The following is a 57671-nucleotide window of genomic DNA, read 5'->3' as shown; positions in this document are numbered from 1 at the left end:
GGCGCTGGCGTCTTCGCGGCGGGGGCTTTCGACTCTGATGCTGCTTTCTTGGCCATCGTATTGGTCCCTGCCCTGTTGGCTCGGAATTCAGGTTCTTGGTGGGAAGACGCCTTGCAGTGCGATGCAGAAATAGAGCGTCAGATAGGGCTGCAGATTGTTGTGTGGCAGGTCGCCGCCGGCGGGGGGGAGCGATTGAGGACTCATCTGCGTCAGGTTGGCCGCCGGGGTATAGATTGTTGCGTTGGTGGATTTGGCCAGGCTTCGCGTCGATGACGGCGCATTGAGCTCGCCCAGATCAATGTCATGGTCGCGCATTGCGTGAGTGTGGTTAGGAATTTCCGATTCGAGCAGGGTTACCGTTTCCGTACCGCCAGGCTCGCCAAGATCGTGCAGGGACAAGCCCGGCCCCTGACCCCAGAACATCGGCGCACGGCCTTGCAGATCGGGCAAAGCGAAATTGGACTTGCCGTCGCCGCCATAAGTGGTGCCTAGCAGCGAAAACAGCGCCGTGTTCTGCGACAGCGGCAGCAACTGCCCGTCGCACCACGCCCAGCCCCTGGGCGCGAAATTGAACGGAAAGATCCGGATTTCGGCGACGAACGGGTCAGCCATGATGTCCTCTCAGGTGGGCGACGGAAAGATGCCGAAAAGTGAAATGATAAAGCTGATGCAAAGATACGGCTGGAAATTGTTGTGCGGCTGGCTGCCGCCAACGGCTGTTACAGCCTGCTGGGCCATGTTGGTATCGGTCGTGTCCTGGATGTAGGGCAAGGCGCCACCGCCAATCTGTGCAACGACCTTCCCGCTGGGACTGGTATCTTGACCAATATTCAGGGACGCGACCATTGGATGGCTGTGTGAAGGAATCTGGGAAATTGTCATATTGACTTCCTCCACGCCTCCCGTCTCCGCGAGGATAAAGCCGTTGCCCTGATGGAGCGGAACACGGCCTTGCAGGTCGGGCAGCGCAAAGGTGCTCTCGCCATCGCCGCCATAGGTTGTGCCAATCAGCTGGAAAAGTGTCTCGTTCTCCGAGATCGGCAGCAATTGTCCCTCGCAGAACATCCAGCCGGCCGGCGCGAAGTTGCCGGCAAACATGCGTATCTCGCCAACGTAAGGCTGTGCCATGGTCGCGCCTCCTTAATTTGGCGAAGGAAAAATGCCCTGCAGGGCGATGCAGAAGCTCAGCGTCAGGAACGGCTGCATGTTGAGATGCGCCTGACTGCCGCCAATACTGGCAATTGTGCTCGGGCTCAGCGTCGTCACGTTCGCGAAGTCGCTATACAGCCGCCCCGGAACCACCCCCAAAACGTTCCCAACACCATCTTGGCTACTACCGGTGTTTGTGCTGGCCTGCGCAAAATGAACGTGTGTCGGCATTTCGGAAATCGACAGCGTGTGGTTTTGCTCGCCACCGCGCTCGCCAAGTGTGTGACTGCTTCCGACGTGGATTGGGATACGTCCCCGATAATCGGGCAGTGCGAAATTGACCTGGCCGTCACCGCCGAAAGTGGTTCCAAGCAGTGAAAATAGCGCCTGGTTCTGGTTGATTGGCAAAAGCTGCCCGTTACAGAGCGCCCAACCCTTGGGCGGGAAGACAAATGACATAATCCTGATTTCCGATAGAAATGGCTCGGCCATGTCTCGCGCCCTCATTAGATCTCAGTAGAATACACGGAATGACACAAAAGTCTACTTGGCTCTCTAACAAAATAGGACTTTATAAAATAATAGACAGTATTTAAATAACGAGAGGCGCAGGAAGACAGTACACATCCAAGGCTGTAGATCATCGCACCAAGATCACGGCACTGAACCGGCCGAGTGGTGGCCTTTCTACCTCATCAGCGTCGTCATCACGGGAACGGCGGCGTGGCGAGCCCGGCAAATCCGGTCGAGTCGGCCGTCGCAGTTGATGCAGAAACAACTGTATTGCGGCTGTTCAGATAGGCGATGGCGGCGGCCAGATCCGTGGGGGCCCCGGCATAGCCACTAAGGTTGATCGTCCCGTTGTTGCGTTGACGTACCCGGATGTCGCCGGCCGCCATGGTGCCGCCAAGCGAATGCGTGAAGGTGTTGGCCAGAGCGCCGGCGCCGCCTATGTTCAAATCGATGGATGAACCATCTCCCGTCGGCGACGTGATGCCCGACTGAACGAGAATGCCAGCGACTGCATTTCCGGCGCCATCCAGTTTGATGTCAATCGCGTTGCCGGTTATCTGGGCCAGGATGCTGCCGGCGCCGTCCTGTCCGGTCTGGACAAGGATGGCGCGTTGCGAGCCGGCATAATCGATGGTGTTGTTTTTGATCCCGACCCGCATGGCGCCGCCGCCGGCATTGATTACCGATATGCCATCAGCTGTCAGCCCGTTTGCGACCGTGATGGTGTTGTTTTCAATTCGAGCGTCAAAAGTGAAGCCGTTGTCGAACGCCGAGCCGAGTAGGCTCACCACGACGAAGTCGCCCGTGGCCGTACTGCTCAGCGTGTTGCCGGTGGCGACGAGGCTCACATCGCTGTTGTCCCCGGCGCTGACGGACAGCTGATCGTTGTTGCTGCTCGACGTGCTGTTGATGACGTTCAGGTTCATCGTGGAACTGTCGAACGCATCGGCGACGATACCACCGCTGAAGTTGTTGCTCGAATTGGCACCCGAGAAGTTGATCGTGGCGTTCGACGTTCCACGGATGCCGAACAGATACCCGCTGCCAAGCACGGCGCCGGTCGAGCTGCCGCCTGAAATCGTCAGCGCGAGCGTGCCGGACTGGGTCTGCAGCTGGAAGTTGTCGTCGCCGCTGCCCATGATCGTGGTGTTCGTGACCGCGCTGATGCCGGACATGTTGTAGAAATGGATGCCGTCTTCATCCGCGCCATTGCCGGCATTCGATATGCTGCTGTTGCTGAGTGTGAAGTTCGAAACGGTATTGCCGTTGATGCCTTGCTCGGCGCCGCCCGAAATGGCGATCCGGTCCAGCGTCGCCGTAGAGACGTTTTGAAGGTGGATGGCCGCGTTGGTCGCGAGGTTGTCACCGGTCGAAAGCCCCGAATTGTCGGCATCGAGATCGTCGGTGCCGGCATTGGTGAAATTCATGTTCTTCAACGTGATGTTGCTCGCGCTGATGAAACTGGCGCCGCGCCCGGTTGTGTTCTGAATAGTGCCGCCCGAGCCGGCGGTGGTGCCGACGCCTGTAACGGTCAATCCAGCCGAGCCCGTATTGTTGAGCACGATGCCGTTGGTGCCGCCATTCGCCGAAATGCTCTGGAAATTCAGCCCGCTGGCACCGATCGTCGTGTTGACGACGTTGAGCGCCGTGCCTGTGCCGGAGGTGATCGTGTTGCCGGTGCCCTGCACCGTCACCGTGCCGCCGCCCGTGGCGCTGAAGCCGCCGCCGCTCGTTGTGTTGATAATCAGCCCGCCATTGGTGAAGCTGATGGTCGCGCCGGGGTTGCTGGTCAGAATGACGGCGGCATTAACACCGGTCGAGAGCGTCTTGACCGCGCCGCCGAAGTTGATCGTGCCGCCGGCGTTGCTGAGCACGGCAATGCCCAGCCCGCCATCGCTGCGAGTGATCGTGCTGGCGCTGTCGAAATTGACCGAGCCGCCGGCCATGCCGCGGATGTTGGCGACATTGCCGCCAGGGTTGGTGATGTCGACATTGTTCAGATTGACGACCGCGCTGACGTCGTCATTGCCTGGCGTGCCCTGGTCGCCATCGACGACGAAGGCATTGTTCGCAGCCCCCGCGTCGGTCTGGATGGCGACATTGTTGAAGGTGTAGGTGCCGGTCGCGTTGTTCAGCGAATCGCCGAGAATGGTGATGCCGGCCGTGCCCGTCAGGCTGGCATTGTTGACGGTGACGCTGCCCGCCGCCCCGTCGATCACAATGCCGGTGCCGCCGGTGTCGTTGAGCCCGTTCGCCACGGCGGTGGTGAAATTCACCGAACCGCCGGCGGTGTCGGCGACGACGATCATGCGCTGGCCGGCGGTGGCTTGCGTGATCGTGCCGGCATAGGTGACGGTGGCGGTGCCGCCATTGACGTTGAACGCCGTGCCGCTGGGGCTGATGATCGAGGTGCCGGTGCCGAAATTGAACGTGCCGCCCGAGCCGTTGAGGATGTCGACGCTGGCATTGCCGCCATTCAGCGTCGTCGTGCCGACGAAACTGTAGATGCCGTCCGCATTGTCGAACTGCAGGCCGGTGCCGTTCGTCGCCGACAGCGTACCGGTAGCGAAGTTGAGCGTGCCGCTGTGGCCGCCCGCGACGCTGACCAGGGTGGCATTGTTCGCCTGGCTGACATTGCCGGTATAGTTGAGGTTGGCGGTGCCGCCGCTGACAGCGATGGTTGCCGCGCTGCCGCCGACCAGCGTGCCGGTGCCGAGATTGATCGTCCCCAACCCGATGACGTTGGTGAGGACGACGGCGCTGTTGCCGCCGGCGCCGTTGCTGGTCGAGGAAAAATTCATGCCGGTGGCCGCGACGGTGACGCCGCTCAGGTTCATCGCCACACCGGTGCCCGTGGCGATGGAGTTGCCCACGCCGGTGACGCTGACCGTGCCGGAGCCCGTGGCATTGAAGCCGGCGCCTGCCGAGGTCACGATCGCCAGACCGCCGCCGTTGAAATTGACCGTCACCGGGGCGCTGTTGCCGGCAAGATCGACGCCAAGCCCGCCGCCGCTCATGCCGATGGCGTAGCTGGCGCCGCTGATGTTGTAGGTGCCGCCGGTATTGGCGGTGATCGATATGCCGGTGCCCCCACCGGTAAAGCTGTTCGAGGCGCCGGACACCGTCACCGTGCCGCCTGCATTGTTGTTCAGCGATACGCCCAGCCCGCTGGCCGTCAGATTGCCGCTCAGTGCGACGAGGCCGGCGCCGGCAAGCCGGCTCTGGACATTCAGCGCCGGACTGAATGCGCCCGAATTGTTGACCGTGCCCGAATAGCTCACGGCAGCCGTGCCGCCGACGACATTGAAGGACGCGCCCGTCGCCCCGCTGAGCGCGCCGGTGCCGAGATTGAGCGCTCCGCTGACATTGGTCAGGCTGACATTGTTGACGCCGCCGGCCGACGAGGTCGAATCGAACGCGATGGTGGCGGCGACACCGGAGAGATTGATCGCTGTGCCGCCGGTTGCGTTCACCGTCTGGGCGGCAGCCGTAGCGGTGATGCCCATCGTGCCGCCGGTGGCGAGAATGCCGGTTCCGGCGGTGGTGTCGATGGTGACGCCATTGGTGAAGCTGGTTGTGCCGCCGGCCTGCGAGAGACCAACGCCGCTGGTCGTGTCGATGTTGGCGAGACCGGTGACGTTGAGCGTGCCGGTCTGGACTCGGATGCCGCCGCCTGTGTTGGGGACGGTGACATTGTTCACCGTCACCGTGTTGAAGTTGAAGGTGCCAGTGTTGGTGTTGATGGCATCGATGCCGAAGCCCGTCGTGTTGGTGATGCTTGTCCCGCCGGTGACGGTGAAGGTCCCGGCGACGCCGTCGAAGATGATGCCGCTGGCGCCGCCTAGGGCGCTGACGGTGGCAAACGTCATGTTGACGGTCAGCGGATCGAGATCGAATGCCGCGCCGTTGTTGGTGGTGACCACGCCACCGCTGTTGTTCAGCGTGAAATTGGTGGTTTTGGTGTTGGCGATGACACCGGTGCCGCCATTGTTGGCAAGGCTGAGCGTGCCCAGATCAAGGGTACCGCTGGTGTTGGTGAAACTGAGGCCATTGCCCTGCACGCGAGCGCCTGGGTTACCGATGCCGAGCGTGCCGGCACTGACCGTGCCGCCGGCGCCGTCGGAATCGAAGCGGACATTGTTGAAGGCGATGCCGCCGCTGCCGGCGCCGCCGGTCACCTTGTTGCCGGCAAACGACCTGATCGCAATTGAGTTGTCGGTTGCATTGATGTTCTGACCGGCGAAGGACGCTGCGAGGCCGGAGCCGGTCGATTGCAGCGTGTTGCCGTCAATCGACAGCAGAAGCGTATTGGCCGGAGCTCCCGTGGTGGAGAAATCGAGCGCGTTGCCGCCGGCGGCGATGGTGTTGTTCCTGACGAAGAAACTGGAGGCGCCGGTGGCGTTGGCGGCAACGCCCGCACCGGAACCGAGATTGCTGACGATCAGGTTCTGGATGCCGCCCGTGAAGATGCCGCTGCCTGATGTCGCCAGGTTGATGACCTGCGTGGCGTTGTTGCTCTGCAGGACCGGCCGCAGCGTGTCGATGCCCCCCGGCGCCGAAATGATCGGCGAGTTCTGCACCGTGGTGAAGTGGAACGCGGCGGAGGCGCCGCTGCTGGTGTCGACACCGAGCTGCGAAACATCGACGGCCGCGTCGCCGCTCTTGAAGGCGAGCAGCACCTGCCCGTCATCGAGGTTGAACGTGGTGCCGCTGAGGTCGATGGTTTCCTGGGCGCCGTTGACGTTCTTGTCGATCAGCACCACGACGTTGGCCGTGGAAGCCTGTGCGCCCGCGTAACTGCCCGGATTGGCGAGGCTGCCGTCGCCGGTGCCGCCTTCGGTGACGTAGTAGACGCTGATCGATGACAGGTTGGAAACGTCGCCGGTGAAATTGACGTCGTTGAAATTGTAGTCGCCATTGGTCGGCAAACTATCGGTGGTGTGGATGACGTGGCCGCCGGTGGTTGCGATCGACGACTCGGCCGGGCCGGCGCCGTCGCCGAACACCAGCCTGGCGTTGGTGGCGCTGGAGAACTGCACGCCATAGCCGACATTGGCGATAGTCGATTTCTGGCCGGCCGGATTGTTGTTGACGGTGTCGCCGAGCTGGATCGTGCCCGTGCCGGTGGTGCCGGCCATGTCGATTCCGATCGTGCCGGCGAAGCCGCCGCCGTCTACATCAAAATCGTCCGCGGTGATGTTGCTCGCGCCGAGCGCCGCGCCGTTGAGGTCGAGGCCGACCGCATTGGCGGCATTGAGCCCGATGGTCAGGCTGGCGAAATTCAGCGTCGAGCCGAGCGTGCCAGAGACCTGGACGCCGGTCGTGGTGACGCCCTGCAGGTCGACCGCGCCGAGATTGAGGGTGCCGCCGCTGACATTGTTGAGCGATATGCCGGTCGCCGCGCCATTGACCGAAATCGTATCGAACTTGATACCACCGGCGCCGACCGTCGCGCCTTTCGCCCCGGCGACGACCGCCGTCGCGTCGCCAAGCTTCAGCGCCGTGCCCGTGCCGGTGGTGATGGTGTTGCCGTCGCCGGTGACGCTGATCGTGCCGGGGCCAAAGGTGCTGGCGGTGAAGCCGGCGCCGCTGCTGGTGGTGATGACGAGGCCGCCATTGGTGAAGTTGAGCGTGCCCCTGGTCTGCGGGTCCATCACGTACGACGGTGCCTTGACGATGGCATCGTTGGCGCCGGTGTTGAATATCTTCGACGTACCAGAGAAGGTGACCGTGCCGTTGGCCGAGCCGCCGATGGCGACACCCTCGCCACCGCTGTGATCGATGGTGCTCGAAATATCGTATATGCCTTCGGCATGGCCAAAGAAGTCGAAGGCCGTCGATGACGTGGTGGAAACGACGGAACCGCTCATGTTCAGACGGGTCGCATCGCCGCTGGCGCTTATCACCGATCCCGCACCGACCGTGATCGAACCTTTGTAGGTCAGCGTGGTGAAGGCCAGGTCATTGCCGCCGCCGAGGCTGATAGCCGAGACGGTGGTGTTCGTGATGCTGGCGCTGCCGTTGACGCCGACGTTGACGGTCCCGCCCTGCGAGCTCTGTATGATGCCGAACTGGCCGCCATCGATGGTCAGGGTGGATCCGGCGACATTGGCGATGTTGACGGTGCCAACCTCGGGACCGCCGATATCGAACCCGGCATATTGGACGTCGAGATCGATCGTGCCGGTGAAGTTGACCTCCCCGGTGCCACTCAGGGCGTACAGCCAGGCGCCGGTGTATCCAGTATCCCTCAGGCCGCCGATGTTGACATCCCCGACGAGATTGGCGCCCAACAGCGTCACGCCGGCACCGCCGGGGTCGCCGGGAAGAGCAGGGATCGTGGAGTCCGCCGAGATGCTGTCGAAGGTAATGCCGGCGCTGCCGACATTGGCACCATACACCACAAGTCCGTCGCTGCCGGCATTGATCTCGTTGCCGGCGCCGGTGACGGTAATGATGGTGGAGGTTGCGCCAGCCGGGCCTAAATCGCCAATTGCGACGAAGCCCGCCCCGGTCATTGTCGTTATAGCAAGGCCACCATTGGTGAAGTCGATCGTGCTGTTGGTATTGAGTGCCGGGACGGCTGAAGCGTAATTGCCAATGATGCCCAAGCTCACGCCGTCCGTCGCGCCCGAGCTGATCACCTTGCTGGTGCCCGAGAAGGTGATCGCGGCCGCGTCGTTGCCGGCAACGACGATGTTGCCGCCGGCCGCCGCATTGGTATCGGTGAGATTGCCCGACAGCGTCACCGAGCCGCCGGTCATGCTCTGGATCGACACCGCGGCGCCCGTGCCGTTGCTGGCGATCGTGCCGCCATAGGAAATCGTCGCGTTGCCGCCGCTGGCTGCGGTCCCCGAGCCGACATTGAACGACGTGCCCGAACCGGTGTTGGTCAGCGTACCGGTGCCGAAGCTTGCCGTGCCGCTGAGGTTCTGCAGGTCGACGCCGCTGCCGGAAGCGAATGTGGCACTTGTCGAGGCGAAGTTGATACCGGCCGTGATGCCGTCGAGCGCCGCCGCCTGCGCGTTGGTGGCGTTGATCGTGCCGGTCACGACATTGACCGTGCCGCCGCCGGTGGCGCTGAACGCTGTCACGCCGTTCGTGGAGACATCCAGATCCGCGAAGGTGATGACAGAGCCCGTATTGCCGGTCAGCGAAACGCCGCTGCCGTTGACCGTCGCCTTGTCGGCGAAATCGACCGTGCCGCCGGTGCGGTTGGCGATCGAGATGCCGCCGCCGGTCAGCGTGCCCGCCGGTCCGCTGTTGGGCAAGGTGCCGCGCGTGACCGTGATGTTGCCGGTGCCGCCATCGACGTCGAGCAGCGTGCCGGCAACGTTGATGTTGTTTTCTGTGATCGACAAATTGCTGTCGAGGCCGGCAACCTTGAACGCCGTCTGGCCGGTGGCGACATTGCTGACCGTGACGCCCTGGATGACGATACCGCCGACATTGCTGAAGCCGGCAGCATTCTGGTCGATGGTGAAGACCGAACCGCTGCCGCCAGTGAAGTCGAATGCGGTGTCGCGCACCTGATTGCTGCCGAGCAGCTGCAACGTATCGCCGCCCGTGCTCTTGACCACGCCCTCATTGCCGGTGACGTTGCCGCCGGTGGCGCCGAGATTGCCCTGGACATTGATCGGCTGGATGGTGCCGGAGGTGATGATCGAACTGCCGTTGCCGAAGCCGGCGATCGACTGGCCCGAATCGAGCGTGAACGGCATGGCGCTCAGATCGACCGTGCCGACAAAGGCGAAGGTCAATGTGCCGGTCATGGCATCGGCCTGGGCGGCCGTGACCGTGGTCACCGCGGCGCTGAGCCCGTTGGTGCCGGCAGCGATCACGCCACCGTCCTGGGAAATCATGACGACCCCGCCGACCGCGCTGGCCAGATTGGCGCTGCCGGTGAAGGCGACATCGTCGAAATCATAATTGCCGAGCGTCGGATCGAGCCCGATCGTGTTGACCGTGTAGCCGCCACTGGCCGCGCTGATGAAGGATTCCAGCCCGTCGCCCGCATTGCCGTCGCCAAAGGTGAAATTGGCGTTGGCCGACGTCGCCGTTGTGCCGCCGGACGACAGTTCGACGCCGACGCCGACCTTCGAGATGCTGGAGCCCTGCAGGAAGGTGATGGTCTTGTTGCCGATGGTCGACGACAGGTCGATGCCGCGCGAGGTCAGGTCGTCGGTGCCGGTGATCGTCGTCACGCCGAAATCGGCTGTCGTTGACGAACCGCTGAAGTCGATGCCGGTCTGGTTGGCGCCGGCGCCCAGCGTCACATTGGTTGTTCCAAATGTGACATCGGCATTGGTCAGGGCGAAGTTGATGCCGGCTGGACCTACGGTCGAACCCATCGTCACGCTGGTGGTGCCGAAGGTGACGGCGCCGGCATTGTTGGTGATGTCGATGCCATTGCCCGTGGCGCCCGACACGGTCACCGCCCCGAAGGTCGCCGATGCGGTGCTGGCGACATTGGCGACGGCCAGGCCAGTAGCCGTCGCGCCGGTGATCGACAGCGGAGCTGTGACGTTCAGCGTCGCGGTGCCGGCAAGGCCGGTGACGACGGCGCCACCGCCGCCCGTCGCAGACAGCGTCGAGCCGATGAAGCTGATCGCGCCGCCGACCGGGGGCAGCGACGAGCCGATCGCGAAAAGATTGCCGGTGCCGGTCGAGGTGATGCTGCCGCTGAAGGTCACCGAGCCGCCGGTGGTGCCGTCGACCTTGACCGCCGTGCCTGGCGCGGTTGCCGAGCTGAATATGTTGGCTGCTACACCGATTGTCGCGCTGCCACCGGAAATGACGACACCGTCGCCAACGCCCGAATTGGTGATGGTGCCACCGAGGATCGTGATCGAGCCCGTGTTGTTGGTCAGGCTGACATCGGTGCCCGCGACATTGGTCGTCACCAGATTGGTGATGGTGAAGGTCGATGACGAATCGTTGATTGCAACGCCGTTGATGCCGGCACCGGTGCCACCGATAGTGACATTGCCACCCAGGAACTGGCCGCCCGAGACGGCATTGAAATTGAGCGCTGTGGCTGCCACGACGCCTGTCGTGATGCTGTCGAACGCCATGCCGCCGGTGCCGATGGTGACGCCGTCGAGATAGATCGCGTGGCCGGTGCCGGTGGTGATCTGCTCCGTGCCTGCGGCCGCGACTGTGATCGTGCCGCCCCCGGTGGCGCTGAAGCCGGTGCCGATCGTCGTGGTCAGATCCAGCCCGCCGGTGAATTTGATTGTGCCGCCGGTGTTGCCACTCAGGTTGATCGCGAAGGCGGTGGCGGTGCTAGCGGTGATCGCTCCGCCGAACGTGGCGCTGCCGCCGCTCATGCCGGAGATCGTCACCGCGCTGGTAGCAGCGGTCTGGTTGATGGTGCCGTTGTAGGTCACGTTGGGCGTCGAGTTGCTGATGGAGAAGGCGTTGCTGCTCGTGTTGGCGATGGAACTCCCGACCCCGAAGGTCAAGGTTCCGCTGGAACCGCCGACGATGCCTATGCCTACGCCGCCGCCGGTGATGTCGAGATCGTCGAAGGTGGCGATGCCGTCGAAATTGTTGGTGGACAGCGCGGCACTGGTGGCGTTGGTGATCTTGGTGTTGCCGGTGAAATTGACGGTCGCGCTCGAACCGACAAGCGCGATGCCGGTTTGAGATGCGGTCTGGACGGTCAGGTCGTCGACCGAGACCGTACCGGTCACTCCATCGAGGAAGAGGCCGGTAGCGACATTGCTGACCGTCACGCCTTGGACGGTCAGGCCATTGATGCCCAGGCCGTGTATGCCGGCGGCGGCGCCACCGGAAATATTGAAATCGAGCAACGTGTTGCCGTTCCCCAGCGTCACGACATCGCCGCCGCCGGAACTGGTCAGCGTTGCCGCGCCCGCGGAATCCGAGATGGATTCGTCGTGATGGACGTTGGTGCCGGTGACATTCAACGGCACCCCGCCGAGCGAGAACTCGCGGCCGTTGCCGAACGAGGCCAGTTCCTGTCCGTCGCTCAGCGAGAAGCCGGTGGCGTCGTCGATTGTGCCGCGGTTGACCAGCACAATGATGGCGTCGCTGGCGGTAATGCTGTCGGCATAATCGATCGAGGCGAGGTCGGTGATCGACGTGCCGCCGCCCGAAGCCCCGGCCGCGACGAAGATGTAGTTGCGCAGATCGTAAAGTTGCGGGCCGGTAAACTGTGTCGTGCCGAAGGCGTAGTGGCCGCTGCCCTCATTGAGCCCGCGCGCATCGAGCGAGGCGGTGATGCCGGAGATGGAGCTGGAATCGCCGCCGAAGGTAAATTCGGCGTTGGCCGTGGCCCCCGGCGTGCCGGCTATGCCCAGCCGCACGCCGGTATCGACATTGGTGATGACGCCGCCAACGGTGATGGTGATGACCGCCCCGCCAACACTCGGTGAGGTCAGGTCGATGCCGATCGAGCCGGCAGCACCGGTGCCGGTGATGTTGAGCGACTGCGCGGTGAAATTGGTCCTGGATCCGGAGAAGTCGAGGCCGGTGCCGACACCCAGTCCGGAGATGACGATGTTGCCGGCGACCACCGCCGCATTGACGCCGGCAAACGAGATGCCGTCGGCGCCGGGGTTGGTGATGCTGATGTCGCCGAAGCGGATCGTCGCCGGCGAATCCGAAATGGCGATCGCTGGTCCGGTCGTGTTGGAGATCGTCGTCGCACCGTTGACCGTGAAGCTGCCCGCGACATTCTCGAGCACGACACCCGACGTGCCGCCGCTCTGGCTGATCGAGTCCAGCACCACATGAGCGGTGATCGGATCGATGAAGACGGCGGTGCCGCCATTGCCCGATATTGTGCCGCCGGTGGTGGTGAACGTCCCGCCGGTCGAGGTGCCCTGCACGGTGATGCCGCGGTCGGTATTGTCCTGCGCATTGACGGTGGCGAAGGTGTAGGTGCCCTTGCCGGTGATATCGAGACCGTCGTCGAGATTGCCCTGCAGCAGCGTCGTGCCGGTGAAATTGTAGGTGCCGTCGCCGTCGATGTGCAGACCGTCGAGGCCGTTGCCGGTGGCGGTGAAGTTGGAGCCGGTGATGCCGGTCGAGCTGCCCGTGAAGTCGGCGCCGTTGCCGCCCGCACCGGTGACCGTCACATTGGTCAGCGTCGCGCCGGTGATGTTGTTGCCCAAAATGCCGTTGGCGCCGCCCGTGATGGTGATGCCGTTGAGCGTGTTGCCGTTGCCCAGCGTGATGACGGGGTTGACGACGTTGGTGCCCTGGATCGTGCCGTCGCTGCCGCCCAGGTTGAAGGTGCTGGTGCCGCCACCGAACAGCCTGGCGGTGACGCTTTCGCCGCCGCCGATGACGGTCTGGCCATTGGCGAGCGTCACGCCGCCGGTCGTCAGATTGCCGTTGCCGCCAAGCGCGACGACAAAGCCGTTCGCACCCGACTTGGTCACGGCGTCGTCCAGCGTCGTCGGGTCGGCCAGCGTGCCGGCGCCGGCGAGGCCGCCGTCGGCGAAATAGAACTTGCCGAAGGCGGCACTGGTGGCGGCGTTGATGGCGATGCGCGTGGTCGTGCCGCCGGTCAGCGTCTGCGACTGGACGCGGACGCCGATGTCGCCACGCACCCGTTCGTTGACGCGCTTGCGAAGGCCTTCGCTGACCGGATAGACCGGCTCCGCCCCGCTATCGGTCCCGTCTGCATTGTCCGAGCCGCTGCCAGGATTGAACGGGATGTTCAGCCGCACACTGCCGGCGAACTGGGTGTCGTCGCGATTGTCGTTGCGGACCTCGCCGGCGAAGACCAGTTCCGTGTTGCTGCCGAAGACATCGCCGATCGTATACTCGAACCCGGCCTTGGCGCCGGTGACGCTGCCGTCGTCGCCATGCGGATCCTCGAAATGATAGCCGCCGATGTCGAGCCGCAGCGAATGCTTGTCGGGCAGGGCGACCGGCACCTGCGCACCGATCTCGCCCTCGATGCCCCACGCCGCGTAGTCGCGGTGGTCGATGACCGAGATCTGCTCGATCAGCTGGTTGCTGACCATCGACAGGGTCGAGCTGGCCGAGTGATCCGTTGAATCGCCCTTGATCGGCAGATAGACGTTCACATGCGCATCGAAATGAGGCGTGATCGCCTCGGCGCCCAGCGTGGCGGCGGTGAACTGGGTGGAGTTGTAGTTCTCGATGTTGAGGTAGGCGTGGCCGCCGATCATCAGGTCCGGGTTGACGATGCGGCGAATGCCGAGGCCGACATCCTGGCCGAAACCATCCTTGAAATCGTGCTTGGCCCGGACATCCAGGAACAGCACGGATTCGGCCGTCTGCTTGAGCGGGATGAAACCTTCGAGCGCGGCGTTGCCGCCATTGTTGTCGGCGCCGATGATAGCGCGGATCTGCGGCTGCCACAGGCCGTTCGGATCGGCATGGGCCGCCGGACCGGAAAGGCCGAGCGCCAGCGTCGTCAGCGCCGTCGTCTTCCAGAGATGCCTGGCGATTCGCGAACGGCGATAGCCGGCGCGAGCGTGGAAATCCTCCCCACGCGCCGCTATCTCACCAACTTGCCGAGAAGTCTCGGTAGTTCCCATCCCTGGCGAGTCCTTCGGGGACTACACGCGCCCCGTGTAAATCCTTAATCGAATTCTATTGTATAGCGAGTCTCGGGCGCTCCGATTTCTGAAAGCTCCCTGTAAAATTGTTCGCTGTATCCGAAAGGTCACAGTAATTTCGCCGGCTTTCTTGCCTCCGGTCGAGCTTTCGAAACAGTCGCGGGTGTTGTATCAAGCCGTGCTCGGGAGAATACCGGGCGCGGTGAGGAAACATGCAAGACGTCCGGCAAAATAACATGACAGCTACTTTAGCGAAGTCTAATTTACTTGGCGTGGCCGCGGGGCTGACCGCCCTGTGGCTTGGTCTGGCCGCCGGCCCAGCCCTTGCCGAAGATGCCAAGCCGGCCCAGCCAAAGCCGGCTGAAAGCAATGCAAAACCGGCCGATGCCAATCCATGGGCAGTGAACTGCTCCAGCGGTTCGGCGACCAGCGAGCTTCAGTGCCAGGTTTCGCAGAACCTGACCGAGGCCAAGACCGGGCAGCGCGTGCTGACCGTGACCGTGCGCCGCGACAACGGCAATGGCAGCCTCGCCATGCTGCTTGCCCTGCCACACGGCCTGTTCCTGCCGTCCGGCGCCTCCTTCCAGATCGACCAGGGCCAGAAGACGACGATTGCCATCCAGACCAGCGACCAGAACGGCGCTTATGCCGCCACGCCGCTGTCGGCGGATCTCATCAAGGCAATGAAGTCCGGCACCAATCTGAACATCGGCATGGAATCGGTCACCCGCAAGCCGGTCACCATCCCGGTGTCGCTGGCTGGCTTCACGGCCGCCGTCGCCAAGCTGGAATCGATCAAGTAGCTGCTGTCAGCGGCTTGATTGTCGATGCGCGGAGTGCTTCGTTGCCGCTTCGAACAGTGGGGAAATCATGACAGGCTTTGTCGATCGCAGGCGCGCGGCGCAACTGATGAAGCGCGCGGGCATCGCGGCGCTGGTGCTGTGCGCACCCGAGGCCTTCCACTATGCGACCGGCGCCTCGATCGGCCCGGCGGGACTGTTCCGGCGCGCCGGCGCCGGCTTCGTCGTCATCCCGGCCCGCCAAGGCCTGCCGATCGGCGTGGTGGTGGCGGATTTCAATGCGGGACAGTTGCAACTGGCTCTGCCCGACGCCGTCATCCGCAGCCACCCGATCTGGATCGAATTCGCCACGTTTGACGCCTCGAGGCCAGCGCAAGGGCTGGCGCGGCGCATAGTGGCCGGCTTTGGCTCGTCCGGCTGGACGCCTGCCATTACCCGGCCCGCTACATTCGAGTTGGCCAATTCCGTCCATGAGCTGAAGCAGATCCTGACCGGGTTCGGTCTCGAGCGCGCAACGATCGGCGTCGATCTCGATTTTGTTCCCGCCGCTGATTTCGCTGCCATGCAGGCGCTGCTGCCGGGCTGCACGATGGTCGACGGCTCGGCGGTGCTCGACAGGCTGCGGGCCGTCAAGTCGCCGCGCGAGATCGATCTGCTGCAGCAAGGCATCATCCTGTCGGAGGCCGGGCTGGAGCGGCTGCAGGTCGATGCCATGGCCGGCATGCGTCAGGCCGATCTCATTGCCCTCTATCGGCAAGGCGTCGCCACGGCCGCGGCCGGCCTGTCCCATCCGGTCGCCACAGCCGAATATGTGACGCTCGGCGCCCGGCTCAAAAGCACCGATGCGAAAGCCATGCCGGGCGATCCGCTGAAGTGCGACATGGTCTGCACGGTCGGCGGCTACGCCTCCGACATGTCGCGCAACTTCACCTTCGGGCCGCCATCCGCCGAGCAGGCCGAACTGCACGCGATCGCCGAGCGGACCTTTGACGACGGGCTGGCATCCCTTGTTCCGGGAACCACGCTCGCCCAAGTGCATCGCGTCGCCACCGACAGCCTGGCGCGGCAAGGGCTGCGTACCTACCGCCGCGGCCATTTCGGCCATGGCGTCGGCCAGTCCGTCTTCTCAGAGCAATGGCCGTTCATTGCGGCCGACAGCGATGTCGTGATCGAAGCCGGCATGGTGCTGGCCTTCGAAATCCCGCTCTACATAGACCGCCTCGCCAGCTTCAATCTCGAGGACCAGTTCCTGATCACACCGGACGGGCCTGTTGCCATGAATCGTCTGCCGAGACGGTTGGAGAGGATTGGATAGCCGGCTTTGAGTCTGCACGCTGGAGATTGGCCGAAGCCTCCCCACCTTCGTCATCCACGGGCGGAGCAGGAGCGAAGCTCCGTCGCGGNTGCACGCTGGAGATTGGCCGAAGCCTCCCCACCTTCGTCATCCACGGGCGGAGCAGGAGCGAAGCTCCGTCGCGGAGCCCCGAGGATCCATGCCGTGACCTTGGCCGAGGAATGCAGCGGAGCAGAACTCTTCATCGTAGCGACGCTTTGAAGTCGCGGCATGGATCCTCGGGTCTGCGCTGCGTCGCTGCGCTCCTTGCTCCGCCCGTGGATGACGAAGCGAGGGACGTTCCCGCCATCGCCAAGGTATGCGGTGAGCACTGGCGATCCGCGAACAACCCTGCGCCGAGAAATTAATGCGCTTCGCGGCGGTAGATCCACAGCTGGGTCGGCGGGATGTTGCGGAGGATGAAATCGAAATGCTTGACCGTATAATTGCCACGGCCGGCCGGGATCGGCGACATCGGGCCGTAGGTCAACTGCACGATCGGCCGTCCGGCCGGGATGCGGTCGAGCAGGCTTTCGATATAGGCAATGCGCTGGGCGACCGGGAAGTTGAGCAGCGGCACGCCGGAAACGACGGAATCGAAGATCATCCCGCTCTTGTCGCCAAGCGTGGCGTTGAGGTTGAAGGCGTCGCCCTCGATGACGTTGACGCCGGGATAAAGCCGCCGCAGATGACGAACGAAATCCGCGGAATACTCGACCGCGTAGAGGTTTTCGGGCCGCACGCCCTGGGCCAGGATAGCGCGGGTGATTACGCCGGTACCGGGACCGACCTCAAGCACCGGCAGGCCGGATTTAGGATTGACGATCGAGGCCATCTTGCGCGCGGTGACCGAACTGGTCGGCACGATCGAACCAACCGCCTTCGGCTTGTCGATCCAGCCCTTGAAGAATTTGAGTTCGTCGTCGAACTTTTCGACAAGCGCCTTCCGCAGTCCAGGGCCACGTGTCATGCAAGCTCTCCTCAGCGCTCCCCGCAAGTTACTTAGCACCTGAGCGGTGCTAGGCAAGGCGCGGCCGGACGCATGTCGTGGATAAGATAATTTTCGTCGCGTCTCAAGGGGTGACGAGATTCAAGGATTTACGCGTTGCAAATCGGCTTAGGCGGGCCAAAGTGCATCAACGTTCGCCGAACGACTCGAAGAAATCCTTCATGCGGGCGAAAAAGCCGCTCGATTGTGGCGAATTGTCCTGCGAGGAGAGCTGTTCGAACTCCTCCAGCAGTTCGCGCTGGCGGCGGGTGAGGTTCTGCGGCGTCTCGACCGCGGTCTGGATGTAGAGGTCGCCGATATTGGGCTGGCGCAGCACAGGCATGCCCTTGCCCTTGAGGCGGAACTGGCGCCCGTTCTGCGTGCCTTCGGTCACCTTGACCTTGGTCTGCGTCCCGTCCAGCGTCGTCACCTCGAAGGAGCCGCCAAGGGCGGCCGTGGTCATCGAGATCGGCACCTTGCAATAGAGATCGGCGCCGTCGCGCTGAAAGAACTCGTGCGGTTTGACCGCCAGGAAAATATAGAGGTCGCCCGAGGGCCCGCCGCGCAGGCCGGCTTCGCCCTCATTGGCAAGGCGGATGCGGGTGCCGTCCTCGATGCCGGCCGGGATGTTGACCGACAGCGAACGCTCCTCGGTGACGCGGCCCTGGCCGGCGCATTTCGGGCACGGATCCTTGATCGTCTGGCCGCGCCCCTGGCATTGCGGGCAGGTCCGCTCGATCGAAAAGAACCCTTGCGTGGCGCGCACCTTGCCGTGGCCGTTGCACATCGAGCAGGTGACGGGCTGGGTGCCGGGCTTGGCGCCGCTGCCCGAACATTCGGAGCAGGAGATCGACGCCGGCACCCGGATCTGCGCGGTCTTGCCGGCAAAAGCCTCTTCCAGGGTGATTTCCATGTTATAACGCAGGTCGGCGCCGCGCTCGCGGCCGCCCGACGAGCGGCGCTGGCGCCCGCCCATCATGTCGCCGAAAATGTCCTCGAAGATATCGGCGAAACCGCCGGCGCCGAAACCTTGCGCGCCGCCATTCATGCCGCCCTGTTCGAAGGCGGCGTGGCCGAAGCGGTCATAGGCCGCGCGCTTCTGCGGGTCTTTCAGCGTCTCGTAGGCTTCGTTGATTTCCTTGAACTTGTGCTCGCAGGAATGATCGCCGGGGTTGCGGTCGGGATGGAACTGCATCGCGAGCTTGCGAAAAGCGCTCTTGAGCTCCTTCTCGTCGGCGCCTTTTTGGACGCCCAGCGTCTCGTAGAAATCAGCTTTCATTTTTTCCCGCTGTCCGGATGCTCAACGTCTTGAAGCATTGTTGCGTCTCTTGCCGGCACTGACGCTTCGATTTAGGTGCGATGGAAGGGGGATGCCAGTGTCGACGCGGCTTTGCCTGCATTTTTTCAGCAAGGCCCGCTGTTTTTCTGCAAGGGGTTGCAAAAAGCCCGGCCTTCGCCGGGCTTTTCGCTTTATCTTGCCGTCAAACGGTTCAGGCCGACTTCTTCTTGTCGTCGTCCTCGTCGATTTCCTCGAAATCGGCGTCCACAACGTCACTGTCCTTGGCGGCGTCCGCCTTGGCGTCGGCTTCCGCCGCTTCCTTCTGCGAAGCCTCGTACATGGCCTGGCCAAGCTTCATCGAAGCCTCGGCAAGCGCCTGGCTCTTGGCTTCGATGTCGGCCGGGTCGTCGCCTTCGGTCGCGGTCTTAAGCGCCGCGATCGCGTCGGAGATCGCCGTGCGCTCGCCTTCCGAAACCTTGTCGCCATATTCCTTCAGTGACTTCTCCGAGGAATGCAGCAGCGCTTCGGCCTGGTTGCGGGCCTCGACCAGCGCACGCCGCTTCTTGTCGGTCTCGGCATTGGCCTCGGCGTCCTTGACCATCTTCTCGATGTCGGCGTCCGAAAGACCGCCCGATGCCTGGATGCGGATCTGGTGCTCCTTGCCGGTGCCCTTGTCCTTGGCCGAAACGTTGACGATGCCGTTGGCGTCGATATCGAAGGTGACCTCGATCTGCGGCACGCCGCGCGGCGCCGGCGGAATGCCGACCAGGTCGAACTGGCCGAGCGCCTTGTTGTCGGCGGCCATTTCACGCTCACCCTGGAAGACCCGGATGGTCACGGCCGACTGTGAGTCCTCGGCCGTCGAGAACACCTGACTCTTCTTGGTCGGGATCGTCGTGTTGCGCTCGATCAGGCGGGTGAACACGCCACCCAGCGTCTCGATGCCGAGCGACAGCGGCGTCACGTCGAGCAACAGCACGTCCTTGACGTCGCCCTGCAGCACGCCGGCCTGGATGGCGGCGCCGAGAGCAACGACTTCATCCGGATTGACGCCCTTGTGCGGCTCCTTGCCGAAGAACTGCTTCACGATCTCCTGGATCTTGGGCATGCGGGTCATGCCGCCGACCAGGACGACTTCGTCGATCTCGCCGGCCTTCAGGCCGGCATCCTTGAGCGCCGCCTTGCAAGGGGCAATCGTGCGCTGGACCAGGTCGTCGACCAGCTGCTCGAACTTGGCGCGCGTCAGCTTCAGCGTCAGGTGCTTCGGCCCGGTCGCGTCGGCGGTGATGAAGGGCAGGTTGATCTCGGTCTGGGTGGTCGACGACAGCTCGATCTTGGCCTTTTCAGCCGCCTCCTTGAGGCGCTGCAGGGCAAGCTTGTCGTTCTTCAGGTCGATACCCTGTTCCTTCTTGAACTCGGCCGCCAGGTATTCGACCAGGCGCATGTCGAAATCCTCGCCGCCGAGGAAGGTGTCGCCATTGGTCGACTTGACCTCGAACACGCCGTCGCCGATTTCGAGCACCGAAATATCGAACGTGCCGCCGCCAAGGTCATAGACGGCAATGGTCTTGCCTTCCTTCTTGTCGAGGCCATAGGCAAGCGCTGCCGCGGTCGGCTCGTTGATGATGCGCAGCACTTCGAGGCCGGCGATCTTGCCGGCGTCCTTGGTCGCCTGGCGCTGGGCGTCGTTGAAATAGGCTGGAACGGTGATGACCGCCTTCTCGACCTTTTCGCCGAGATAGGCTTCCGCCGTCTCCTTCATCTTCTGCAGGATCATGGCCGAAATCTGCGAGGGCGACTGCTTCCTGCCGCCGGCCTCGACCCAGGCATCGCCATTGTCGCCCTTGACGATCTTGTAGGGGACAAGCTTCTTGTCCTTCTCCGTCACCGGATCGTCATAGCGGCGGCCGATCAGGCGCTTGACCGCGAAGATGGTGTTTTCAGGATTGGTGACCGCCTGGCGCTTGGCCGGCTGGCCGACCAGACGTTCGTCGTCGCCCGAGATGGCGACGATGGAAGGCGTCGTGCGCGCGCCTTCCGCATTCTCGATTACCTTCGGCTCCTTGCCATCCATGATGGCGATGCAGGAGTTGGTGGTGCCGAGATCGATACCGATTACTTTTGCCATTTTTCTAGTCTCTCCGCTAAGCAGGCTCTCAGGACCCGTACAGGCGTTCCGACGAAAGCCCCTGTTCACAAGAAATCCCGTTCCGGCAACCGGCATTCCGGCGCCGAACGGCTTGGCGCGTATATAAGAACAGGCGGCATCGCGCGCAAGCATTCTGCGCAAGGCTTCCATGAACCTTTCCACCTCCGCCCGCGACTGATCTCCAGGTGCCGCATGGTGCGGCCCGGAAAGGAAGCCCCCATGACCAATAACCCAGAGGCTCTGCGGTCTCCGGGAACAACAGGAGCTCGGCGCGACCAACGCCTTCGGGACGAGGTCGATGCGCTGGGCTTCCCGCTGATTCCGTTGACCCTGCGTAAGAGCAGGCGTATCGTGATTTTGAGGAAAGCAGACAATTCGATCAGGGAAGAACGAGCCGGACCGCCGCGCCTTGCCCTGATTTGCGCGGCCAGACCCGACGTTCTCCCGTCGACTACGGGGGGTAGTGTCATGTCTCGCATCCGCGGCTCGTTCGTGTCGTCTCTTGATGGCGGCTTGCGCCGCGCTGTGCATCCAGGCGGGTTGCTGGCGCTGGCACTCGGCCTGTGGCTGGGCGCCGCGCAGGCGCAGGAAACCCGGATCATCTATCCCGGTTCGATGGCGGTGACCGGATTTTCCGGCACCATCATTCCCAATTTCGACCCTCCTGATTCCGAAAAAGGGGGCCTGCCGCCCGGCGTCGATCCGGTCGACGAAACCTTCATCGACACCACGCGCGCCACCTTGCGCGTGTTCGACGTCTCGCATCTGGGCGGCCCGGCCTCCGGGCAACTGGTCAACACCCCGCCGCCCCTCGAGGTGACGGCGGAGCAGATCGGCCAGGTGTTCGGCGTCACCTATGATGACGGCGTGCGCGACGGCGTTCCATCGGGCATTCCCAATCTCTATGCCGGCGCCACCTCGCTGCACGGCATCCGCATCGTCACCCTGGACGCCGACGATGACGGCCGCCCCGAGCGGCAGCGCCGCGGCGCGGCCGGCGCCACCTTCATGGACGGCCAGTTCGGCACCGAAAACGGTGGCGGGCCGGGCACCATCTGGAAGATCGACGGCATCACCGGCCAGGTCTCCAAATTCGCCGACATCGACACCAACAGCGGTCCCGGCATCGGCAATCTCACTTTTGACGCCACTCACCGCCAGTTCTTCGCCTCCGACCTCGATACCGGCCTAGTCCATCGCATCGACGCCACCGGCGCGCTGATCGACAGCTTCGACCACGGCGTTGCCGGGCGCCCGGCGCATGGGCTAGCTCCGATCGCCGACGATGGTTCGGTGATGGACATACAGGGCGCCGCCTTCGACAGCGAAGACCCCGACAGCTGGGGCTACACGCAGGACGAGCGCCGCGTCTGGGGCGTCTCCTACCATGGCGGCCGGCTCTACTACTCGGTCGGCGAAAAGTCGGAAATCTGGTCGGTGGGCATTGCCCGCGACGGCAGTTTTGCCGGCGACCCGCGCTGGGAGCTGACGGTCAAGGCCGAAAAGGACTACGCCGTCACCGACATCGCCTTCGACAACACCGGCTTCATGTACCTGGCCCAGCGCGGCCCGGTCGAGAACCGCTACGATTACAGCCAGTTCGCCGATTCCGGCAAGGGCGAGGTCATCCGCTACTTCAGAGAGAACCCGGACGATCCGGAAACGGAATCGGTCTGGGTCGAAGTGCCGCAGGAATATGCGGTCGGCTTCCCGCAGGGCAACCGGCAGTCGGCCGGCGGTCTCGACCTGCAGTATGGCTATGATTCCGACGGCAATCTCGACACCTCGGTCTGCACGCAGACGCTGGTCAACACCGGCGACAAGCTGCGCGACGATCCGGCTCTCGCCGAGCAGCTCGCCGCCGGCGGGCCGCTGGCCGTGCACGGCGTGCAGATCACGCCGAAAGAGCTGGTCAAGCCGGCCAATGTGCCGCCCTTCGGCTCCTGGTTCGTCGACTTCGACGGCTATTTCGAAGACCCGGAGGTCGAGGGTCATGTCGGCGACGTTGCCGTCTGGCATCCTTGCGAGGGCCGCGCCGGCTATTATGAAGAAATCCCGGGCGGCTACCTGCCCCCCTTCTACCCGCCGGACTTCCCACCGCCCGGCAATCTGCCTCCGTGCATCGATGTCGAGGATATCAGGTATTACTGTACGCCTCGCGGCCTCCAGGCCGATCTCTATCTCCATGACCGTGCCGGCTTCGGCGGCGATTCGATAAAGGCCCAACCTTCGAATGAGACAAAGTCCAGGACGCCAGGCGTCGGGGTGACATCATCCCAGTCGCATGCGCCCGGCCAGCCTTACACGATCGACATTACCGGCCACTATCCGGGCGACAGAGTGGATGTTGGACTTTGCTTCTACAGGAAGTCCGACAAGGACAAGGGTGGCTACTACCCTTGCTGCAAGATGATCTTGCCGCTCCGAACCCCAGCCGTCAGCTGCGAACGTTGAGGAGGGGAAGATGAAAAATCTCGCACTCTCCCCATTCGCAACCAACACTCAAGAAACCATCGTGGAGACGATCATGAAACCCCTGTCATACGCCAGGCGCGGCGCGCGCTGGCTGATGGCGGCCGGTATCGCGGTCGCCATGCTAACCCCGGTGCAAGGCTTTGCGGAAGGCGCTGCCCCGATCACCCCGGAGCTGAAGCTCGATCTCGACAGTTCGCGCGTCATCACTCCGAGGCCCGACCGGGTCGTGCCCTTCTTCACCAAGAAAGGCACTCAACGAGGCTGCGACTACGTCGTCTATTCGCTGAGCTTCGGCCTGCGCGGGGATCCGCAGGGCCTTGCCGACCCAAGCCTTGAGGCCAGGCTGAAGAAGGTCCGGGTCGACTTCAAGGACCAGCTTCCGCACGGCCTTGAGATCGTCAACGTCAATGTGTCCGGCGACGGCACGGATTCATCCGGCGGACCACTGCCGGGCGCGACGATCAGCACCTCGGCGGGTCCCAATGATACCGCTGTTGTTTCAGACTTCCGCATCTCCACTTCAGATCTCGACGGCGCCGGCGCTCCCAACGAGCGCGTCATCAACGTCAAGATCACGGCCAAGATCGATCATGCGGCATTTCCCGCGCCGACGATCGTCGACAACCAGGGGATGATCAAGGTGACCGCCGGACCGGGCACCGGGACCATCATCCCGTCGCAGGATCCGAGCAAGCCCGACGACGGCGACTTCAAGACCGGCGTGAAGACCTCGATCAAGATCGACGTCACCAAGTGCAACCCGCCGCCGCCACCTCCCGGCAAGGAATGCTTCAAGGTGGAGCGCGGCACCGTCGACTGCGTGCTCGGCGGCGGTGCCTTCATCTACCACATGCCGGTCGGCCCGGAGATGGGCGGCAAATGGGTGCAGGTTTCGACGACCACGCCCGGCATCACCATCATCCCCGACACGCAACTGGTGCCGGCGGGCGGCGGTGTGCTCAACTGGAAGATCGTCGGCGCATCGCCCGGCGACGTCATCCACCTCATCGTCACCGGCATCGAAACCTATGCCGGTCCGAAGGAAGGCTGGGGCCTGTGCTGCACGCAGACCATCGACATCGTCATCCCGCGTGACCAGAGGTGCCCGCCCAAAGACAAGGAGCCCGACCTCAAGGTCGAGAAACGCGCCGACGTGACGCGTTGCACGATGGGCGGCGGCTGCGACTTCACCATCAGGGTCACCAATGTCGGCACCGGTGCCTACCACGGCAAGATCGTGCTCGACGAGGTGACGCTGCCGGCCGGCTCGACGCTCGATTCAGGGCCCAATCCGCCCTGGGTCTGCGTACCCGGCACCACCCCTATGATTTGCACCCATCCGGTGACCACGCTCAATCCGGGGGCCTCCGTCGACCTCAAGCTCGGCTTCAAGCCGGCCGGAGGCTGGCAAGGCAGCGTCTTGCGCAACTGCGCCACCTATAATTACGGCGCCAGCGACAAGCCACTGTTCGGCAGCCAGTCGAACGACCGCGGCTGTGCCTCGATCCCGGTCTGCCGACGTGGCGACCGTGACCGCGACTGCCGGCCGCCGGTCGAAAAGAAGGTCGACCTGATCCTGAAGAAGCGTGCCCGTATCCCGGTCTGCACGGCCGACGGCATCTGCTACTTCGTGATCGACATCATCAACAACGGCAGCGCCACCTACAATGGACCGCTGACGGTCATCGACAATTATCCCGGCGGCGCGCCAGCCTCCTCGACCTTCGGCCCGAGCCCGCCATGGACCTGCGCACCAACCGGCCCCGGGCTGTTCCGCTGCGACAATGCGGGCATCTCGCTGCCTCCGGGCGGCTCGACGCCGATCGTCGTCAAGGCGGTCATGCCGGCCGGCTACCAGTCGGACACTGTCGAGAATTGCGCGACGGTGAAGCCCATCCCCGGTGAAAACGATCTCACCAACAACAAGGCCTGCGCAAAGGAACGCTTCCGTCATCCCAATGGCGGCAAGCCGACCTTGCGCATCACCAAGGTGTGCAACGGCTCGCTCGCCGGCGCTGCGGTCATCTCTTGCCGCATCACCGTCATCAGCCTTGGCACCGCTGCCCCCACCGGCCCGGTGCGGGTCAACGATGCCGCCACGCTGGTTGCCGGCGGCGCGCCTGTCCAGATCCAAACCGTCACCCCTGACGGTGCGGAATGGGCGTGTGGACCGGTTCCGGCCAACGCGCTGTCGTGCCAGATTCCCGGTGCCGTCATGGTACCTGGAACCAGCCGCCACTTCGACGTGACGGTCTCGGCCAATGGCGCGTTCGAAAACTGCGCGCGCGGCTCCTATGGGCCGGCACCGGGCGACGACGTCGTCTATCCCTTTGGCCAGGCCTGCGCCAAGGGCGGCGGTTCTTCGACCATCCGTGTCGAAAAGACCGGCGACCGTGAATGCAGGCTCGGCCAACCCTGTTCGTTCGAGATCACCATCACCAATGACGGAACGACCCCCTTCTCCGGGCCGGTCCGCATTGGCGATGCGATCGGCGTGGAGGGTCTCGGCAGGCTGGAAGGCGTTGAGATCACGTCGATCGATCCGCCCTTTGGCTGTTCGCCGGAACCGGCAATCTTGCCACTATCCTGCATTGCCAATTTGTCGCTCGGCGCCGGCGAAAGCCGGGTGCACCATGTCACCGTGGTCATTCCCGACGACGGTCGCCTGGCCAATCTGCAGGGCAATGTCAGCGGCCAGAACTGCGTCGGCGTGCTCTCTCCCGACACACGGGTGCAAGGCGGTGGCGACGTGCTTTCCGACGACCAGGCCAACATCGAGGGCGATCGCGGCAAGGCCTATGCCTGCCATCCCTTCACCATTGGCCAGGAGACGAAGAAGGAATGCTCGCAAGGCTTCGTCATGAACGATGCCGGCCGCTGCGTTTGCCCGGAAGGCACCACCTACCGCAACGGCCAGTGCTCGCCGGGCGGTGGTATCGTGCCGAAGCCGGAACAGCCGAAGCGCTGTGTGCTGCTCGAAGGCCAGATCCGCACCGAGGACGGCCGTTGCGTCTGCCCACGCGGAACCGGGCTCGAGAACGGCAGATGTGTCAGGACCGACAAGCCCGAGCAGTGCACCATCCGTGGCCAGGTCCACAATGCGGATGGCGATTGTGTCTGCCCCAGGGGAACCGAGATCAGGGGCAATGCCTGCCGCCCGATCCAGCCAAAGCCTGAGCAGTGCACGATCCGTGGTCAGGTTCACGACGCGGATGGAGACTGCGTCTGCCCGAGAGGGACCGAGGTGCGCAACGGCGCCTGTCGTCCGATCCGGCCAAAGCCTGACCAGTGCACCATCCGTGGTCAGGTCCACGACACCAACGGCAATTGTGTCTGCCCGAGGGGTACCGAGGTGCGGGGCAATGCCTGCCGGCGCAAGCAGCCGACGCAAGAGCAATGCGACATACGCGGCCAGGTCCACAACAAGCGTGGCGAGTGTGTCTGTCCGCGTGGGACGCAGGTGATCAACGGCGCATGCCGCAAGCCCAGACAGGAGGTGGAATGCGCACCGGGCTCGCAGATGATCAATGGCCAATGCCAGCCGATCATCAGGCGGCGCTGCCCGGAAGGCACGATCGGGCGCTATCCGAACTGCCGGCCCGTCCGCGGACAACCGTCGCTGGAGCTCAACCCCGGCCTGCTGCTGCAGCAGGTATTGCCACGGCGCAGGCCGCAGGTCGAACAGCAACAGGATCCGGTTCCAGACAGAATCCTGAAACTCCAGCAGCAATAACCACTGCTCGACACGAAACCAGAAACCCGCCGGAGCAATTCGGCGGGTTTTTCTTCGTAGCTGTGGGGGCAAGCGGGAATTGGCCGCACGTGATCGGGGATGCTGGCACGTCAGCCTGCGCGGTGCCCGCGCCTGCACCCTCGACAAGTCGGCTGTGGCGCATTAGGCAGTCGATAGGGTGGCCGAACGAGAAGGACACTCGGAAAGGCCGCACCCATGAGCAGAAAGACCCTGATTGCACCATCGGTGCTGGCGTCGGATTTTTCCAAACTCGGCGATGAGGTCGAAGCGGTGGCGGCGGCAGGCGCCGACTGGATCCATCTCGATGTGATGGACGGGCATTTCGTGCCCAACATCACCTTTGGCCCGCCGGTGATCAAGGCGATCCGCAACCGCACCAAGGCCTTCTTCGACTGCCATCTGATGATTGCCCCGGCCGACCCCTATCTGGCCGCTTTCGCCGAGGCCGGCTGCGACGGTTTGACCGTCCATGCCGAGGCCGGCCCGCATCTCGACCGCTCGCTGCAGACCATCAGGAACCTTGGCAAGAAGGCCGGTGTGTCGCTCAATCCGGCGACGCCGGAAAGCGTGGTCGAATACGTGCTCGACCGGCTCGACCTGATCCTGATCATGACCGTCAATCCGGGCTTCGGCGGCCAGGCCTTCATCCCGGCGGTCGTCGACAAGGTGAAGCGGGTCAAGGCCCTGATCGGCGGCCGGCCGATCCGCATCGAGATCGACGGCGGTGTTTCAGCCGAGACCGCGCCGCTGGTCACCGCTGCCGGCGCCGACGTGCTGGTGGCGGGCGCCGCCATCTTCAAAGGCGGCAGCGTCGAGGCTTATCGTCAGAACATCCAGGCGATCAGGACGGCAGCCGACAACGCAGCCGGCTGACCAGCGGTGTTCCCGCGGTCGGCCCGACATGCCGGCTAAGGTTCTGGTCCCGGGCGGGGCTTGTGAAAATCTGATGCGCAACGGCATCGGGCTGAGCGGTTGCCTGATTCGGTCTCAAGGTCCGCCGGCCTATGCCCAAAGCAGACAGTTGATCTCGCGCGCATACAAAAGAACAGAAAGACAGATTCTCCTGCGTGCATACAAAACATGTTAAGTTTCCACAGGTTGTGAAAATGCGCGGAATTACAGCATTGAGCTCCGGAATGCCGCATATTCCTTCGTGCTAAAGTACAATAGCGTGATCTTCTGCTTGAGCAGGCGAATGCTCGCGCTGTATGGTACAAGTACGAGACGGCGAATGCTTTCAGACTCGAATCGCCCAGGCCAAGTCTTGGGGACAAGGAGTCGCTATGACATACGGAGCTGCCAATCTGAACGACGACGTTGCGGGACCGAAGAGCACGCTTGCGAGTACGGTCTATCAGCAATTGCGGGACGATCTTCTCGGCGGTGTCCTTGAAACCGAGAGCAAACTGCGGGTCGAATGGGTTGTCTCCAAATATGGGGCCGGCGCCTCACCTGTCCGCGAGGCTCTCAATCGCCTCGCCTCGGAAGGACTTCTCGGCCGGCACGACCAGCGCGGCTTCTTCATCATGCCGGTCAGTGCGCCGGAACTCGAAGAGCTGACGCGCACCCGCTGCTGGCTCGAGGAGCGGGCGCTTCGCGAATCCATCGTCCACCGCACCGCCGAATGGGAAGAACAACTCGTGCTGGCGCTGCATCGCCTGGGCCGTGCGTCACGTTTTTCGCCGCAGAACCTCGTCTCGCTCAATCCCGATTGGGAGAGGCTGCATCGCATCTTTCACAGGGTGCTGATTTCGGCCTGCCGGTCGCAATGGCTGGTGGGGTTTTGCGACCAGCTCTCCGATCACGCCTATCGCTACCGGCAAATGGCCAATGATGGCGAAGGCGTCCAGCGCGACGATTTCGGCGAGCATCGCCTGATCGCCGAATGTGCCCTGGACGGCAATGCCGACGGTGCCGTCGAGGCACTGCTCAACCACTACCGGTTGACTGCCGCCATGTGCATGAAGCGCTTCGAGCAGGACGACGAAACGAAGGAACTCGCCGGCAAACGCGCTCGGCGATAGCAGTCGTTTCCTGGCGGGTCTCTTGCGCTCGTTTCTTGCGCTCAGCCTGCGTGGAGAGCGGCTGGCGTGAACTGCTGTCGGCGGGCTTGACGGCGCGGCCAAGAACCGCGAACTCTCGCCGCCGAGGCATGCCGCGACAGGCGCATGCTCAGCGCCGTAGCACCCCAGGAAGTCTTCATGAGCAATCATCTGTTCGATGCGTTCCGGTCCCGGATGCCGGCGCCAGCGCGCTTGCTGATGGAGACCGATGATGGCCGCTTGCTCACCTATGGCGATATGCTGGCCCGCTCTGCGCAGCTTGCGCATGCGCTCTTGCAACTGGATGTCGAACCCGGTGACCGCATTGCCGTGCAGGTCGAGAAGAGCCCGGAAGCGGTCATGCTCTATCTCGCCTGCTTGCGAGCCGGCGCCGTCTTCCTGCCGCTCAACACCGCCTATACGCTGGCCGAGCTGGAGTATTTCTTCGGCGACGCGGAACCACGCCTGGTCGTCTGCGATCCGGCAAGAGCGGCCGATATCGGCGCGCTGGCGGAAAAGACGGGCGCCGTCACCGTCACGCTCGGCCGCGACGGCCGGGGATCGCTGACCGACCAGGCCTCGCGGCTGCCGACGGATTTTCATGACGTGGCGCGCGGGTCGGATGACCTCGCGGCAATCCTCTACACGTCGGGAACCACCGGCCGTTCGAAAGGCGCCATGCTCAGCCACGAGAACCTTGCTTCGAACGCGCGCGTGCTGGTCGAGCACTGGCGTTTCACTGGAGACGACGTGCTGATCCACGCATTGCCGATCTTCCACACGCACGGCCTGTTCGTCGCCACCAATGTCGTCCTGATGGCCGGCGCCTCGATGCTGTTCGAGCAGAAGTTCGATCCGGCCCGCATCGTCTCGCTGATGCCGCGTGCCACGGCCCTGATGGGCGTGCCGACCTTCTACGTGCGCCTGCTGCAGCAGGATGGGCTGGCCCATGAGGCGGCAAAAAACATCCGTGTGTTCATTTCCGGCTCGGCGCCGCTTTTGGCCGAGACGCACAAGGCCTGGCGCGAGCGCACCGGCCACGCGATCCTCGAACGCTACGGCATGACCGAGACCAACATGAACACCTCGAACCCCTATGAGGGCGAGCGGCGCGCCGGTACGGTCGGGTTCCCCTTGCCCGGCGTCACGCTTCGCATCGCCGATCCCGACAGCGGCGCAGCACTTGCGCAGGGTGAGGTCGGCATGATCGAGGTCAAAGGCCCCAACGTCTTCGGCGGCTATTGGCGTATGCCGGAGAAGACCAAGGCGGAATTCCGCGCCGACGGTTTTTTCATCACCGGCGATCTCGGTATGGTCGACGCCGACGGCTACGTCCACATTGTCGGCCGCGGCAAGGACCTGATCATATCGGGCGGCTACAATATCTATCCGAAGGAACTCGAAAGCGAGATCGACGCGCTCGACGGGGTTAGCGAAAGCGCCGTCATCGGCGTTGCCCATCCGGATTGCGGCGAAGGCGTCACCGCCGTCGTCGTGCGTGCGCCGTCATCGCCGATCACCGATGCCGAAATTCTCGGCGCCATCGCCGGGCGGGTGGCGAAATACAAGCACCCGAAGCGGGTGATCTTCGTCGATGAACTGCCGCGCAACACCATGGGCAAGGTACAGAAGAACCTGCTGCGCGACACCTACAAGGACATATACGCATCATAGTTGCGCTGGGGCAGGGGCGCCTTACTCCTTGCGCGGCCTTTCGGCCCGGCTGCCGGAACCCCACAAGGCGCGCTTCAGCAGGTTGCGCTTGCGTGGGGCGAGATTGATGTCGCTGACAAGCTTGGCGCCGCCCTCGCGCCGTTCGAGGGTGATCTTGCGGCTGTGGAAGGCTTCCAGCTCGGCCCGGTGCGCCACGCTGATGATGGTGACATCAGGCAATTCGCGGATCACCGTCGCCATCATGGTGTCCTGGCTCTTCTCGTCGAGCGCCGAGGTTGCTTCATCCAGCACGACGATATCGGGGCGGTGCAGCAGCAGGCGCGCGAAGGCGAGGCGCTGCTTTTCGCCGCCCGACAGCGTCTGGTCCCATGGCGCTTCTTCCTTGATCCTTTCGGCAAGATAGGCAAGGCCGACCTTGTCGAGGGCGGCCTTGATCTGTTTGATCGTCCACTTGTCCGCCGCCGCGGGATAGGCGACCGCGCGGCGAAGCGTGCCCGAGGGGATGTAGGGGCGTTGCGGCAGCATGAACAGTCGCCTGTCGGCGTGGAAATTGACGCTGCCGCCGCCCCATGGCCACAGGCCAGCAACGGCCCGCACCAGCGTCGACTTGCCCGAGCCGGATTCGCCGGCCACCAGCACGCGCTCACCCGGTTCGATCGCAACCTCGGTTTCCTTGACCACGGAGGTGCCGTCGTCGAGCGTGACGGAGAGATCGTCGAGGCTGAGCATCGCACCGTCTTCGGTTTTGCCGTGCTGGATGCGTCCGAGCGCGTCGCTCTGCTCCGCACGCTCGAGCCCGTCGAGCGACATCATCAGCGAGGCGATGCGCCGCGCCGAGGCGTTCCAGTCGGCAAGACGCGGGTAGTTGTCGACCAGCCATCCGAACGCGCCTTGCACAATGCCAAAGGCAGACGCTGCCTGCATCACCTCGCCAAGCGTCATCGAGCCTTCGAGGAATTTTGGCGCGCACAGCAGGATCGGCACGACCGGCGCAAACAGGCTCGATCCCTGCGACACCGCCGCCGTGCGCATGTGCTGGCCCGTCAGCAGCGCCCATTGCCTGAGCACATGGCCGAAATTCCTGTCGATGCCGCTGCGCTCCTCCTCCTCGCCGCCCAGCAAGGCGATGCTCTCGCCGTTTTCGCGCACGCGCGTCAGCGTGTAGCGCAATTCGGCTTCCGCCTGGTTCTTCTGCTCGGAGAGCCGGACGAAATGGCGGCCGATGACCACCATCGAGGTCGAGGTGATGGCGGCATAGATCATCGCGGTGATGACTAGGAAGCCGGGAATGGTAATGCTCTCGCTGCCGATCGGCAGGGTGAGCGCGCCGCCGATGGTCCACAGCACGACGATGAAGGTCGAGGCCGACAGGAACGCGTTGAGGACGCCGGCGATGAAATCGACCGGCGACTCGGTGGCGATGCGCAAATCCTCGGTCATGCGGGCCTCGGGGTTCTGGTGGTCGCCGCCGACGAGGTTCAATTGGTAGTAGCGACCGCTTGCCAGCCAGCGCGCAATGACCGCGGTGGTCAGCCAGGAACGCCAGCGGCGCTGGATCGTCATGCGCAGGTAAACCTGCGCGACGACAAGGCTGCCGCTGCAGATCACCAGCGGTACGAATAGCGCGCTGAGGAAGTAGACGCTGCGGGCGTTGCGCTGCTCGAGCGCATCGAACATCGAGCGGTTCCAGACATTGATGCCATACTGGAAGCCGATATTGATGCAGATTAGAAGCAACACCCCGATCGTGAACGGCCAGGCGAGCCGGTCGCCGCGCCGGCTCCAGTAACCGCGCGCGCTGATCCAGAAACGCCGCAGCAGATATTTCTTGCGCGCCTGCTCGGCCTCTTCGAGCGTCAGTTGCGGATCGGGCTCGACAGCCTCCGGTGGCGGTCCCGGCTGGCCGTCGACCTCGGGGGCAGCTTCGGCGGCCGACGGCTTTTTTTCGCGCAACTCCTCGTGGCGTGGCCTCTGGTCACGCGGCGCTTGCTGTCGCGGCTTCAAGGCATCGCGCGGTTTGATGCCGTCGGCCTGTTTCAATTTGGGTTTCGCCTCGGACATACGCTCCGACAACGACCTCAAAATCAAAAGGTTTCATGACGTCAGCCGACTTGAACCTGAAATCAACGCAGTGGCGGAACCGGCCGCAAAAACCTTTTCGCCGCCGATCCAGACGCCCTTCGTGTCGAGATCGTCCGACAGCGCGACCATGTCCGCGGCCGTGCCGTTGGCGAATCGGCCCAGCCGGTGCGACTGGCCGATTGCTTGCGCCGGATAGAGCGAGGCCATGCGCAAGGCCTCGGAAAGCTCGACCCCGACGACGCGGTGGATGAAACGAACGGCCGAGATCATATCGAGATCGGCGCCCGCCAGCGTTCCGTCGGCGAGCCTCAGGCTGCCATCCCTTCGATAGATGGTGCGGCCGTTGAGTGTGAACGACGTCATGTCGGTGCCGATTGTCGCCATGGCGTCGGTGACCAGCACGATTTTGCCGGGACCTTGCTTTGCGCGCAGCGCGATCTTGATCGTGGCCGGGTCGACATGGATGCCGTCGGCGATGAGACCGGCGGACAAGCTGCCGATGTCGATGGCAGCCCCCGCCAGTCCAGGTTCGCGATTGCCGATCTGGCTCATCGCGTTGAACAGATGGGTGACCATCGAGGCGCCGGCCTCTGCAAAGGCGCTGGCGGCGGCATAGCCGGTATCGGAATGGCCAAGGCTGACGATGATGCCGGCCTTGGCGAGTGCCGCGACGCGCGCCGGCTCGACGGATTCCGGGGCAATGGTGGTGAGCAGCACCGGTAGTTTTTGCCGCGCGGCGATCAGCATCGCCTGGTCGGCGTCCGTCATCGGCCGGATCAGCGCCGGATCATGTGCGCCCTTGCGGGCGACCGACAGATGCGGGCCTTCGAGATGCAGTCCGAGAAACCCAGGCACCTTCTGGCGCGCCGCTGCCTCGCCGGCGGCGACAGCGGCGGCGGTGATGTCTGATGTGTCGGTGATCAGAGTCGGCAGCAGCGCCGTCGTGCCGAAGGGCGCATGTGCGCGGCAGATGGTCTCGATCGAAGCGACATCGGGGTGGTCATTGAGCATGACGCCGCCACCGCCATTGACCTGCAGGTCGACGAAGCCCGGCGTCAGCACGCCGCCGCCGGTGTCGACGACGCGGATATCCGAGGCGATGGCGCCGGCGGGCAAAATGGCCTCGACGAGACCGTCGCGCACGACAAGCGCGTGGCCTTCATGCCAGTCGTCGCCGTCGAAAATCCGGGCGCCGGTCAGGGCAAAGCGGCCGCTCATACTGTCTCCGTTACCTTGCGAAGGTTGCGCGGCGTATCCGGATCAAGACCGCGGTGGCGGGCAAAGGCCTCGACGAACATGTAGAAGGACACAATCAGCGTCAGCGGGTCGGTCAGGGGATGGCCGGTGGCGACATGAGGCAGGCGCACGGCGCGTTTGCCTAGTGCCGAGGTGACGAACACCGGCGCTCCCTTGGCCGCCAGGCTGTCGGCGGCCTCGGCGATGGACGGTTCGGACGCATCGCGCGCGGCCAGCGCCAACACCGGAAAATCGGGGCCGATCAGCGCCAGCGGGCCATGCATGACTTCGGCGGCGCTGTAGGCCTCCGCATGAATGCCGCAGGTCTCCTTGAACTTCAGTGCCGCCTCATTGGCCATCGCCGCCGACGGGCCGCGGCCGAGAATGAACAGCGATTTCTGTTTCTCGATCGTCTCAGACAGCACGCTCATCCAGTCGCAGGCGATCGCCTTGCGGAAATGCTCCGGCAAGCCGGCCAGTGCCACCAGCAGCGCTTCGTCACCGGTGGCGTGCGCCATCAGAGCGAGGCCGGCGACGGCCGAATTGATGAAGGTCTTGGTGGCCGCCACGCTGCGCTCGGGGCCGGCCAGGATATCGATTGCATAGTCCGAAGCACGCGCCAGCGGCGAATCGGCGGTGTTGGTGATGGCGATGGTCAGCGCGCCGCCGGCCCGTGCCGTCTCGGCCATGGCGACGATGTCGGGGCTCTTGCCCGACTGCGAGATCGCCAGGCAGGCCGAGCCGGCGAGCCTGAGCTTGCGGCCGTAAATCGAGGCGATGGACGGTCCGACCGATGCGACGGCGAGGCCGGCGGTCAGTTCGACGGCATATTTCATGAAGGTGGCGGCATGGTCAGACGAGCCGCGCGCCACGGTGACGACAAACTGCGGGTCGCGTTCGCGGATGCCGCGCCCGGCCTCGGTCAGCACGGCGCCGGAGCCGTCGAGCAGGCGGGCGACCGCTTGCGGGACCTCCTCGATCTCGCGCCGCATATGGGTCATTTCTGTCGTGCTCATGGTCGGCCCTCTTCGCTCGGCCCTGTCAGCCGCAGTTCGGCGACGAAATCATAGGCGTCGCCCCGGTAGATGGAGCGGGTGAATTCGATCACCTTGCCGCTCGCCAGATAGGAAATGCGTTCGATGTGCAGGCCGGCAATGCCTGGCGGCACTTCGAGCAGGCGCGCGTCGCTGTCGCCGAGATTGGCGGCGGAAATGCGCTGCACCGCCCGCACCGGCCGGTTGCCGGTCAATTCCAGCGCCGCATAGAGCGAGGAGCCTATATCAGCCGGATCGGGCAACACGCTGGCCGACAGCGAGGCGCGCTCGATCGCCAGCGGCGTGTCGTTGGCGATGCGCAGGCGCGCCACGCGCGCCACCAGTTCGCTCGAGGACAGGCCGAGCACCATCATCTCGTCGGGCGAAGGTGCGTAAAGGCCGCGGTCGAGCCATGCCGAACGCACAGCCATGCCGCGCCGCGCCATGTCTTCGGTGAACGAGGTCAGCCGCGACAGCGACTGTTCGACACGCTCCATGCGCGGCGCCACGAAAGTGCCGGAGCCGTGGCGCTGCACCAGGATGCCGCCCTTGACGAGGTCCTGCACCGCCTTGCGCACGGTGACCCGCGAAATATCGGCCTTGGTGGCGATGTCGCGCTCGGAAGGCAGCGCGTCGCCCGGCCCGATCAGGCCGCGATTGACCGCGTCCTCGATGCTCTTGCGAAGCTGCAGATAAAGCGGCGCGCCGCTTTGCGCCTGATGTTTGAGCGTGGCGAAGATCTGGTCGGCGGCGTCGCTCATCGAGTTGCCTCCGCGTGTCCGGCGAAAAGGCGAACCGCCATCTGCACCGCGCCGCCCAGTGCGTCGTCGAGCGGCGGCTTCAGCAGCGCCCGGTAGCGGGCAGACAGGCGCGGCGCGTAGAGCGGCGCCAGCCCGCCGAGCAGGCACAGCGGCGCGTCGTCAGCAAGGTCGAGCGCGCCGAGCGAGGCTTCGACATCGGCGACCACCCTGTCGAGGATCCAGTTGGCGACGCTGTCGCCCTTCTCGGCATGCTCGAACACCTTGGGTGCGAAGCCGCCGAAGTCGCCCGGCTTGGCATTGGTGGTGAATTCGACGACGTCCTCCGGGTTGTTGCGGAACACGGCCAGCATGCTCTGCGTCAGCGGCGAACCTTCGCGGACGCCGTCATAGGCAAGCAGTGTCTGTTCGAGCAGGTCGCGGCCGATACGGGCGCCGCTGCCCTGGTCGCCAACCTGGAAGCCCCAGCCGCCGATGGCGCGCGATTTGCCTTGTCTGCGCGCCATATAGGCGGTGCCGGTGCCGAGGATCGCCATGGCGCCGTCGCCGGAGCCGACAGCGCCTTCCAGTGCGATCTCGGCGTCGGTCTCGACGCGGCTGATGCTGAACGGCAGGATCGCTTCGAGCTGCTGACGGTAGGTGCCGACATTGGCGCCGGCAAGGCCGAGAATTGCGGGAGTTCGCGGGATCAATTCCGCATCCTGCCCGGCGGCGAGGAACGCCTGCCGCGCGGCCTCGACGATGTTCGAGCGGGCGCCGGTCAGGTCGGTGCGGATGTTGGCGGCGCCGCTTTTGGCGCGGCCGATCACCATGCCGTCCGCCGTTGCCAGGGCGGCCCTGCAGCTGGTGCCGCCGCCATCGATTCCGAGCACGAAATTCACGTGATTTCTCCTCCAGGCGGACAATACCAATAAAATACCAATAGCCAAGGGTTAATTTCCGTTTCAAAAAGATTAAGCCGTATTTTATTGGAAAATCTGCGTATCTCGTCGGCTCAGCGATTTCCGACCAGCGAATTCGTTAATGCGTGTGGACAAGTGGTATTTTTTTGGTATTGTTCTGGTATTGGAGGAACCGGGATGGCCGAAACGCGCACCGAAGCGCTTCACAAAAATGCCGAGGGGCTGGATATCCAGGCCCCGGACACCGTCCTTTCCTATTTGGCCGACGCGCAGATCGAAGCCGCGAAGGTCGTGCGCCATGCCATTCCATCCATTGCCAGGGCCGCCGAGATCATCGCGGGCAGGCTGAAGAGCGGGGGCAAGCTTGCCTACGCCGCGGCCGGCAGCTCAGGCCTGATGGCACTGGCCGATGCGCTGGAGCTTCCGGGCACCTTCGGCATTCATCGTGACCGTATTGCCATCCTGATCGCCGGCGGCGACGACGCCTTCCGCACATTGGCCGGCGGGCCGGAAGACGATGCCGAGGAGGCCGCGGCAGCGGTCGCCAAGGCGGGCCTCCGCAAGGGCGACTGCCTGATCGCCATTTCCGCCAGTGGCACGACGCCTTATGCGGTGCGGGCCATCGAGGAAGCGGCGCGCCGCGGCGCTGCCACCATCGGTATCGCCAACAACAGGGACTCTGCGCTGCTGCGCCAGGCACAAACCGCCATCCTGCTCGAAACGCCACCGGAGCTGATCGCCGGCTCCACGCGCATGGGCGCCGGCACCGCCCAGAAGATCGCGCTCAACATGCTGTCGACGCTGACCGCAATCCATCTCGGCCATGTGCATGACGGCTACATGGTCAATCTCATGGCCGACAACATCAAGCTGCGCGACCGCGCGGCGCGCATCGTCGCCGCCGTCAGCGGGCGCGACACGGACGAGGCGGCCCGCCTGCTCGAGAAGAGCGGCGGCGCGGTCAAGACCGCCATTCTGCTCGCCGCCGGCGCCGACAGCACTGACGCGGCGCAGAAGATACTGGAAGAGGCCGGCCAGAAGCTGCGGCCGGCCCTTTCCGCGATAGAGGGGAGCAAAGGGCGCACTGCCTCCGTTCTCATCAAAACCGAACCTGAAAAAGGTCAACAGGGAGACTGAGCATGACAACGAAACTACTGACGGCACTGCTTTTGGGCACCAGCATTCTCGGCTCGGCCGGGGTGGCTTATGCCGCAGACGTAACGCTCAACATCGAAAGCTGGCGCGGTGACGACCTTGCCATCTGGAAGGACAAGCTGATCCCGGCCTTCGAAGCCAAAAACCCGGGCATCAAGGTGGTGTTCGCGCCGTCGGCTCCGACCGAATATGACGCGGCGCTGGGCGCCAAGCTCGCCGCCGGTTCGGCGGGCGACCTGATCACCTGCCGCCCATTCGACAAGTCGCTCGAGCTGTTCAAGAAGGGCAACCTTGCCGACCTCTCGGCATTACCCGGCATGGAGAACTTCTCACCCGTCGCCAAATCCGCCTGGCAGACCGACGACGGTAAGGCGAGCTTCTGCGTGCCGATGGCCTCGGTCATCCACGGCTTCATCTACAACAAGGACGCCTTCGACAAGCTCGGCATCAAGGTGCCGGAGACCCGCGACGAGTTCTTCGCCGCGCTCGACAAGATCAAGGCCGACGGCACCTACATCCCGATGGCGATGGGCACCAAGGATCTCTGGGAAGCCGCGACCATGGGCTACCAGAACATCGGCCCCAACTACTGGAAGGGCGAGGACGGCCGCGCGGCGCTGATCAAGGGCGAGCAAAAGCTGACCGACAAGGACTGGGTCGCGCCCTATGAGGAACTGGCCAAGTGGAAGCCTTATCTCGGCGACGGCTTCGAGGCGCAGACCTATCCGGATAGTCAGAACCTGTTCACGCTCGGCCGCGCCGCCATCTACCCGGCCGGCTCGTGGGAAATCGGCCTGTTCAACACCCAGGCGCAGTTCAAGATGGGCGCCTTCCCGCCGCCGGTCGAGAAGGCCGGCGACACCTGCTACATCTCCGACCATACCGATATCGGCATGGGCCTGAATGCGGCTTCGAAGAACGCCGATCCGGCCAAGACCTTCCTGTCCTGGGTCGCTTCGCCGGATTTCGCCACCATCTACGCCAACGCGCTGCCGGGCTTCTTCAGCCTGAACTCCGCGCCGGTGAAGATGGCAGACCCGCTGGCGCAGGAATTCGTCTCCTGGCGCGCCAAGTGCAAGCCGACGATCCGTTCGACCTACCAGATCCTGTCGCGCGGCACGCCGAACCTCGAGAACGAGACCTGGGTCGAATCGGCCAACGTCATCAACGGCACCGATACGCCGGAAGCTGCCGCCAAGAAGCTGCAGACCGGCCTCGACAGCTGGTACAAGCCGGCGAAGTAGAGCTCAGGCAACGGAGCCGGCCGGGCGCACGCCTGGCCGGTTCCGGACCACCTCCTTCACAGTGCACCTATTCAGATTGCGATTGTCGGCACCGCCTCCCGGCCTTACCCTCACTGTTGTGGGGAAGGCTAGCTGATCAGTCGCAGGCCTTGTTCTTGCCGCATCCGGTAAGGATGTCAGGGCCGTGCATCGAGGCATCATCTAGATCGATACCCTTTGGAACCGAGAGACGGCGGGGACCGAACTCATGGCCGCAGATATCAGACCGAAAAGACCGTTCCGCTGGCACATCGGCATCTTCCTGGCGCCGGCGGTGCTCGTCTACTCGGCGATCATGATCCTGCCGCTCGCCGGCACGCTGCAGCTGTCGCTGTTCCGCAACATCGAGCAGCATCAGGTCTTCGTCGGGCTGCAAAACTTCCGCACGCTGTTCGGCGACCCCAACTGGTCGGTGGGTTTCTGGAACGCGCTCAGGAACAACACCTGGTTCTTCATCATCCACATGATCGTGCAGAACCCGATCGGCGTCATGCTGGCCGCCCTGCTGTCCAGCCCGAGACTGAGGTTCGCGGCCTTCTACCGCACGGCGATCTTCGTGCCGACCATCCTGTCCTTCGTCATCGTCGGTTTCGCCTGGAAGCTGATCCTGTCCCCGTTGTGGGGCGTGGCGCCGCATCTGATGGATCTCGTCGGCCTCAAAAGCCTGTTCACGCCGTGGCTCGGCAAGGAGCAATATGCACTGACCGCACTCAGCCTGATCTCGGTGTGGCAGTTCGTCGGCATCCCGATGATGCTGATCTATGCCGCCCTGCTGTCGATCCCCGAAGAGGTGATCGAGGCCGCCGAATGCGATGGGATTACCGGCCTTTCACAGTTCTGGAAGATCAAGCTGCCGCTGATCCTGCCGTCGATCGGCATTATCTCGATCCTCACCTTCGTCGGCAATTTCAACGCCTTCGACCTGATCTACACCGCGCAAGGCGCGCTCGCCGGGCCGAACTATTCGACCGACATTCTCGGCACCTTCCTCTACCGCGCCTTCTTCGGCTTCCAGCTGCAGACCGGCGACCCCAATATGGGCGCGGCGATTGCCACGATGATGTTCCTGATCATCCTCGGCGGCGTCTGCGTCTACCTCTTCCTCGTCCAGACGCGCCTGCGTCGCTACCAGTTCTGAGGGGCGAGATGTCGAGCTTGAACACCCCCCTCTGGCCTGCCGGCCATCTCCCCCGCAAGGGGGGAGATTGGCAGCGTTGGCCTTGCCGGCCATCTTGCTGCGTCGGTGATTGGCGAAAGCAGTCGCGACATCCGATCTCCCCCCTTGCGGGGGAGATGTCCGGCAGGACAGAGGGGGGTGCCTTGGCGCCATTCCTTGGAAGTGTGCGTCAGGAGACCTCCCAATGAGCACCGCCACCCGTTCCGTGCCCCGCACCATCGGCGCCCACGCGATCCTGTTGACCTACACGGCGATCGCGCTGTTTCCGGTGATCCTCGTCATCATGAACTCGTTCAAGTCGCGCGCGGGCATCTTCGGCGCGCCGCTGACGCCGCCGACGCCCAAAACCTTCGACCTGATCGGCTACACGACGGTGATCGGCCAGGGCGACTTCATCCACTATTTCCAGAACAGCCTCGTCGTCACCGTCGCCTCGCTGTTCTTCGTGCTGTTGTTCGGCGCCATGGCGGCGTTCGCGCTGTCGGAATACCGCTTCCGCGGCAGCTCGCTGATGGGGCTTTATCTGGCGCTCGGCATTATGATCCCGATCCGGCTGGGCACCGTCGCCATCCTGCAATTGATGGTGGCGAGCGGGCTGGTCAACACGCTGACGGCGCTGATCCTGGTCTACACCGCGCAGGGCCTGCCGCTTGCCGTGTTCATCCTGTCGGAATTCATGAAGCAGGTGTCCGACGATCTGAAGAATGCCGGCCGTATCGACGGCCTGTCCGAATACACCATCTTCTTCCGCCTGGTGCTGCCGCTGGTCAGGCCATCGATGGCAACCGTCGCCGTCTTCACCATGATCCCGATCTGGAACGACCTGTGGTTCCCGCTGATCCTGGCGCCGTCGGAGGAAACCAAGACGGTGACGCTCGGCGCCCAGCTGTTCCTCGGCCAGTTCGTCACCAACTGGAACGCCATCCTGGCGGCCCTGTCGCTGGCGATCATGCCGGTGCTGATCCTCTACGTCATCTTCTCGCGGCAGCTGATCCGCGGCATCACGTCCGGAGCCGTCAAGTGAACTCTGAAACACCTCTTCGCGTCGTCGTTGCCGGCCTCGGCAATATGGGCCGCAGCCATGCGCTGGCCTATCACACCAATCCGGGTTTCGAGATCGCAGCGCTGATCAACCGCTCCGACGTGCCGCTGCCGGACGGGCTGTCGGGTTACGGCATCAGGCGCTCCTTCGATGACGCCCTGCGTGACGAAAAGCCCGATGTCGCTTGCATCGCCACCTATTCCGACAGCCATGCCGACTATGCGGTAAAAGCGTTCGAGGCCGGCTGCCATGTCTTCGTCGAAAAGCCGCTGGCAACGACCGTGGCCGACGCCAAGCGCGTCGTCGCGGCGGCGAAGGCCAATGGCAGAAAACTGGTGATCGGCTATATCCTGCGCCATCACCCGTCCTGGATCAGGCTGATCGCCGAGGCCCGCAAGCTCGGCGGCCCCTATGTCTTCCGCATGAACCTCAACCAGCAATCCTCGGGCCACACCTGGGAGACGCACAAGCAGTTGATGCAGACGACGTCGCCGATCGTCGACTGCGGCGTGCACTATCTCGACGTCATGCTGCAGATCACCGATGCCAAACCGATCGAGGTGCGTGGCATGGGCGTGCGGCTGACCGAGGAGGTGGCACCCTCGATGTACAATTACGGCCATCTGCAGGTGCTGTTCGATGACGGGTCGGTCGGCTGGTATGAGGCCGGCTGGGGGCCGATGATTTCGGAAACGGCGTTCTTCGTGAAAGACGTGATCTCGCCCAAGGGCTGCGTATCGATCGTGATGAAGGAAGGCGTCAAGTCCGACGACATCGACACCCACACCAAGACCTCGACCATTCGCCTGCACAGCGCCGCGACCGGCGCGGACGGCAAGTTTCTCAAGGCCGACGAAATGCTGTCGATGGCAGGCGAACCCGGCCATCAGGACCTCTGCGACCTCGAACAGGCCTTCGTGCTGAAGGCGATCCGCGAGGATCTGGATCTCACCAAACATATGGACGACGCGGTCAAATCGCTCGCCGTCTGCCTTGCCGCAGACGAGAGCGTGCGCAGTGGAAAGGCGGTGCGATTGTGACCGCAGAATTGTCGTCACGGGTTGCATTCGCGCCCACATTCCAATCCGGAGGATCGCCGTGGGCTCGCTGAACATTGAGAACGTGAAAAAGGCCTTCGGGCCGGTCGAGGTGCTGAAGGGCATCAACCTCGAAGTGAACGACGGCGAATTCGTCGTCTTCGTCGGCCCGTCTGGCTGCGGCAAGTCGACCTTGCTCCGAGTCATTGCCGGACTGGAGGATTCGACCTCGGGCCGCGTCGTCATCGACGGCGCGGACGTCTCGGCCACGCCGCCGGCCAAGCGTGGCATCGCCATGGTGTTCCAGACCTATGCGCTCTACCCGCATCTGACGGTGAAGAACAATATGGGCCTTGGCCTCAAGCAGGCAGGAACGCCGGCGGCCGAAATCGAGCGCCGCATCGGCATCGCGTCATCGATGCTGTCGCTGGAGCCCTATCTCGAAAGACGGCCGGCCGAACTCTCCGGCGGCCAGCGCCAGCGCGTCGCCATCGGCCGCGCCGTGGTGCGCGAGCCAAAGCTTTTTCTCTTCGACGAGCCGCTTTCGAACCTCGATGCGGCACTGCGCGTCAACACGCGGCTGGAGATCGCGCAGCTGCATCGCCGGCTGAAGGCAACGATGATCTACGTCACCCACGACCAGGTCGAGGCGATGACGCTGGCCGACAAGATCGTCGTGCTCAATGCCGGCAGGATTGAGCAGATCGGCGGCCCGATGGAGCTCTACAATTCGCCGGCAAATGAGTTCGTCGCCGGCTTCATCGGCTCACCGAAGATGAATTTCGTCGACGGCGCCCGCCTCGGCGAAACCGCCAAGACCATCGGCGTGCGGCCGGAACATTTGACCGTCGATCCGAAATCCGGCGCCTGGAAGGGAACGGTGGTGCACGCCGAGCATCTCGGCGCCGACACCAATCTGTATCTCGACTGCGAGAAGGCGGGGCTGATCACCGTGCGGATCTTTGGTGTTTATGATGCCGAGCCGGGTGCCACGCTGTATGCGACGCCGGATCCGGCGAAGACGTATCGGTTTGGCGCTGATGGGAAGGTGTTGAAGTAGCTTGACACCCTCTTCCTTTCCTCTCCCTCCGGAGGGGGGAGAGGTGGCGCCGCGAAGCGGCGACGGAGTGGGGGAAGACCTGGACCCAAGCCAAAACCGCCATAGGATAGGGACTGACGTGTCAGTACAGTCGCTTCGACAGACGAGCGGATCGAGCCCCCACTCCGTCGAGCTTCGCTCGCCACCTCTCCCCCGATCGACGGGGTAGAGGAAAGGCGCGAAACCGCCCCTTCCTCTTCTCATTCCAGAGACACAAGGAGAGAACAGAGAAGCCTACACGTCAGCCTTGAACGTCTGCTTCTGCTGGCCCAGCCCTTCGATGCCCAGCTCCACGACATCGCCGGCCTTCAAGAACACCGGCGGCTTCATGCCGAGCCCGACGCCGGGCGGCGTGCCTGTCGAAATAATGTCGCCGGGGTGCAGCGACATGAACTGGCTGAGATAGGAAACCAGATACTTGACGCCATAGACCATGGTCTTGGTCGAGCCGTTCTGCATCGTCTTGCCGTTGACGGTCAGCCACATTTTGAGGTTCTGCGGATCGGCTACCTCGTCCTTGGTCACCAACCACGGGCCGGTCGGGCCGAACGTGTCGCAGGACTTGCCCTTGGTCCACTGGCCCTGGCGCTCGGCCTGGAAGGCGCGTTCGGAGACATCGTGGGCAACGCTATAGCCGGCGACATAGTCGAGCGCATCGGCCTCGCTGACATATTTGGCGGTTTTGCCGATGACCACGGCCAGTTCGACTTCCCAGTCGGTTTTCTCCGAGCCGCGCGGGATCAGCACGTCGTCATCCGGCCCGACAATGGCCGAGCTTGCCTTCATGAAAATGATCGGCTCCGGCGGCACGGTGGCGCCGGTCTCGGCGGCGTGGTCGGAATAGTTGAGGCCGATGCAGATGAACTTGCCGGTTCCGGTAACGCAGGCGCCGAGGCGCGGGCTGCCGGAAACCGCCGGTAGCGACTTGGGATCCAGCTTGGCCAGTGCAGCCAGCGATGCCGGGTCGAGCGTCTTGCCGCCGATATCGGTGACGTGAGCGGAGAGATCACGGATCGTTCCATCCGCATCGAGCAGGCCGGGACGTTCGCTTCCCACCTCGCCATAGCGCAGCAGTTTCATCTAAATCCTTCTCCTGATTGCGGCCTCGTGGCCCTTTGCAAACTTTCCGCCAAGGCGATGCTCCTTCAAGGAACCGGCGGACCGTACCCATCGACCTGACTACGGACAAGCGCGATCGCCATACAAGATAGCCGGCGCGCGGGATTTTCAGACTCTTCGATCCCCTGTTAAACGCCGGGAAAGGGCCAGATCGTCCTGCTCGCGTATGATTTCCGCAGTCAGATCGACCAGCCGCCGTCGATATTGTAGGCCTGCCCGGACGTGTAGGTGGCGCCGGCCAGATAGACGGCGAGATCGGCGATTTCCTCCGGCGTGCCGAGCCGGCCCATTGGCTGGCGGGCGATGAAGGCGGCGCGGGCGGCATCGTAGTCGCCTTGCGCGTGCATGCGGTCCTGCAGCGACGGGCTCTCGACCGTGCCGGGGCAAATGGCGTTGCAGCGTATGCCCTTGCCGACATAGTCGGCGGCGATCGCCTTGGTCAGGCCGATGACGGCGGCCTTGGTCAGGCCATAGACGAAGCGGTTGGGCACGCCCTTGGTCGAACTGGCCAGCGAGGCCATGTTGATGATCGATCCGTCGCCGCGTTCCAGCATGCCGGGCAGCACAGCCCGGCTGGTGCGGATCATGGCGCGAACATTGAGGTTCAGCGCGAAATCGAGGTCGCCGTCCTTCATCTCCAGGATCGAGCCCGAATGGACGAAACCGGCGCAGTTGAACAGCACGTCGACGACACCGATCTCGGCAAAGGCGGCGTTGACGGCTTCGTCGTTGAGCACGTCCAGCTTGCGGGTCTTGATCCCCGGCGTCTTGGCGAGTTCCGCCAGCAGGGCCTCGTTGATGTCGGTGGCGTAGACGATGGCGCCAGCTTTTGCGAAGGCCAGTGCGCTCGCCTTGCCGATGCCTTGCGCCGCTGCCGTGACGACAACGACCTTGCCTGCCAGATCCGCCATACTGTTCTCCTCGTCCACTGGGATAGTTCGGGTCTACCTGCGGCTGGCCAAGGCGTCATGTGCCAGTCACGCATGATCGTGCAGCCTGCGCCGTTGATCGTTCACTGATAAAGATGTTTTTTCTCGTTAAAGAACATCTGTCCGTGCGTCAACCCCGAACACGGTCTCGACAGCACCGGGGGGAGCTCAAAGCGCGCGACGCGCTTTGGCTCTTTGCCTTTATATATGTCGTTGCCCCAAAACCGCTGCGCACTTTTGGGCGACATACATTAATCGCCGTAAGGCACCCAGACATTCTTGACCTCGACGGCGCGGCGCAGGAAGGCGTCGCCGGCGGCTTCGTCGGATGCCCAGTCGAGGCCGCGGCCATTTCCGCTCCAGATGCGCTTGAGGTTGCCGATGGACTCGGCTTCCGCCTGGGCGCAGGTCTCAGCATCGGCGAACACCCAGAGCCCGTCGACATCGTCATGCTTGGCCAGCACGCCGGCAAGTTCGGCGCTGCGACCGGTGACGATGTTGATGGCGCCTGAGGGAACGTCGGAATATTCGATGACCTGGTAGAGATCGGTGGCCAGCAGCGGATAGCGCTCCGAAGGCACCGCGACCACGGTGTTGCCCATGGCCAGCGCCGGTGCGACCAGCGAGATCAGGCCGAGCAGCGGCGAGCTGTCGGGGGCGACGATGCCGACGACGCCGACCGGTTCATGAAGCGCCAGCGTCACGGCACGCGCCGGCGGCTGGTGCACGCGGCCCTCGAACTTGTCGGCCAGACCGGCATAGAGGAAGAGGCGCTCTATGGACTGTTCTACTTCTTCCCGCGCGGCCTTGGCGCTGGCGCCGGTCAGCTCGGTGAGGCGGGCGGCAAACTCGGCGGCGCGGCCGGAGAGATTTTCGGCCAGATAGTAAAGCACCTGACTGCGGTTATAGGCGGTCGCCTCGGGCCAGCCCCTACAGGCGCGGGCTGCGGAGACAGCATCGCGGATATCCTTGCGGCTGCCGAGACCAACCTCACCGGCCAGCTTGCCCTTGGCGGTGGCGACAGCCAGCGAATAATTGCCGTCCGGCCGTACCTGCTTGCCGCCGATGAATAGCTTTGCCGTGCGGTCGATTGCCGAGCCGTCGGCCTGCTCGACTGGCTGTGCGGAGGTCGTCGCCGGCTTGATGATCTGGCCGAGCGGCAGTTTCGCCGCGAGATATTCGAACATGCCCTCGCGCCCGCCTTCGCGACCGAAACCGCTCTCGCGGTAGCCGCCGAAGCCGCAGGCGGCGTCGAACATGTTGGTGCCGTTGACCCAGACCACGCCGGCCTTCAATTGCGGCGCGACGTGCAGGGCAAGGTTGACGTTCTCGCTCCACACCGAGGCGGCGAGGCCATAGCGCGTGTTGTTGGCGAGCTCGATCGCTTCCTCGGTATTGCGGAAGGTCATGGTCGCCAGAACAGGGCCGAACACCTCTTCTTGCGCCAATATGTTAGCCGGCGAAACACCTGTGGCGAGCGTCGGCAGATGGTAGTAGCCGGAAGACGGCAGCGCCGCATCCGGCTGCCAGCAGACGGCGCCCTGCCTGGCACCTTCGGCGACCAGGCCCTTGACGCGCTCGAGCTGTGTGGCGTCGACCAGCGGGCCGATATCGGTGTTCTTGTCGAGCGGGCTGCCGACGCGCAGCCGGCTCATCCGCGTCTTGACCTTGGCGATCAGGGCGTCGGCGATGCCTTCCTGGACCAGCAGTCGCGAACCGGCGCAGCATACCTGGCCCTGGTTGAACCAGATACCGTCGACCAGGCCTTCGACGGCGCTGTCGAGATCGGCATCCTCGAAGACGATGAAGGCCGACTTGCCGCCAAGTTCCAGCGACAGTTTCTTGCCCGAGCCGGCGGTGGCTTTCCGGATGATCTTGCCGACTTCGGAAGAACCGGTAAAGGCGATCTTCTGGATGCCGGGATGGTTGACGATGGCCCCGCCGGCCTCAGGACCGCCCTGCACGATGTTGACGACACCTTTCGGCACGCCGGCGCGCTCGCAGATCTCAGCAAACAGGATTGATGTCAGCGGCGTGAACTCGGCCGGCTTCAGCACCACGGTGCAGCCGGCGGCGAGGGCCGGCGCGATCTTCCAGGCCAGCATCAGCAGCGGAAAGTTCCACGGGATGATCTGGCCGACCACGCCGACACCCTTGTGGCCGGGGAAATCCTTGTCCAGCGCCTGCGCCCAACCGGCATGGTGTATGAAATGGCGGATCGCCAGCGGCACGTCGATGTCGCGGCTTTCGCGGATCGGCTTGCCGTTGTCGATGGTCTCAAGCACTGCGAACAGGCGCTGGTGGCGCTGCATGGCGCGGCCGATGGCATAAAGCACCTTGGCGCGCTGATAGCCCGAGGCTGCCGACCACTTCGGCAGCGCCTTGGTGGCCGCCGCAACCGCCGCGTCGATGTCGACGGCATTGGCGTCGGATATCTTGGCCAGCAGCTTGCCGGAAGACGGCTCGCTGGTTTCGAAAGTCTTGCCGCCGGACGCGGCTTTCCAGTCGCCGCCGATGAACAGCGCCTTGCCGAAATCGCGCGCGGCAAGCCATGCATCGGCCTCGTTGCGGGCTTCCGGCGCCGGGCCGTATTCCATGGCGTGGTAGCGGTCGAGAATGTTCATTGGGCGCCTCCTTCACCCCTCCCACTTGTGGGAGGGTCGATCGGCTTGCCGATCGGGGTGGGGGTAAATCTCTCAAGCCATCGCGTGGCGATGATTGGCCGAATAGTGTCCGGTCAGATGGTGCTCGAGCTGGCGCTCGATGTCGGTCAAGAGGCTCGACGCACCGAAGCGGAACAGGTCCGGCTCCAGCCATGGGCGGCCGAGTTCTTCCTTCATCAGCACCAGCCAGTCGAGTGAGGCCTTGGCCGTGGAAATGCCGCCGGCCGGCTTGAAGCCGATGAGATAGCCGGTTTCCTCGAAATAGGCCCTGATGGCGCGCACCATGGCGAGGCCGACGGGCAGCGTCGCATTGACGCTTTCCTTGCCGGTCGAGGTCTTGATGAAGTCGGCGCCTGCCATCATCGCTACCATCGAGGCCAGCATGACATTGCGCAGCGTGGCGAGGTCGCCGGTGCCGAGGATGACCTTCAGATGCGCGTCACCGCAAGCGGCGCGCATCGAGACGATCTCATTGTATAGCTCGCGCCATTTGGCGCCGAACACCAGCCCGCGTGGAATGACCACGTCGATCTCGTCGGCGCCGTCGCGGACCGAGGCTTCGATTTCCTGCAGGCGGGTCGACAGGGGTGCCAGACCATGCGGGAAGGCGGTGGAGACGGCGGCGACATGGATGCCGGCGCCGCGCACGGCATCGACGGCGGTGGTGACGAAGGGATGGTAGACGCAGACGGCGGCCGGGCGGATGGTTTCACCTGATATGCCCAGGCCCTCGACGATGTCGCGGCGGAACGGATTGATCGCCTTGGCGCAGAGCCGGCGCACACGCTCCTCGGTGTCGTTGGAATTCAGCGTCGTCAAATCCATGCAGGCGACAGCGCGCAGCAGCCAGGCCGCCTGGTTGTCGGCCTTGATCGAGCGCCGCTTGGTCAGGCTGGCGACGCGCCGTTCCAGCGCCGAGCGGTTGACGCTGCGCACCGATTCCATGAAGCCGAGATCGAGCTTCATGCCGGGATTGCGCGCAATGCGATGGTCCGGTGGAACGGCTGTGTTGGCGGCGGCACGCGCCGGCAGCGGCGTCACCTTGGACGAGCCGATATCGGCTTCTCGGATTGTGCTGCTCATCTCCTGCCCTTTCATTCAGCGACGTGTGCCGAAGATAGCCCGTGAAGCCGTACTTCACGAGTCCTGCGGGCGGTCATAACCGAAAAAGGCGGCGAAAGCAGCAATTTTGACCGTGCGGTCAAAAGCATAGACTTCGAGATGTTGGTGCGGCTCAGCCGACGAAGGCGCGCTCGACGACAAAAGTCGCTGGATGGCTCAGCGAGCCTTCCTCGAAGCCGAGGCTTTCGGCCAGGTCCTTGACGTCCTTCAGCATATGCATCGAGCCGCAGATCATGATGCGGTCGGTTTCCGGGCTGAGCTTGTCGATGCCGAGATCGCTGTAGAACTTGCCGGAGCCGATCAGCGCGGTGATGCGGCCCATGCGTGCCGACTCTTCGCGGGTCGTCGAATTGTAGAGCGTGACGCGCCCAGTGGTCAGTTCACCGATCAGCGGGTCGCTTTCCAACGCCGCGACCAGCTCCTGGCCGTAGGTGAGTTCCGCATTGTCGCGGCAGGTATGGGTCAGGACCAGCTGATCGAATTTGTCGTAGGTGTCAGGGTCGCGCAGCAGGCTGGCGAAAGGCGCGATGCCGGTGCCGGTCGAGATCATGAACAGCCGCTTGGCCGGGGTCAGCGCGTCGACCACCAGCGTGCCGGTCGACTTCTGGCGCATGATGACGGTGTCGCCGACCTGGATCTTCTGCAGCTCCGAGGTCAGCGGGCCGTCCGGCACCTTGATCGAGAAGAATTCCAGCTCTTCGTCCCAGGCCGGACTTGCCACCGAATAGGCGCGGTACACCGGCTTCTCGGCATTGGGCAGGCCGATCATGACGAACTCGCCGGAGCGGAAGCGCAACGACTGCGGACGGGTGATGCGGAACGAGAACAGCCGGTCGGTGTAGTGCTTCACCGAGACGACGGTTTCGGCATAGACGTTGGCCGGAATCGGGAACTGCAGCGGTCGGGCGCCGACGGTGTTGAGAGCGGATGTGGTGTTCATCAAATCCAACCTTCTGGCCCAACCGTGGACGCGGGCGCCAAACTTTCACCTGCACGCCCGGACCATTCAGATCCCGGCGGGCTGTTCGCACACTGCAAAGCGGCAAGCTCTTGTGTCCGGAATTTATTAGTATACAAACGATATTTGCGTCAAGATGCTCCCTTAAAACAGCTTTCCAAACTGGCGCATATCCGTAGTCCGCGCATTTCGGGTTTCGACGATGGAAGAGAATATTTCGGCGCAAGCGCGCAATTCCCGGGGAAATGTCGTCGCCGGTATCGATGTCGGCGGCACCTTCACCGACCTGCTCCTGATCGACGGAAGCGACGGCGGCCGGGTGTATCTGGCCAAGACGCCGACCACGGTGGACAACCAGGCTTTCGGTGTCGTTTCGGCACTCGGCGCCACCGGATTTGCCATCGATAGCATCGACCTCATCGTGCATGGCACGACCACCACCACCAATGCGGTGCTGGAACGCCGGCTGGCGAAAACCGGCATGATCACCACGCGCGGTTTTCGCGACGTGATCGAACTGGGTCGGCGCACGCGGCCGCAGGCCTATGGCATGACCGGCAGCTTCGTGCCGATCATTCCGCGCAATCTCAGGCTCGAAGTCTCGGAGCGCGTCGAAGCATCGGGCGCGGTGCGCACGCCGCTCGACGAGACCGAGATGCGCGACGCCGTGCAGACGCTGATCGCGGCCGGTTGCGAATCCCTCGTCATCCATTTCCTGCATTCCTACGCCAACCCGGCACATGAGCGGCGCGCCGCCGAAATCGCCGCCGAGCTCTGGCCGAACGGCTACATCACGGCAGGCCACGCGCTGCTGTCGGAGGCGCGCGAGTTCGAGCGCGGCGTCACCGCGTCGGTCAACGCCTCCGTGCAGCCGATCCTCGAGCGCTATGTCGAGCGGCTGCGCAAGGAATTGGGCGCAAAAGGCTATGCCCGCGACTTCCTGATCATGAACGGCAATGGCGGCATGATCTCGGCCCGCTTCGTCACACGTGAATCGGCCAAGACGGTCATGTCCGGCCCGGCCTCCGGCGTCATCGCCGCCGCCTATACCGGAAAACGCGCCGGCTTCGAAAACCTCGTCACCTATGACATGGGCGGCACCTCGACCGACGTGGCGCTGATCCGCAATGCCGAGCCGGCAGTCTCGAACGAGATCGAGATCGAATATGCGATGCCGATCCATGTGCCGATGGTGGCGGTGCACACGGTCGGCGCCGGCGGCGGCTCGATCGCCCGCGTCGATGCGGCCGGCCTGATCCAGATCGGTCCGGAAAGTGCCGGCGCCAATCCCGGCCCGATCTGCTACGGACGTGGCGGCCTCGAGCCAACCATTACCGACGCCAATCTGGTGCTCGGCCGGCTGGCGCCGAAGAAGCTGCTGGCGGTCCAAAATCCCGTCACATCAGAGCGCGTCACCAGCATTTTCGAGGACAAGATCGGCAAGGCGACCGGCCTGTCCGGCGTCGAGGCGGCGGGCGCGGTGCTGCGGCTCGGCAACATGAAGATGGCCGGCGCCATCCGCATGGTCTCGGTGTCGCGCGGCCATGACCCTCGTGATTTCGCGCTGTTCGCCTTTGGCGGCGCCGGCCCGCTGCATGCGACCGCCCTGGCGCGCGAACTCGGCCTGCCCAAGGTGCTGGTGCCGGCGCGTCCGGGCATCACCAACGCACTCGGCTGCGTCGTCGCCGACCTGCGCCATGACTTCGTCAACACCATCAACCAGCCGGTGGCGGTGCTCGACGAAAAACAGCTTCCTACTGTATTGGAACGCCACCGAAACGAAGGTGAAGAGCTGATCGGCAAGGAAGCGGTGAAGCCGGAGACGATCCGCGTTACCCACTCCGCCGACATGCAGTTCGTCGGCCAGACCCACATCATCAACGTGCCGCTGCCGTCCTCATCGGTGACGCGGGCAACACTGCAGCAGCTTTTCGAAAAGGCCTATTTCGCCCGCTTCAAGGTCGAACTGCCGGAAATCCGCGCCAACCTCGTCAATCTCAACACGTCGGTGACCGGCGTGCGTCCGGCGATCGATCTGTCGCGGCTGATCGATCCGGCGGGGCGCGCAACAACGCTGGATGAGGCAAGGCGCGAAATCCGGCCGGTCTGGTATGGCGGGCGTTGGCACGATACGCCGGTATATGCACGCGAAAAACTGCCGCTTGACGCTGAAATCGAAGGGCCGGCGATCCTCGAACAGATGGACGCCACCACCGTGCTCGAGCCCGGCGACCGCGCACGCTGCGACGCCGACGGCAACATCATCATCGACATCGGCGAGGCCTGAGATGCCTGACATTGATATGGCAAAACTCGACGCCATCACCCTTTCGGTCCTCCAGGCGGCCCTGCAACAGGTCTGCGACGAGATGGACCTTACGTTCTCTCGCGCCGCTTTCTCGCCTGTCATCGCCGAAGCCAACGACCGCTCCGACGGCATCTATTCGGCTGTCGATGGTTCGCTGATCGCGCAGGGAAGCCAAGGCCTGCCGGTGTTCGTCGGCGTCATGCAATATTCGACCAGGACGGTGATCGAGATGATCGCCGACGGCCGCTGCCTAGCCCCGGAGCCGGGTGACATCTACATCGTCAACGACCCCTATCTCGGCGGCACCCATCTGATGGATGTGCGCTTCGCCATGCCGGTCTACCGGGCCGGAAAAATCTTCTGCTGGCTGTCCAACACCGGCCACTGGCCAGACATTGGCGGCTCGGTGCCGGGCGGTTTTTCGGCCTCCGCGACCGCGGTCGAGCAGGAAGGCCTGCGGCTGCCGCCCGTAAAACTGTTCAAGAAGGGCGTGCTCGATCCGGAGATCTACGCCATCATCTGCTCCAACATCCGCGTTGCCGACCAGCGCATCGGCGACATCAGGGCCCAGGCCGCCGCACTGCTGATCGGCCAGGACCGGCTTAACGGAATCCTGGATCGTTACGGTGACGAAACCGTTGTCGAGGCGATCGCCGAACTGCGCCGCCGCGCCGCCGAGCAGATGCGCGCCAACATCTCAGCCATTCCCGACGGCACCTACCATTCCAAGGCGTTTGTCGATTCCGACGGGGTGGTCAACGAGCCGCTGACCATCGCGCTCGCCGTCGAGAAAAAAGGCAATACGCTGACTTTCGATTTCACCGGCTCGTCAAAGCCCTGCGCCGGGCCGATGAACAGCGTGCTGGCGACGACTTTGTCCTCGGTCTATCTCGCCATGCGCCACATTTTCCCTGATGTGCCGATCAGCGCCGGTGCCTTCGAACCGCTTGAAGTCAAGCGGCCGGAAGGCACTTTCCTCGACGCCAGATACCCGCGCCCCGTCTCGGGCTGCGCCGCCGAAGTGTCGCAGCGCATCGCCGAGGCGGTGTTCGCGGCCATGGTGCAGGCGCTGCCCGACAAGGTGACGGCGGCGCCCGCCGGCTCCAGCGGCAATTTCGCTCTTGGCGGCAACGACCCGGCGCGCGGCCGCGATTATGTGATGTACCAGATCTCCGGCGGCGGCTATGGCGGCAATTCAGGCCATGACGGGCTGACCAATGGCTGCTCGACCATCGGCATCTCGAAGTCGCCACCGGTCGAGATCATGGAACAGGCATTCCCGGTGCTCTACCGCCATTATGCCTTGCGCGAGGGTTCGGGCGGCGCTGGCAAGCATCGCGGCGGTTTCGGCCTCGCCTATGAGGTCGAAATCCTGCGCGGTGACGCCCGGGCCTCCTTCGTCATGGACCACGGCCGTTTCGGCCCACAGGGCGCACTCGGCGGCAGGGATGGCGCGGTCAACACGGTGACCGTCTTCCGCAACGGCGAGGAACATGTGCCGCTGCACCTTTCGAAGGAGCAGGACATTGCGCTCAAGGCCGGCGACCGCGTGCGCGTCGGCACGCCGGGCGGCGGCGGCTACGGCGATCCGCTGCAGCGCGATCCGGATCTGGTGCTGCGCGACGTGGCGCTGGGGTACTACACATCAGAGGAAGCCACCGAAAAGTTTGGCGTTGTCCTCTCGGCCGGGGAGTTGGCCATCGACCGGGCGGCGACCAACAAGCAGCGCGCCGGGTAACGCACCACCGATCGCCTGGCCTGGATCGCCCGCCGCGCCGCGATCGCCGCAGCGCATGTCGTTTCCGTCTCCGTCACACGCCTGGAAGACCGTAGACTTCCCGCTTTCAACGGGGAACTCGAACATGCGTCTTTCCGGTCGTTTCGTGCTTGCCGCTTCCGTCGCTCTCACCCTTGCCACGGGCGCCGCCTCCGCCCAGGACAAAAAACTCAGGATCGGTACCGAGGGCGCCTATCCGCCCTTCAATTACGCCAGTGCCGACGGCACGCTGGGTGGCTTCGACATCGACTTGGGGAAGGCGCTGTGCGCCGAGATGAAGGCCGAGTGTGAGTTCAGCGTGCAGGATTTCGATGGTTCCATACCGGCGCTGCAGGCCGGCAAGTTCGACGCCATCATCAACATCACCATCACGCCCGAGCGGGCCGAGAAGGTCGAGTTCACCCACAAATACTACCAGACACCGCCGGCCATCGCCGTACCGAAGGACTCAACCGTCGCGGGCACCTCGCCGGACGACCTGAAAGGCAAGGCGCTCGGCGTGCAGACCGCGACCATCCACCAGAAATTCGCCGAGCAGAAATATTCAGGCTCCACCGTCAAGGCCTATCCGACCGGCGACGACGCCCGCACCGACATGGCCAATGGCCGCCTCGACGCGATGATGGACGGCTCGATCATCTTGACCGAATGGCTGAAGAAGCCCGACGGCGCCTGCTGCAAGCTGCTCGGCACTCTGACGGCCGATCCGGCCATTCACGGCCCCGGCGTCGGCATCGCGCTGCAGAAGGGCAACAAGGAACTGGCCGACAAGCTCAATACGGCCATCGACGCGCTGCGCGCCAACGGAAAATACAAGGAAATCAACGACAAATATTTCTCGTTCGACGTCTACGGCGGCTGATCCTGACGCAATCACCTTCGGCAGCGCCGCCTGGCGCTGCCGTTTTTCTTGGATGATGGAGACTTCCTTGGCTGAGCGGCGTTCCCCTTTCTACAGCAGCATCGTCGGGCTGGGCGCGACCATGGGTCGTGTCGGGGGCGATTTCATCTCGGCCAAAACTTATTCCGACATTGCCGACGAGCACCTGAACACCCGCAAAAATGTCGGCGTGCAGGATCTCAGCACGATGGGCAAGATGGACGTCAAGGGGCCGGACGCCGAGGCGCTGGTCAACCATGTCATCGTCAATGACGCCGCCGCGATGAAGCCGGGGCAGGTGCGCTATTCCACCGTCTGTCGCGACGATGGCGGCATCATGGACGACCTCACCGTGTTTCGGTTGGGCCCGGAGCACTTCATGCTGGTGACCGGCTCGGTCAACCGCCTGAAGATGCTGCCCTGGCTGCATCATCACGCCCAGGGCCGCAAGGCCTATGTCACCGACATCACGGCGGCCATCGCCTTCCCGACCATCCAGGGCCCGCGCTCGCGCGAACTGCTGAAAGCGTTGATTGCGGATGCCGATCTGGATGGACTGAAGCGCTGGTCGTTCACGTCGGGCCATATCAACGGCACGCGGGTGCTGATCTCGCGCACCGGCGTGACCGGCGAACTCGGCTTCGAATTGTTCGTGCCGGCCGACGAGGCGGCCTCGCTCTGGGACGCGCTGATGCGCACCGGCCGTGACTTTGGCCTGAAACCCTATGGCGTGCTGGCGATGTTCACGCTGGGCCTGGAAAAGGCCTACCCGGCGCACGGCATCGACATGGACGAGAGCCGCACCCCGTTCCATGTCGGCCTCGACCGCTGGATCAAGTTCGACAAGGGCGATTTCGTCGGCCGCGAGGCGCTTCTCAAGGTCCGCGACACCGGCCTCGACGAACAATGGGTCGGACTGATCCTCGACGGCGACAAGCCGGCCGCGACCGATGCCAAGGTTCTGGCCGATGGCGAGGACGCCGGCATCGTCACCTACAGCGACCACGGCTATTCCCTCGGCAAGGTGCTGGCCACCGCGCATCTGCGGCTGCCCTTCACGGCTGTCGGCACCGAATTGAACATTGATATCGGTGGTCAGCCGACGCGTGCGGTCGTGGCGCCGATACCGTTCTTCGATCCGGAAGGTGTGAGGTTGCGAGGTTAGCTGACCCCCATCGGGTGTTTCGGCCTGTCCAAGGTATGCGGTCCGTCAACCCGAGCGACCGTCGAAACTTCTGCGGTAGCCGGAACGATCAGCTTTCGCCATCGATCAGCGTCTCCAGCAAATCGAGCAACTGCTCGAGCTTTTCGTGGCCGAAGCGCTGTTCGATGTCGTCATAAATGACACGACGCTCGGGCGACAGGGCGTCGATCAAGGCGGAACCCGCGGGCGCAATGGTTAGAACGACGCGGCGGCCGTCGCCTTCGGCCTTGTTGCGGGTGATGAATTTGCGTCCCTCGAGCGCCTTGATGATGCGCGTCAGGCTGGGCGGCAAAACCGAGGCGCGGTCGGCGAGTTCCGTCGCCTCGACCGGGCCGGCTTCGCTCAGCACGCGCAGCACGCGCCATTGCTGTTCGGTCACGTCATGCGCGGCAAGCATCGGCCGAAACCGCGCCATCACCGCTTCGCGGGCATGAAGCAGCGCCATCGGCAGAGAACGACGGGTATTTTCCGGCAGCAAGAAAAGAGCCTCCCACGCTTGCGATCGAAACAGGCCTCCCTCGGCCGAATCCGCCTGCCAGGGCCCGTTCCCGCCATCCCGTATCGTTGCGCCAAGCCCGATGCAAGGCTTGACTTCGCGCATGCTGCATGTAATTAACGCGTTAACTACAACAAGGCAATAACCCAGGGAACGAAACGCCGTGCCTCACTTCTCCATCGAGTATTCGGCCAATCTCGATGCCAAGGTCGATATGGGCGAATTGTGCGCTCTGGTGTTGCGCACAGTGCTGGACACCGGGCTGTTCGAAACCGGCGCCGTGCGGGTGCGGGCGTTTCGCGCCGAGGCCTACGCGATGGCCGACAGGCTGCCGGAAAACGCCTTTCTCGACATGTCGTTTCGCATCGGCACCGGCCGCAGCGCCGACGACAAGAAGCGGACTGGCGAGGCTGTCTTCGCGGCGGTGAGCGAATACCTTGGCACGCTGTTCGAGACCCCGCATTTCGCCCTGTCGCTCGAAATCCGGGAAATCGACCCGGTGCTCAGCTGGAAGAGAAACGCAATCCACCCGCGACTGCGCGGCAAGTGACGGAACCCGACATGTCCGACCTGCAAGGCAATCTGAATAAGGCCGAGGCCTATCTGGCCCGCTTCAAGCACGATGGCGTGTTGAACCAGATCGGCGGCGAGGCGGTGCCGGCGCTCGACGGCACGACGTTCGAAACGCTGT

At 63.9% G+C, this 57671-nt stretch carries 38 protein-coding genes (2 of these 38 cut by a window edge); 19 read left to right on the top strand and 19 right to left on the bottom strand.

Annotated features, from left to right (window positions below):
* From X735_RS153395 to X735_RS0134120, 5 genes are all read right to left on the bottom strand, one after another.
* A protein-coding gene (locus X735_RS153395) for a hypothetical protein (RefSeq protein ID WP_023810881.1) crosses the window boundary here: on the bottom strand, positions 1–56 show its start. Its footprint begins 1267 nt before the window's first position; only the first 56 of its 1323 coding nucleotides appear in the window; it begins with the start codon at positions 54–56; its stop codon lies off the left edge, out of view.
* A gap of 31 nt (positions 57–87) precedes the next feature.
* Positions 88–612 carry a tail fiber protein gene (locus X735_RS153400; RefSeq protein WP_023810880.1) on the bottom strand — a complete coding sequence of 175 codons (525 nt, stop codon included), beginning with the start codon at positions 610–612 and terminating at the stop codon, positions 88–90.
* A gap of 9 nt (positions 613–621) precedes the next feature.
* Positions 622–1128: a tail fiber protein gene (locus X735_RS153405; RefSeq protein ID WP_023810879.1), complete on the bottom strand. Its 507-nt coding sequence runs from the start codon at positions 1126–1128 to the stop codon at positions 622–624.
* A gap of 12 nt (positions 1129–1140) precedes the next feature.
* Positions 1141–1641, bottom strand: coding sequence for a tail fiber protein (locus tag X735_RS153410; RefSeq protein ID WP_023810878.1), 501 nt, complete (start codon positions 1639–1641; stop codon positions 1141–1143).
* 215 nt (positions 1642–1856) lie between these two features.
* Positions 1857–14204 (bottom strand): inverse autotransporter beta domain-containing protein, encoded by a 12348-nt coding sequence (locus X735_RS0134120; RefSeq protein WP_023810877.1) that lies wholly within the window; start codon positions 14202–14204, stop codon positions 1857–1859.
* 257 nt (positions 14205–14461) lie between these two features.
* On the opposite strand from X735_RS0134120, the gene X735_RS153415 reads away from it, so the two are divergent.
* Both X735_RS153415 and X735_RS153420 read left to right on the top strand, forming a co-directional pair.
* Complete coding sequence (locus tag X735_RS153415; RefSeq protein WP_245273202.1) at positions 14462–15028, top strand: invasion associated locus B family protein; 567 nt, start codon at positions 14462–14464, stop codon at positions 15026–15028.
* 67 nt (positions 15029–15095) lie between these two features.
* A complete protein-coding gene (locus tag X735_RS153420) occupies positions 15096–16340 on the top strand; it encodes a Xaa-Pro peptidase family protein (protein ID WP_023810875.1) in 1245 nt (414 codons plus the stop codon).
* Between the two features lie 382 nt (positions 16341–16722).
* Here the strand turns inward: X735_RS153420 and pmtA are convergent, their stop codons facing one another.
* The 3 genes from pmtA to dnaK all read right to left on the bottom strand — a co-directional run bounded on the left by pmtA (position 16723) and on the right by dnaK (position 20753).
* Positions 16723–17328, bottom strand: coding sequence for a phospholipid N-methyltransferase PmtA (pmtA, locus tag X735_RS153425; RefSeq protein ID WP_023810874.1), 606 nt, complete (start codon positions 17326–17328; stop codon positions 16723–16725).
* A 166-nt stretch (positions 17329–17494) separates the two neighbouring features.
* Entirely contained in the window at positions 17495–18625 is a 1131-nt protein-coding gene (gene dnaJ, locus X735_RS153430; RefSeq protein WP_023810873.1) for a molecular chaperone DnaJ, read from the bottom strand.
* A gap of 211 nt (positions 18626–18836) precedes the next feature.
* On the bottom strand, positions 18837–20753 hold the full coding sequence (dnaK, locus tag X735_RS153435) for a molecular chaperone DnaK (protein WP_023810872.1): 1917 nt from the start codon (positions 20751–20753) through the stop codon (positions 18837–18839).
* A gap of 213 nt (positions 20754–20966) precedes the next feature.
* Between dnaK and X735_RS153440 the strand changes: the two genes are divergently transcribed.
* The 5 genes from X735_RS153440 to X735_RS153460 all read left to right on the top strand — a co-directional run bounded on the left by X735_RS153440 (position 20967) and on the right by X735_RS153460 (position 30719).
* On the top strand, positions 20967–23228 hold the full coding sequence (locus tag X735_RS153440; RefSeq protein WP_032909093.1) for a hypothetical protein: 2262 nt from the start codon (positions 20967–20969) through the stop codon (positions 23226–23228).
* Positions 23229–23238: 10 nt separating this feature from the next.
* Positions 23239–26982, top strand: coding sequence for a DUF11 domain-containing protein (locus X735_RS153445; protein WP_023810870.1), 3744 nt, complete (start codon positions 23239–23241; stop codon positions 26980–26982).
* 216 nt (positions 26983–27198) lie between these two features.
* Positions 27199–27876 carry a ribulose-phosphate 3-epimerase gene (gene rpe / locus X735_RS153450; RefSeq protein WP_023810869.1) on the top strand — a complete coding sequence of 226 codons (678 nt, stop codon included), beginning with the start codon at positions 27199–27201 and terminating at the stop codon, positions 27874–27876.
* Positions 27877–28286: 410 nt separating this feature from the next.
* The gene (locus X735_RS153455; protein ID WP_023810868.1) at positions 28287–29027 is read left to right on the top strand and encodes a GntR family transcriptional regulator; all 741 of its coding nucleotides are present in this window, start codon (positions 28287–28289) and stop codon (positions 29025–29027) included.
* A 177-nt stretch (positions 29028–29204) separates the two neighbouring features.
* Positions 29205–30719, top strand: coding sequence for a malonyl-CoA synthase (locus tag X735_RS153460; RefSeq protein ID WP_023810867.1), 1515 nt, complete (start codon positions 29205–29207; stop codon positions 30717–30719).
* A 21-nt stretch (positions 30720–30740) separates the two neighbouring features.
* On the opposite strand, the gene X735_RS153465 is transcribed toward X735_RS153460, so the two are convergent.
* Genes X735_RS153465 through X735_RS153485 form a run of 5 tightly spaced genes read right to left on the bottom strand, consistent with a single transcriptional unit; the run spans position 30741 to position 36710 of the window.
* A complete protein-coding gene (locus X735_RS153465; protein WP_023810866.1) occupies positions 30741–32780 on the bottom strand; it encodes an ABC transporter ATP-binding protein/permease in 2040 nt (679 codons plus the stop codon).
* A gap of 33 nt (positions 32781–32813) precedes the next feature.
* Entirely contained in the window at positions 32814–34019 is a 1206-nt protein-coding gene (gene nagA, locus X735_RS153470) for an N-acetylglucosamine-6-phosphate deacetylase (RefSeq protein ID WP_023810865.1), read from the bottom strand.
* Positions 34016–35053, bottom strand: coding sequence for an SIS domain-containing protein (locus tag X735_RS153475; protein WP_031213096.1), 1038 nt, complete (start codon positions 35051–35053; stop codon positions 34016–34018). Before X735_RS153475 ends, nagA begins: the two co-directional genes overlap by 4 nt.
* Positions 35050–35832 (bottom strand): GntR family transcriptional regulator, encoded by a 783-nt coding sequence (locus X735_RS153480; protein ID WP_023810863.1) that lies wholly within the window; start codon positions 35830–35832, stop codon positions 35050–35052. The genes X735_RS153475 and X735_RS153480 overlap by 4 nt, the downstream gene beginning before the upstream one ends.
* Positions 35829–36710 (bottom strand): N-acetylglucosamine kinase, encoded by an 882-nt coding sequence (locus X735_RS153485; RefSeq protein ID WP_023810862.1) that lies wholly within the window; start codon positions 36708–36710, stop codon positions 35829–35831. Before X735_RS153485 ends, X735_RS153480 begins: the two co-directional genes overlap by 4 nt.
* Positions 36711–36908: 198 nt before the next feature.
* Here X735_RS153485 and X735_RS153490 point away from each other — a divergent pair, with 198 nt between their 5' ends.
* The 6 genes from X735_RS153490 (at position 36909) to X735_RS153515 (ending at position 43485) form a co-directional block, all read left to right on the top strand.
* Positions 36909–37868, top strand: coding sequence for an N-acetylmuramic acid 6-phosphate etherase (locus X735_RS153490; protein ID WP_023810861.1), 960 nt, complete (start codon positions 36909–36911; stop codon positions 37866–37868).
* A gap of 2 nt (positions 37869–37870) precedes the next feature.
* Positions 37871–39130, top strand: a complete 1260-nt coding sequence (locus tag X735_RS153495) for an ABC transporter substrate-binding protein (RefSeq protein ID WP_023810860.1) — start codon at positions 37871–37873, stop codon at positions 39128–39130.
* Between the two features lie 247 nt (positions 39131–39377).
* Positions 39378–40307 carry a sugar ABC transporter permease gene (locus X735_RS153500; RefSeq protein WP_023810859.1) on the top strand — a complete coding sequence of 310 codons (930 nt, stop codon included), beginning with the start codon at positions 39378–39380 and terminating at the stop codon, positions 40305–40307.
* Between the two features lie 223 nt (positions 40308–40530).
* On the top strand, positions 40531–41370 hold the full coding sequence (locus tag X735_RS153505; protein WP_023810858.1) for a carbohydrate ABC transporter permease: 840 nt from the start codon (positions 40531–40533) through the stop codon (positions 41368–41370).
* Positions 41367–42428 (top strand): Gfo/Idh/MocA family oxidoreductase, encoded by a 1062-nt coding sequence (locus X735_RS153510; protein WP_023810857.1) that lies wholly within the window; start codon positions 41367–41369, stop codon positions 42426–42428. Before X735_RS153505 ends, X735_RS153510 begins: the two co-directional genes overlap by 4 nt.
* A 58-nt stretch (positions 42429–42486) precedes the next feature.
* Positions 42487–43485, top strand: coding sequence for an ABC transporter ATP-binding protein (locus X735_RS153515; protein ID WP_023810856.1), 999 nt, complete (start codon positions 42487–42489; stop codon positions 43483–43485).
* Between the two features lie 273 nt (positions 43486–43758).
* Here X735_RS153515 and X735_RS153520 read toward each other — a convergent pair whose 3' ends face one another.
* The 5 genes from X735_RS153520 to X735_RS153540 form a co-directional block, all read right to left on the bottom strand.
* Positions 43759–44604 (bottom strand): fumarylacetoacetate hydrolase family protein, encoded by an 846-nt coding sequence (locus X735_RS153520; protein ID WP_023810855.1) that lies wholly within the window; start codon positions 44602–44604, stop codon positions 43759–43761.
* Positions 44605–44822: 218 nt separating this feature from the next.
* The gene (locus tag X735_RS153525) at positions 44823–45554 is read right to left on the bottom strand and encodes an SDR family oxidoreductase (protein ID WP_023810854.1); all 732 of its coding nucleotides are present in this window, start codon (positions 45552–45554) and stop codon (positions 44823–44825) included.
* A gap of 269 nt (positions 45555–45823) precedes the next feature.
* Positions 45824–48196, bottom strand: a complete 2373-nt coding sequence (locus tag X735_RS153530) for an aldehyde dehydrogenase family protein (RefSeq protein WP_023810853.1) — start codon at positions 48194–48196, stop codon at positions 45824–45826.
* Between the two features lie 72 nt (positions 48197–48268).
* Positions 48269–49318 (bottom strand): deoxyribose-phosphate aldolase, encoded by a 1050-nt coding sequence (gene deoC / locus X735_RS153535; protein ID WP_031213095.1) that lies wholly within the window; start codon positions 49316–49318, stop codon positions 48269–48271.
* Between the two features lie 151 nt (positions 49319–49469).
* Positions 49470–50297 (bottom strand): ferredoxin--NADP reductase, encoded by an 828-nt coding sequence (locus X735_RS153540; protein ID WP_023810851.1) that lies wholly within the window; start codon positions 50295–50297, stop codon positions 49470–49472.
* Between the two features lie 220 nt (positions 50298–50517).
* Between X735_RS153540 and X735_RS153545 the strand changes: the two genes are divergently transcribed.
* From X735_RS153545 to X735_RS153555, 4 genes are all read left to right on the top strand, one after another.
* A complete protein-coding gene (locus X735_RS153545; protein WP_023810850.1) occupies positions 50518–52602 on the top strand; it encodes a hydantoinase/oxoprolinase family protein in 2085 nt (694 codons plus the stop codon).
* 16 nt (positions 52603–52618) lie between these two features.
* A complete protein-coding gene (locus tag X735_RS153550) occupies positions 52619–54361 on the top strand; it encodes a hydantoinase B/oxoprolinase family protein (RefSeq protein ID WP_023810849.1) in 1743 nt (580 codons plus the stop codon).
* 124 nt (positions 54362–54485) lie between these two features.
* Positions 54486–55262: an ABC transporter substrate-binding protein gene (locus tag X735_RS0134115; RefSeq protein ID WP_031213093.1), complete on the top strand. Its 777-nt coding sequence runs from the start codon at positions 54486–54488 to the stop codon at positions 55260–55262.
* 52 nt (positions 55263–55314) lie between these two features.
* Entirely contained in the window at positions 55315–56445 is a 1131-nt protein-coding gene (locus X735_RS153555) for an aminomethyltransferase family protein (RefSeq protein ID WP_031213091.1), read from the top strand.
* 88 nt (positions 56446–56533) lie between these two features.
* On the opposite strand, the gene hpaR is transcribed toward X735_RS153555, so the two are convergent.
* Complete coding sequence (gene hpaR / locus X735_RS153560; protein ID WP_127276380.1) at positions 56534–56929, bottom strand: homoprotocatechuate degradation operon regulator HpaR; 396 nt, start codon at positions 56927–56929, stop codon at positions 56534–56536.
* 214 nt (positions 56930–57143) lie between these two features.
* Between hpaR and X735_RS153565 the strand changes: the two genes are divergently transcribed.
* Both X735_RS153565 and hpaE read left to right on the top strand, forming a co-directional pair.
* A complete protein-coding gene (locus tag X735_RS153565) occupies positions 57144–57530 on the top strand; it encodes a 5-carboxymethyl-2-hydroxymuconate Delta-isomerase (RefSeq protein ID WP_023810846.1) in 387 nt (128 codons plus the stop codon).
* An 11-nt stretch (positions 57531–57541) separates the two neighbouring features.
* Positions 57542–57671: the start of a 5-carboxymethyl-2-hydroxymuconate semialdehyde dehydrogenase gene (hpaE, locus tag X735_RS153570; RefSeq protein ID WP_023810845.1), read on the top strand. Its footprint extends 1388 nt past the window's final position; the window shows 130 of its 1518 coding nt (coding positions 1–130); it begins with the start codon at positions 57542–57544; the stop codon falls past the right edge of the window.

Source organism: Mesorhizobium sp. L2C084A000 (assembly GCF_000502875.1).
Taxonomy (GTDB): Bacteria; Pseudomonadota; Alphaproteobacteria; order Rhizobiales; family Rhizobiaceae; genus Mesorhizobium.
Note: the sequence above shows the minus strand (reverse complement) of the source record. Positions and strands in the feature narration are given on the sequence as shown.

What these genes read in the sequence shown, in the direction of transcription:
- X735_RS153545 (WP_023810850.1), top strand. Translation starts at nt 50,518, where the DNA reads ATGGAAGAGAATATTTCGGCGCAAGCGCGCAATTCCCGGGGAAATGTC.
- hpaR (WP_127276380.1), bottom strand. Translation starts at nt 56,929, where the DNA reads ATGGCGCTGCTTCATGCCCGCGAAGCGGTGATGGCGCGGTTTCGGCCG.
- X735_RS153420 (WP_023810875.1), top strand. Translation starts at nt 15,096, where the DNA reads ATGACAGGCTTTGTCGATCGCAGGCGCGCGGCGCAACTGATGAAGCGC.
- dnaK (WP_023810872.1), bottom strand. Translation starts at nt 20,753, where the DNA reads ATGGCAAAAGTAATCGGTATCGATCTCGGCACCACCAACTCCTGCATC.
- X735_RS153405 (WP_023810879.1), bottom strand. Translation starts at nt 1,128, where the DNA reads ATGGCACAGCCTTACGTTGGCGAGATACGCATGTTTGCCGGCAACTTC.
- X735_RS153480 (WP_023810863.1), bottom strand. Translation starts at nt 35,832, where the DNA reads ATGAGCGACGCCGCCGACCAGATCTTCGCCACGCTCAAACATCAGGCG.
- X735_RS153520 (WP_023810855.1), bottom strand. Translation starts at nt 44,604, where the DNA reads ATGAAACTGCTGCGCTATGGCGAGGTGGGAAGCGAACGTCCCGGCCTG.
- X735_RS0134115 (WP_031213093.1), top strand. Translation starts at nt 54,486, where the DNA reads ATGCGTCTTTCCGGTCGTTTCGTGCTTGCCGCTTCCGTCGCTCTCACC.
- X735_RS153505 (WP_023810858.1), top strand. Translation starts at nt 40,531, where the DNA reads ATGAGCACCGCCACCCGTTCCGTGCCCCGCACCATCGGCGCCCACGCG.
- X735_RS153415 (WP_245273202.1), top strand. Translation starts at nt 14,462, where the DNA reads ATGACAGCTACTTTAGCGAAGTCTAATTTACTTGGCGTGGCCGCGGGG.
- deoC (WP_031213095.1), bottom strand. Translation starts at nt 49,318, where the DNA reads ATGAGCAGCACAATCCGAGAAGCCGATATCGGCTCGTCCAAGGTGACG.
- rpe (WP_023810869.1), top strand. Translation starts at nt 27,199, where the DNA reads ATGAGCAGAAAGACCCTGATTGCACCATCGGTGCTGGCGTCGGATTTT.
- X735_RS153400 (WP_023810880.1), bottom strand. Translation starts at nt 612, where the DNA reads ATGGCTGACCCGTTCGTCGCCGAAATCCGGATCTTTCCGTTCAATTTC.
- X735_RS153500 (WP_023810859.1), top strand. Translation starts at nt 39,378, where the DNA reads ATGGCCGCAGATATCAGACCGAAAAGACCGTTCCGCTGGCACATCGGC.
- X735_RS153525 (WP_023810854.1), bottom strand. Translation starts at nt 45,554, where the DNA reads ATGGCGGATCTGGCAGGCAAGGTCGTTGTCGTCACGGCAGCGGCGCAA.
- X735_RS153495 (WP_023810860.1), top strand. Translation starts at nt 37,871, where the DNA reads ATGACAACGAAACTACTGACGGCACTGCTTTTGGGCACCAGCATTCTC.
- X735_RS153445 (WP_023810870.1), top strand. Translation starts at nt 23,239, where the DNA reads ATGAAAAATCTCGCACTCTCCCCATTCGCAACCAACACTCAAGAAACC.
- pmtA (WP_023810874.1), bottom strand. Translation starts at nt 17,328, where the DNA reads ATGACACGTGGCCCTGGACTGCGGAAGGCGCTTGTCGAAAAGTTCGAC.
- X735_RS0134120 (WP_023810877.1), bottom strand. Translation starts at nt 14,204, where the DNA reads ATGGGAACTACCGAGACTTCTCGGCAAGTTGGTGAGATAGCGGCGCGT.
- X735_RS153465 (WP_023810866.1), bottom strand. Translation starts at nt 32,780, where the DNA reads ATGTCCGAGGCGAAACCCAAATTGAAACAGGCCGACGGCATCAAACCG.
- X735_RS153550 (WP_023810849.1), top strand. Translation starts at nt 52,619, where the DNA reads ATGGCAAAACTCGACGCCATCACCCTTTCGGTCCTCCAGGCGGCCCTG.
- X735_RS153490 (WP_023810861.1), top strand. Translation starts at nt 36,909, where the DNA reads ATGGCCGAAACGCGCACCGAAGCGCTTCACAAAAATGCCGAGGGGCTG.
- X735_RS153455 (WP_023810868.1), top strand. Translation starts at nt 28,287, where the DNA reads ATGACATACGGAGCTGCCAATCTGAACGACGACGTTGCGGGACCGAAG.
- X735_RS153460 (WP_023810867.1), top strand. Translation starts at nt 29,205, where the DNA reads ATGAGCAATCATCTGTTCGATGCGTTCCGGTCCCGGATGCCGGCGCCA.
- nagA (WP_023810865.1), bottom strand. Translation starts at nt 34,019, where the DNA reads ATGAGCGGCCGCTTTGCCCTGACCGGCGCCCGGATTTTCGACGGCGAC.
- X735_RS153530 (WP_023810853.1), bottom strand. Translation starts at nt 48,196, where the DNA reads ATGAACATTCTCGACCGCTACCACGCCATGGAATACGGCCCGGCGCCG.
- dnaJ (WP_023810873.1), bottom strand. Translation starts at nt 18,625, where the DNA reads ATGAAAGCTGATTTCTACGAGACGCTGGGCGTCCAAAAAGGCGCCGAC.
- X735_RS153475 (WP_031213096.1), bottom strand. Translation starts at nt 35,053, where the DNA reads ATGAGCACGACAGAAATGACCCATATGCGGCGCGAGATCGAGGAGGTC.
- X735_RS153440 (WP_032909093.1), top strand. Translation starts at nt 20,967, where the DNA reads ATGGTGCGGCCCGGAAAGGAAGCCCCCATGACCAATAACCCAGAGGCT.
- X735_RS153410 (WP_023810878.1), bottom strand. Translation starts at nt 1,641, where the DNA reads ATGGCCGAGCCATTTCTATCGGAAATCAGGATTATGTCATTTGTCTTC.
- X735_RS153555 (WP_031213091.1), top strand. Translation starts at nt 55,315, where the DNA reads ATGATGGAGACTTCCTTGGCTGAGCGGCGTTCCCCTTTCTACAGCAGC.
- X735_RS153540 (WP_023810851.1), bottom strand. Translation starts at nt 50,297, where the DNA reads ATGAACACCACATCCGCTCTCAACACCGTCGGCGCCCGACCGCTGCAG.